This window comes from Tabrizicola sp. (assembly GCF_030694085.1).
In the GTDB taxonomy this organism is placed as follows: domain Bacteria; phylum Pseudomonadota; class Alphaproteobacteria; order Rhodobacterales; family Rhodobacteraceae; genus Tabrizicola.
The window spans coordinates 110,413-166,473 of the sequence record NZ_JAUXZE010000071.1 but is presented as its reverse complement, the minus strand read 5'-3'; the positions used below and the strand labels follow the sequence as shown (position 1 = coordinate 166,473).

Sequence of the window (56,061 nt, the reverse complement as noted above, 5' to 3'; positions counted from 1 at the left end):
ACAACTCGGGCCGCCGGTCGCGGAACAGGCCCCAGCTCGCCCGCAGCGCCGCAATCGCGTCAAGGTCGAACTGGTGGACAATCACTCCTTCCGACTCCCGATCGGCCTTCGCGACCAGTTGCCCGGTGTGGTCGCTGATGAAGGATGAGCCATAGAACGTCACCTCGCGCCCGTCCGGTGCCACCTCCACCCCAATCCGGTTCGAGGCGACCACCGGCACCAGATTGGCTGCCGCGTGGCCACGCTGAACCCTCTCCCAATGCGGCTGGCTGTCATAGCCGGGCGCGGGCGGCTCGGACCCGATGGCGGTCGGATACATGATTACCTCTGCCCCCTGCAAAGCCATCGCCCGCGCGGATTCTGGAAACCACTGGTCCCAGCAGATGCCCACTCCAATCCGGCAGTATGCCGTGTCCCAGACCCGAAATCCGGTGTCCCCGGGCGAGAAGTAGTATTTCTCCTCATACCCCGGCCCCTGCGGGATGTGGCTTTTCCGGTAGACACCCAGGACACTCCCATCCGCATCGACCATCGCGACCGAATTGAAGAAGGCCTGACCCGCGCGTTCGAAGACGCTGACCGGGATCACCACTCCCAACTCGCGCGCCAGCGCGGCGAAACGGGCGACCAGCGGGTGACCGGCAAGCGGTGCGGCCAGATCGAAATACTTCGGATGCTGCTCGATACAGAAATAGGGGGCTGCGAAAAGCTCCTGGATCAGCACGACCAAAGCGCCCTGTGCGGCCGCCTCGCGAACCAGCGCCTCGGCGCGGTCGGCGTTGGCGGGCAGGTCCCAGGTGCAGGCAAACTGGGTGGCGGCGACGGTGACGGATCTCATAGCGGGCCTCGATGCAGCGATGTCGGTTCAGACTAGGGGGCGGAGCAGGCGGCTTGAAGTCCTATTCCGCCGGTTGCTCGCTGGGCCAGCGCCCCTCGGCCGCGCCAAGGGCCGTTGGATGCAGCCGCTCTGACCTGTCCAGACCCACCACGCGGCTGCGGCGCAGCAGGAACGCCCTGCCCCAGCTTTTCCAGGTGCCGACCATCGGCGCCTCGGGGTCGCAAGGATACCGCGCGCGCCAACTTTCAGGAAGTGAAAGCCCCAGCGCCTCGGCGCGTTCCAGCATCCAGGTCAGCGGGATGTTCGCCAGGGGCCGCGCGGCCGCAAAGTCGCCGATCTGCCCGCCAACGTCGCCATGCGCGCCCCGGAACCAGACCTGTTCCACGTTGCCTTCCCAGCCAGGCGGACACTCCCACAGGACCGGGGCAAAGGCCTCGCGCGTCTCGTGCAGCGCCAGCGCGTGATAGCCGTGGCGGATCGAGGGGCCAAGGTGGTGGCTGTGGAACCCCTGCCGGTCCTGGGCGAACATCCACAGCAGCGGCAACCGCACCCCCAGCGCCTTCACCGTATCCCAGACCCCGACCATCTCGATCGGGACCTCGTCATGGCAGAAGCGACGGACAAAGGCGCGCGCCGCCGGGCTGTCAGCTCCCCGCTCATAATGTCGCCACGCCAACCGCACCGCCCGCTCCGTCGCGTGGTCGCGTTTCAGCAGGCCGACCCGGTCGATCACACCTGCAAGCGAGCGCACGGCATAGGCCCCGCGCGAATAGCCGAAGAGATAGATCCGATCCCCCTCGCGGTAGCCCGACGCAAGCCAGCCATAGGCCCGCTGGATCTGCGGCGAGATCCCCCGCCCCTCGATCAGCGCCAGCCCCCGCAGCCAGCCTTCCCACTGCATCCCCGGCTCATAGTAAAGTCGGCGGTTGGCGTGGTGCCCCATCTCCTTCAAGAGCAGGAACAGAAGGCCAGCGTTCCCTTCCCTCCCCGGCTCAAGGCTGGACATCGTGCCGTCCAGGATGACGACATGATCGACAACCCCGCGCACACGGCCCGGCTCGGGCGCAGGCGCCGGCTCCACCACGGGCTCGACGGTCCGGCGGAAGAAGCTGCGAAGGCGATCCAGAAGGCGCATCGGCCCTCCTTGGTGAACTCTGGCCCCGAAGCGTGCGGGGTAACCACTTTCACAAACGCTAAGCGCCCGACAGATTTTGTCCAGCCGGGCGCAGCGTTGTCACGTGGATTTCAAACAGTCAGAGCTTCAGGCTTAGCACTGTTGCCATCTGCAGCTCGCCAAAACCGTTGAACCGGGTGTTGGTGACCGTGGAATAGGACCCCATGCCCTGCCAGACGACGAAGTCGCCTTCCGCAAGGTCCGACGGCAACGGAATCTCCCCCGGGAGCCGGTCGACCGAATCGCAGGTCGGCCCGAAGACGATGCGCGGCACGGGTTCGCCGGTCCGCTTCTCGCCCGTGGCCGTCAGCACCTCGATCCGGTCGATCACGCCGATCATCGGCAGTTCGGTGAGCGAGCCATACACGCCGTCGTTCAGGAACACGTGGCTGCCATCGCGCAGCGCCTTGACGCGGGCGGCCAAGGCGAAAGCGTCGCCGCACAGCGCCCGGCCCGGTTCGCAGATAAGGGCTGGACGATCGGCACCGAAAGCCTCGGTCGTGACCCGGTCGATCAGCTGGAACGTATCCTCGATCTGCGGCACCACGGCCTGCAGCCGGTGGTTCGGGAAACCGCCGCCGACGTTCAGCCGCGCGATCTTGACGCCCGCCGCCTTGGTGATGTTGGCAGCCTCGCGGATATAGGCCTCCCACGCATGGGGGTCGGTGCATTGCGTGCCAGGGTGGAAGGTGATCGAAGGGATGTAGCCTGCAGCCGCCACGTCGCGCAGAAGCTCCACCGCCAGTTCCACCGTCGCGCCGAACTTGGCGCCGAAGTTGTAGGCGGCACCGGCCACCGGCAACTTGAAGCGGACGCTGATTTCGGTGCCTTTGACCGGAACCATCTCGATCAGCTTCGCCAGCTCGGACTTCGAATCGACGCTGTAGGACTTCACGCCGCGGGCCACCGCATATTCGATCTCGTGCCGTGCGCGGACCGGGTTGTTGTAGTGGATCGCCGCATCGGGGGCCAAACGGCGGATCAGGTCGATCTCGAAGGGCGAGGCGCAGTCAAAGCCGCGGATGCCCGCTGCCGCCAGGTTCTCCACCATCGCTTCGCCGGGGTTGGACTTGACCGCATAGGTCACGAGGCCCGGAAAGCCGTCGATGAACCGCCGCGCGGCGGCTTGCGCGGCCGAGGGGGCGAAGAACAGCACCGGGTTTTCCGGCTGCTCTTTGCGCAGATAGTCAGTGGGGTTGGACCAGATTGTCTTGGAGAGTCCCATCGGCCGATTTTCCTTTGCCAACAAGACGCTTCGCCCTTCCCCGTGCAGCTATGGGATCGGGCACCAGCGTGGTTTCAAGTGAACCAGGCCAGGTGCGTATGAACCGCCCTTTTCCTGCAATCGAGGATGACGCATATGGGTTACAACTTCACCGAACAAAACTATATAAATGCGCGGTTGCGTCGTTATAATGACGAAAAGGGACGGCAGATTGCATGGACGAACTTGATCGCAACATCATTGGGCTTCTCTCCGCCGACGCGCGGGTTTCGGTGGCCACGTTATCGCGCCGGTTGAAGGTCGCGCGGTCCACGATTCAGGCGCGGCTGGAGCGGTTGGAGACCTCCGGCGTGATCGCCGGCTACACCCTGAAACTGGGTGAGGCCGCGCGGGAGGGGCGGCTGCGGGCCTCGGTCCTGCTGACCATCGAACCCCGCTCGCAGGCGGCGGTTCTGGCCCGTTTGCGGTCGATTGCCGAGATCGAACGGGTCTTCACCACCTCTGGCCGCTTCGACTTTCTGGTGCAGGTCGCCTGCCCCAACACCCAGGTCCTCGATTCGGTGCTGGACCAGATCGGCGCGATGACCGGGGTCAGGGCTTCGGAAAGCCTGATCCATTTGTCCACCAAGATCGACCGCGCTGTTTGACCGGAAGGTGGGCGAATCGACCACCCTACAGACCCAGAGCCCGGAACACCTTCGGCAGCTCCTCGGGCAGGTCTTCGGCAATCAGCCCCGGCCCGAACGACAGCGCACATTCCACATGCAGCCAGGCCCCGGTGCAGGCGGCGTCAAAGGGCGAGGACCCCCGCGCCATGAGGCCGGTGATAAACCCCGCCAGCACATCCCCCGACCCTGCTGTCGCGAGCCACGGCGCCGCGCGGTGGTAGTGGGCCGAGTTGATGGCGCAGTGCCCCGTGGGGTCGGCGATCACCGTGTCGGGGCCTTTGTAAAGGACCACGCAGCCCGCCTGCTTCGCCGCCTCGCGCGTGGCGTCGACCTTGGAATAGGCGGGGCCTTTGGTGGCGGGGGCCGCGAGCTTTTCGGCGATGTCGGGGAAGAGGCGGGCGAACTCTCCGGCATGGGGGGTCAGGACGCAACCGTCATGCAGGGCGGCGAAGAGGTCTGCGTGGTGGGAGAGGATGGTCAGGGCGTCGGCGTCGAGGACGAGTCGGAGTGAACCCCGACCTACAGGCCCCGTAGGTCGGGGTTCACCCCGACTCCCCAACGCCACCCCGACCAACCCCGCTTCCCGGTCGCCAACCCCCAACCCCGGCCCCACACACAGCGCATTGATCCGCCAATCCTCCAGCACCCCGGCCAGAGCCTCCCCATCCGCCACCCCCCGCAGCATCACCGCATCCAACCGCGCGGCGTGCTCGGGGATGGCGTCGGGAGGGCACCCCACCGTCACCACCCCAGCCCCGATCCGCAAGCTTCCCCGCGCCGCCAACCGCGCCGCGCCACCGCGACCGGAGGGGCCGGAGAGGATGAGGGCGTGGCCGTGGGAGTATTTGTGGCCCTGTGACCATTTCCACGGGAGGCGTGGCCTGTTGACCAGGCGAACACCGCCTTTCAGTATTCGCCAGTCGGCATCTTCGAGCTCTTCGCCGTCCCTAAGGCGTTCCAGAACTTCCGTACCGTCCTCTGCCACACCTTTAACCCGGAACGATGCCAGTCCGATGTCGCACACCCTAAGCCTTCCGCAGTGTATGGGTCCATCACCAAGCCATTGCCCGACCTTCTGCCGATGGAAGGTGACCGTTAGGTTGGCACCTGCGGTCTCTCCGATCCCGCTGCCGCTGTCCGAACACAACCCGCTAGGAAGGTCGATTGCGACGACTTTCGTCCGTTCGTATTGGGCGATGTGGTTGACGTGGTCCAGAACCTCCGCAAGTTGACCTTCGGTTGGTCGAACGCAACCGATGCCAAAAACCGCATCCACGACAAGTGGATCGTAGGGGGGCATTGGACCAAGCGCGGCATTGTTCCCCACGACGGGCAGCGCGCCGTAGTTCTCAAGCGGGACAACCTCCCCCATCCCCACCCACCGCTCATAATTCACCCGCGCGTCCGGAGGCATCTTCTCCGGGTCGCCGTAGAGGAACACCTCAACCTCCCAGCCCCACTCCTGCAACAGCCGCGCCACGACGAACCCGTCGCCGCCGTTGTTGCCCGGCCCACACAGGACCACCGCCCGGTGCGAGGTGGCGCGCAGCTCCGGCCAATCCTCGAAGATCGCCTCGACCACGCCCCGCCCGGCGCGCTCCATCAGCTCCAGGCCGGTGACCTCACCCGAGGCTATCGCTGCCGCCTCAACGGCCCGCATCTGCGCGGCGGTCAGGAGTTCTGTCATTCTTCCAGCACCCAAGTTTTCAAACTGCCCGCACCGCAGGCGCATTGCATAAATTTTAGGCATCGCCCAAGGAATCCCCCGGCGACAAGCCACAACAAAACCCTGTCACATTGTCCCCCCCGCGGGGAAGTGGTGAGACGGGCAAAGACGGAACCGGGGGGAGTCGGCCCAATGAAGAAAGTCGAAGCGATCATCAAGCCGTTCAAGCTGGATGAAGTCAAAGAGGCGCTTCAGGAAGCGGGCATCCAGGGCCTGTCTGTCACCGAGGTCAAGGGCTTCGGCCGCCAGAAGGGCCATACCGAGCTTTACCGTGGCGCCGAATATGTCGTCGACTTCCTGCCCAAGGTGAAGATCGAGGTCGTGCTGACCGACGACATGGTCGACACCGCCGTCCAGGCGATCATCACGGCCGCGCGCACCGACAAGATCGGCGACGGCAAGATCTTCGTCACCCCCGTGGAACAAGCCATCCGCATCCGCACCGGTGAAACCGGCGACGATGCTGTCTGAACCGGCTCTCTGGGCCTAACCATCAACCCCAAACCGAAAGGCAGTCAGATGAGCGCCGTTGCCAAGGCTCTGACACTGATGAAGGACGAGGACGTCGAATACGTCGACATCCGCTTCACCGACCCCAAGGGCAAGCTCCAGCACGTGACGCTGGTGGCCGACCTTGTGGACGAGGATTTCTTCGAGGAAGGCTTCATGTTCGACGGCTCGTCGATCGCGGGCTGGAAGTCGATCGACCAGTCCGACATGAAGCTGATGCCCGATGCGTCCTCGGTCTACATCGACCCGTTCTACGCCGAAAAGACCATGTGCGTGCACTGCAACGTGGTCGAGCCAGATACGGGCGAGGCCTATGCCCGCTGCCCGCGCCAGATCGCGCTGAAGGCCGAGGCATACCTCAAGTCCTCGGGCATCGGTGACGCGGCCTATTTCGGGCCGGAAGCCGAGTTCTTCCTCTTCGACGACGTGCGCTACTCGGTCACCCCGCGCAAGGTCGCCTACGAGATCGACGCCGAAGCCGCCGCCTGGAACACCGACACCGTGACCGAAGGCGGCAACTACGGCCACCGCGCGGGCCACAAGGGCGGCTACTTCCCGGTGAACCCGATCGACGAGGCCCAGGACATCCGGGGCGAGATGCTGTCCACCATGAAGCGGATGGGCATCAAGGTCGACAAGCACCACCACGAGGTCGCGACCTGCCAGCACGAGCTTGGGATGATTTTCGGCGGTCTGGTCGAACAGGCCGACAACATCCAGAAGTACAAGTATGTGATCCACAACGTGGCGCACGCCTACGGAAAGACCGTGACCTTCATGCCGAAGCCCATGAAGGGCGACAACGGCTCGGGGATGCACGTCAACATGTCGATCTGGAAGGGCGGCAAGCCGCTGTTCGCGGGCGACAAGTATGCCGACCTGTCGCAGGAGGCCCTGTGGTTCATCGGCGGCATCCTGAAGCATGCCAAGGCCCTGAACGCGCTGACCAACCCCGGCACTAACAGCTACAAGCGCCTGATCCCGGGCTTTGAAGCCCCGGTCCTGCGCGCGTATTCGGCCCGCAACCGGTCGGGCTGCGTCCGTATTCCGTGGACGGAATCGCCGAAGGCCAAGCGTGTCGAGGCCCGTTTCCCCGATCCGTCGGCGAACCCCTACCTGGCTTTCGCGGCGCTGCTGATGGCCGGCCTTGACGGCATCAAGAACAAGATCGACCCGGGTCCGGCTTCGGACAAGGACCTCTACGATCTGCCGCCCGAAGAACTGGCCGAAATTCCGACCGTCTGCGGCTCGCTGCGGGAGGCTCTGGAAGAGCTGGAGAAGGACATGGACTTCCTCCTGGCGGGCGACGTGTTCGACCGCGACCAACTGGAGGCCTACATGGCGCTGAAGTGGGAGGAGGTCTATGCCTACGAGCACACCCCCCACCCGGTCGAGTACCAGATGTACTATTCCTGCTGAGGGGCGGTGGGCCGATGGCCCACCCTACCTGGCCTGGACCAAGAGGGCGCCTTCGGGCGCCCTTTTTCATGGATGTCCACGCAGGGCAGATCGCCCAAGCTCCTGAAATTACTTACCTTGAACCTTGGACATTAACGTCTTGGAAAGTATGTGGCGCACAGATAGCCTTGGCCGAAGACAGGGACGGAACAGGCATGGCGAAAGACCCTTCGCGCAAGAAGCCGGGCGCGGGCCGCCCGGAAATCTGGGCCTCGGGTGGGCAGCGGCCGCCCTTCGACCTGCGCGCGCTGGGGCGGGCGGGCCTGTACCTTGCGCGGCAGGGAGTGGCCCCGATCCACGCCTGGGCGGCCCGGCGGTTGCGGGCGGTGGCGATCGACGTGAAGGACGGCCAGAGACGCATCCCGGCGGAAAAGCTGGGTCGCGCGTCGCGCTTTGTGCCCTCGCACCTGCGGGTTGCGGGCTGGGTCAAGACCCTGGCGGCCACTCTGTCGCATGCCAGCGCCACGGCGGACCCCGACGTGCGCCGCGGCAATGCGCTGGTCGCGGAGATTCAGCCGCATCTTTGGGACGCGGCCAGCCCCACCCCGCCTGAGCCTTCCGAACTTGCGCCCGCCCTGGCTCCGGGCGCGGTCGCACCTGTTGTCCTGCCCGAGCCGAAGCTTCTGCCGCCGGGGGATGACCCCCTTGCGTCGATCCGCAGCGAAATCGGGGCGGGGCCGATGCGCGACCCCGTGCCAGAGCCGGACCAGCCCCCTGCCCCGCCGGGACCGGTGGCTGAAGGCGCGATCCAGGTCTCGGGCTATGCGATCGGCTGGGCCACCGTGCTTCTTGCCCTGCCCTACGGCCTGGGGCGGGGGGTATGGCTTTGGGCCGCGGGCCGGGATCTGCGGCAAATCGGGGCTGACGACTGACCAATCCCTGTGAGTGTCGGCGGATTTCGACCGGCGGATTTTCGAATTGAGCGCTTCGCGCAGGTCTTTTGTCTCGCGGTCTTGCGTGAAGGACGCAAGGCCGCTCGGAGAGCCTCCGGCGGGGATACTTGGTGCCAGGTGAAAGGCCTTTGCCGAAGGAATCTGGATTAGCCGAGCGTCTTCTGCAGGAAGGCAAGGACCTCGGCCTTGACCGGGTCCGTTTCAAAGAGTTCACCGCCGTGGCCTGCGCCAGGGACGAGCTTGTAGTCGACCTCGGCCTGCGGATCAGCCGCGATCCAGGCTTCGCGCAGGCGCTTGGCCTGCAAGTCAGCGATCAAGGGGTCGGCGTCGCCGTGTCGGATCAGGATCGGCGGCAGCGGCTCTTGCAGCCGGGAGAGCCGACCGACCGGCCCCACCGCTCGGGCGGCGGCGCGGTTCTCGCCGACGGCATAGCCGAGGAGCTCGCTTTCCGCGCTGTCGGCGGGATCGGTCGCCCCCATCGCCGGGGTCCGGCCCAGTGTCGCCATGTCCTGATCCATCGTCGAGAAATCCATCGGGCCGAAAAGGCTTACCACGCCGCGCGGACGAAGCCCGACTTCGACCAGGCTGAGCGCGGTCGAGACGGCAAGGAAGGCGCCCGCCGACTGGCCAAGTAGCACCAGCCGGGCCGGATCAAGGCCCAAGGCCATGCCTTCGCGTTGCAGGTGGACGACGGCGGCCAGGCAATCTTCGCCCTGGGCCGGCCATTTCGCGGCACCGGACAGGCGGTAGTTGATCCGCACGACGGCAATCCCCGCCTGGGTCAGTTCGGGCCAGATCGTCATCTCGGACTTGTCGCCGACCTTGAAGGCGCCGCCGTGGATCATCAGCAGCACCGGATGCGGGCCGCTGCCCGCGGGCAGGGTCACGTCCATCACCTGACGCGGGTCGGCGCCATAGGCGATCTCGGTTGCGCCCTGGCCGCGCCGCCACCAGGCAATGCCTCCGGCGGCCACGGCGGCGGCCCCGCCGATCAGCAGGGTACGGCGGATCAGTCCGGGCATGTCAGTCTCCGTTTCAGTCGGGTGAGGTCGGAGGCCAGCGTGGCTTCCAGCCTGGCGATGCGGGGCTCGGGCACCGCCTCGGCAGAATGAAGCGCGCGCCAGGTCAGCCGGGCTTTCGGCGCGCAGGGTTTCAGGATCGCAAGCGCGAGGATCCGGCGCAGGGGGCGGCGCAGGACCAGCCAGTCGATCCAGGCGGGCGCGCCCATCGTCGTCACGGCCAGCACCTCGTGCAAAGCGTCAAGGCGCGGCAGCATCGGGCCGAAGCCGGGGGAATGGTCGAAGGCGGTGCCCGGGGTCCAGACCCGGTCGAACCAGCCCTTCAGGATCGCCGGAAAGCCGAACCACCAGGTCGGAAAGACCAGGATCAGGACCTGGGTCTGGGCCAGCTCCTGCTTTTCTTCGGCCAGCGTGGCGGCCAGCATGGCGGCAGGTGTTGCGTAGTAGCCCGCACGCTCGGCGGGGGTAAGGCGGGGGTCGAAGCCTTGCGCGTAAAGGTCGCGCCGGGTGACCTGCCAGCCCTGATCGCGGGCCAGCGCCTCGACCGTGCTGGCAAGCCGAGCGTTCAGGCTGTCGCCCAGCGGATGTGCAAGGACCAGAAGACAGCGGGTCAATGCACGGCCTCGCGCAGGGCGGCAAGGTCTTCCGGCGTCACCGAGGCGGCGTCGACGACATAGGTGTGGATGGTGAAGACCACGGCCCTGGTGACGGGCAGGCGCAGAAGGCACTGGCGTTCGCAGCGGATGAAGACGTGGCCCCTGGGCTGCGGGCGCTTTTCGCCCTCGACCCTGGGCTGGTGCAGCACGAAATCGTCGTAGGTCAGGTAGTTCATCCGCCACAAGGGCTGCTCGGGCCGGATCGCATCGAAAAGCCGTGCGACGCGTCGTGCAAGGTCGGCATCGTAGACCGGGACCGGGTTGTGGATGCCGGTCAGCGGACGTCCAAGCTTCTGGGCTAGCGACCAGCTGGCGGGGAAACAGAGAATACCGCCGGTCAGCACGTATTCCTCGCCGGTGCGCTCCATCAGGCAGAGGTCCTCTTGAACCAACCGGCCAAGGGTAAGAAGCGGCCGCGTCGGGTCCAGCGGGACAGGGGTGCCGTCGGGACGCGTGATGCGGCCGGGGCCGAAGCTGAAGCCGGGGGCCTGGCGCAGCCAGTCAAGGATGGCGGCGTAAAGCTCTGCGGCAGCAGGGCGGGCCTGGGGAAGAAGGGCGTGGACGACCTTGGGCTGCTCTGCAATCAGCCGGTCGCGCAGCGCCATCTGGGGGGCGTAGGCCTCGTCCAGGCGCAGCCAGTCGCGGCCCTCGACCGGCAGGATGCCCGGCAGACGCCGGGTGCGCGGGTCGATCCAGGGCAGATGCGGCAGGCGGTCCTGCAGGATCGGGGCGTTTTGCATCGGATCGGGCATGGCCGTCTTTGAGCATGGGGCGCGAGCCGCTGCAACCAACACATTTGCGACCAGTGCACGTCGCGACTGGCTTAGGCGGGGCCTTGCCGCCGGGGCAGTGTGGCGCAAACGAGAGGACCACATGGACTATCAGCGCGACCGCCGGAAGATCGACCCCACGCGCGGCACTGCGCTGGCGGACGGGACGCCGAACGACAATGACCGGGTCGAAATCGGGCCAACTCAGCTGGCGTTCGGGGAATGGGCGGCGGCGGGGCTGACGCTGCCGAACCTGTCCCGGATGCGCGAGGATCGGTGGCGCAAGCTGACGGCGGGGCTGGTCGCGCGGGACTATGGCGGCTTGTTGATGTTCGACCCCCTGAACATCCGCTACGCGACCGACACGACCAACATGCAGCTGTGGAACACGCACAACCCGTTCCGGGCCTGCCTTCTCTGCGCCAATGGCCACATGGTGATGTGGGAGTACAAGAACTCGCCCTTCCTCGTGACCTTCAACCCGCTGGTGAAGGAGCTGCGCTCGGGCGCGACGTTCTTTTACAACTCGACCGGCGACCGGGGACAGCAGGCGGCGCAGGGCTTTGCCGCGCAGGTGGACGAAGTGATGCGGGAACATGCCGGGACCAACCGGCGGCTGGCGGTGGACAAGATCATGGTCCACGGGCTGCGGGCGCTGGAGGCCATCGGCTTCACTGTCGAGGAAGGCGAAGAGGTCACCGAACGCGTTCGCGCGGTGAAGACGCCGGACGAGATCCTGGCGATGCGCTGCGCTCATGTCGCCTGCGAGGCCGGGATTGCCGAGATGGAGGCTTTCACCCGAGCGAATGTGCCGTCCGGCAAGGTGTCCGAGGATGCAATCTGGGCGGAACTCCATGCCGCCAATATCCGGCGCGGGGGGGAGTGGATCGAGACGCGCTTGCTCGCCTCGGGTCCCCGGACGAACCCCTGGTTCCAGGAATGTGGGCCGCGGCTGGTGCAGCCGAACGAGATCGTGGCTTTCGACACCGACCTGATCGGCGCCTACGGCTTCTGCATCGACATCAGCCGGACCTGGTGGGTCGGCGATGCCCGACCCTCGAACGCGATGGTCTCGGCCTTCCACCACGCGCTTGACCACATTGCCGACCATAAAGAGCGGCTTCGTCCTGGCGTGACCATCGAGGACCTGGTGATGCAGGGCCACCAGCTTGCCCCGGAATACTGGGCGCAGAAGTATTCCTGCAAGATGCACGGCGTCGGGCTTTGCGACGAATGGCCCTATGTCCACTACCCCGACGGCTGGATGCCCGGCGCCTTCGATGCGGCGCTGGAGCCGGGGATGGTCCTCTGCGTCGAGGCGCTGGTGTCGCCGGAGGGCGGGGATTTCTCGATCAAGCTGGAGGATCAGGTGCTGATCACCGAAACCGGCTGCGAGACGCTGACGCGCTATCCGTTCGACGCGCGGCTGATGGGGTGACCGGCGCCTCCTCGTGCGACTTCGTCTTCTCGTCGGACGAGCCCGGCGCGGCGCAAGCGAAGAGTGACGAAGTCTACGACAAGCAGCTTTCACGGCGCGCCAGCAGCGCATGTCCATCCTGGCCATCAAAGGTCCCCATATCGGCCCTCGCCCCCGGCCTCATGTAAGGTCCGGCACCTTAGAAGAAGGTCTGGGTCGTGCCGTCCTCGTACTGCAGCCCCCGCACCGACAGGGCCAAGGTGATCCCGGCATCGTCCAACACGCGCCAGCCCTCGGCCAGGGTTGTTGTGGCAAGGGTCAGGCAAAACAGGATCGCGCGCATCAAAGCCTCCGAACTGGAAACCTGCTTCAGGAGGCCCGGCCAGCCGGACGCACCACGCCTCAGATTTCGACCGCGGCCAGGATGCCAAGATGGTCCGACCCCAGCGCGGGGCGCGCCGCGGTCTTGCCGCCGCGGGTCGAAAAGACGTGGTCGATAGGCAGCGGGAAAAGGCTGGTCAGGCCGATGTAACTGCCGAAAGTCGGCCCCGCCGGGCGGGTCCCGACGATCTCGGCCAGGCGCGTCACGGACGTCGCCCAGCGGACCATGTTGAAATCGCCGCCCATCACAACTGGACCCTCCAGCTTGTCGAGGATCGGCAGCAGCAGGTCGACATGGTCGGCCTGCTGGTAGGGCCAGGGCCAGCGCAGGTGGACCGAGACCAGCCAGAACCGCTTTTCGCCCGAGACGACCTGCAGCGCGGCCAGGTTCGGGCCGCAGAAGGCGGTGCCCTTTACCGGGTCGAGGCGTGTCAGGATCGCCGGGCCGCCGACCCTGCCACCCGGGCAGAGGAGCTGCGTCGGATAGATGTCCTTCAGATTTGCAAGCATCGCCTGGTTCGGGGTCGAGACCTCTTGCAGCGTCACGATCTGCGCAGCGGCGGCACGGATGTCCGCTTCAAGCGCGGGCAACTCGGTGTTCCGATACAGCATGTTCTTCTGGTAAAGCGTGTAGCTACCTGGCACCCCTGGCCAACTGTAGGCCAGCAGGACTTGCGCCCCGGTCAGAAGCGCCAGCAGCATCGACACGAAGGCCGCCATCCGCAGCCCCGCAAAACTGGCGAAGACCGCCAGGATCAGCACCGCCGCCGCCGCGATCCCGCGCCCGACCGACAGGGAATCGCCCAACGGGTGCACAAAGCCGAGCTAGCCCCCGACCAGCGCCAGCACCGCACCCCCAAGCGCGATGCCGATCCCCTGTTGCCAAATCCTGCTTTCGTCTTCCATCACTCGTCCGCGCACTATCCCATCACTCGATCAGCCGTATCACCAGGTCGCGCAAAGGTGTCCCCATTTCTGCCCCGGTGGTCAGCCGCAACTGTTCTAACCCGATCACTGCGGCATAAATGAGTTGCGCCTTTGGCAACAGTTCGCCCTCCCTGACCCCCACCGCGCGGAGGAACCCCGCCAAATCCTCTAGCCGCTGGCGGTCTACCCGTTCAAGCACGGCGCGGGCGCGGGGGTCGTTGCGGCCCCAGTCGCGTAGGGCGGGTTCGATCTCGACTCCGCCGATCGCCTCGCCCGGTCGGACCGAAACCATGTCGGCCAGAAGCATCAACTGCCCTCGGGGATCAAGTCCTGACGCGCGCACTGCCGCCGTGATGCGCTGCGTCCCAACCTCTTCCCAAAGTTCAAGCATCACCTTATGAAGTTCGCCGAGATCCTTGAAATGCCAATAGAATGAACCCTTCGTCGCCCCGATCTCGCGGGCAAGGACCTCGACCTTCACGGCGCCAATCCCGCCGTGAACCAGCGCGCGCAGGGCGGCTAGCACCCAGTCGGTGCGTCCCAACTTTTCTCTCGGATCAACCTTGCCCATGCGGCAAACATACGCAGCCGTATGGACAAGGTCCAGCGGGTCCGCTAGACCATACGCAACCGTATGGAGGATGCAATGAATGTTTGGCTTCTGGCCGCAGGTGTGGCGGCGCTTGTTCTTGATCTTGTCCATATCTTCCCCGGCGGGCGCGAGATTCACCGCCCGATGGTCGCAGCGCACTGGCCAGAGCCGGCCAAGGCCGTCTGGTCGGTGGTCTGGCACGCAGCCACCGCTTTCATGGCGTTGGGGGGCCTGGCCCTCATCGCCGCCGGGTTGTTTCCCGATCAGGCTCTGGCCATTGCAGCGCTTCCCGTGGCGCTGTTCCTCAGCACCGCGATCCTGTTCCTGTTCTACGGGATCAAGCGATTGGGCACGGTCTGGATCCTGCCGCAGTGGGTAGCTTTTCTCGGCATCTCGGCGCTGGCGGTCGCAGGCCTGGCATGAGGCGCACGCACCGGGCGCTAGCGGGCGTCCTGGCCCTGTTCCTGGCGCTGCATCTGGGCAACCACCTGGCGGGACTATTGGGTCAGGCGACCCACGGCACGGTGCAGGCTGCGCTCCGCACGATCTACCGCAATCCGCTGGTTGAGCCGCTCCTTCTGCTGGCCGTGGCAATGCAGATCGGGCTGGGCCTTGCGCTGTTTGTCCGGCGCAGGCGTTGGACACTGCAGACAGCCTCGGGCCTTTACCTGGCCTTCTTCCTGCTGATCCACCTTGGTGCGGTCCTGTCCGCCCGCTGGCACGGCACCGAGACCGACCTCGCCTTCGCCGCCGCCGGGTTGCACGCCCCTGACCCGTGGCCTGCGGTCTTCGCACTTTACTATGGGCTCGCCGTGCTGGCGGTTTTCGCGCATCTCTCGGTGCCGCTGTCGCGCCAGTGGCCTGCCGGCGGCACGGCAAGCCTCGCCCTGGGCACCTCGGTTGCCGTGATGCTTGTCGCGCTCCTGGCAGGCCAGATCACCCCGCTTGTCATCCCGCCCGACCTGATCGCGGCCTTCCCCTGACGCCTTGCACCCTGACAGGCCGCAGATTAAGGGGACGCAACCCTTGCTGTCCCGGAGGCTCCCCGATGATCCCGCGCTATTCCCGCCCCGAAATGGTGGCGATCTGGTCCCCGGAAACCCGCTTCAAGATCTGGTTCGAGATCGAGGCCCATGCCTGCGACGCGCAAGCCGCTCTGGGGGTGATCCCGAAAGCGAATGCGGCGGCCGTCTGGCGCGCCAAGGATGTGCCGTTCGACGTGGCCCGCATCGACGAGATCGAGGCGGTGACCAAGCACGACGTCATCGCCTTCCTGACGCATCTGGCCGAGATCATAGGCAATGACGAGGCGCGGTTTGTCCATCAGGGCATGACGTCCTCGGACGTGTTGGACACCACGCTGAACATCCAGCTGGTCCGCGCCTCGGACCTCTTGCTCAAGGCACTGGACCGGGTGCTTGCCGCGCTGAAGACCCGCGCCCATGAGCACAAGGACACCGTCCGCATCGGGCGCAGCCACGGCATCCACGCCGAGCCCACCACGATGGGCCTGACCTTCGCCCGATTCTACGCCGAGATGAAGCGCAACCGCGAACGTCTTGAAAACGCCCGGAAAGAGGTCGCCACTGGCGCGATCTCGGGCGCGGTCGGGACCTTCGCCAACATCGACCCGGCGGTCGAAGAGCACGTCTGCAAGATGCTGGGCCTGACGCCCGAACCGATCAGCACGCAGGTCATTCCGCGCGACCGCCACGCGATGTTCTTTGCCACCCTGGGGGTTATCGCCAGCAGCATCGAGAATGTCGCCATCGAGATCCGCCACATGCAGCGGACCGAGGTGCTGGAGGCCGAAGAGTTCTTCTCGCCCGGCCAGAAGGGCAGCTCGGCGATGCCGCACAAACGCAATCCGGTGCTGACCGAGAACCTGACGGGCCTGGCACGGCTGGTCCGCATGGCCGTGGTTCCGGCGCTGGAGAACGTGGCGCTGTGGCATGAACGCGACATCAGCCATTCAAGCGTCGAACGCGCGATCGGGCCGGATGCGACGGTGACTTTGGACTTTGCGCTGCACCGGCTGGCAGGGGTGGTGGAAAAGCTGGTGATCTACCCCGAGACCATGTTGCGCAACATGAACAAGTTCAAGGGCCTGGTCATGTCGCAGCGCGTGCTTCTTGCGCTGACCCAGGCCGGCGTCAGCCGCGAGGACAGCTACCGCCTGGTGCAAAGGAACGCGATGAAGGTGTGGGAGAAGGGTGCGGATTTCAAGACAGAGCTTCTGGCCGACCCCGAGGTCACCGCGGCCCTGTCCCCCGCCGAGATCGAGGAAAAGTTCGACCTTGGCTACCACACCAAGCACGTCGACACGATCTTCGCCCGCGTTTTTGGCACCTGACAGAAGCGTGATCGGCCCGGCCGGGCGGTCGGCAGTTTCCGTTCTTGCCTTGGCGACAATCATGCTACCTTTCGGAACATTACCGAAAGGACCGCTCGTGCGCATGATCCTTGCTGCAGCCTTTGCCCCAGCCTTCGCCGCTGCCGTTGCGCTTACCCCGCAGCTTGCGCTTGCGGCCGGCAGCGACGACAGCGCGCCGCCGACGCCCACCGAAACAACAACCGAATGTGCCAAGGGCACGGTCTGGGATGAAAAGACCAAGGCCTGCATCAAGGCCGAGGATCAAAGCCTCAACGACGACCAGCGCTACGACGCGGTGCGCGAACTGGCCTATGCGGGCCGCTATGACGATGCTCTGGCGGTCCTGGCCCTGATGACCGAGGGCGAGACGTCCCGCGTCATGACCTACCAGGGCTTCCTTCTGCGCAAGACCGGCCGGATCGACGCCGGCATCGCCGCCTACCAACGGGCCATAGCGTTGAACCCCGATAATATCCTTGCCCGCAGCTACTACGGCCAGCTTCTTGTCCAGATGGACGACACGGCGCGGGCACAGGTGCAACTTGACGCGATCCGCGCCCGCGGCGGCCAGGGCACCTGGGCCGAAACCGCGCTCGCCACCGCCATTTCCACCGGAGCAACCTACACCTACTGACCAGAAGGAGGACGACCGATGAAGACTGCAACGACCCTCGCCGCCCTGGCGATAGCCCTTCTCCCCGGCTTTGCCTTCGCCCAGTGCGTCGGCCAGCACAGCGAACAGACGGCGGCCAGCTGCATGGCCGGGACGACCTGGGATGCCGTGAAGGGCACCTGCGTCGACACCCCGTCCAGCTGATCCGTCGGCAATCAAGCAGCCGTTAACCCGGGGGCGTCTAGGCTGACCTTGTCGAATCGATGAGGACCTGATGCCGCAAGACATGGTGCCCCTGGCCCGGATCACCCCGGAACGCCGGATCACAACGATCCCGCCCCTGCCGAAGCGGGTTCTGACCTCGCGGCAGAAAGCGGCAGTGATCGTCCGCTACTTGCTGACCGAAGGCACCTCGCTGCCGCTGTCGTCGCTGCCCGAACACATGCAGGCCGCCCTGGCCGAGCAAATGGGCCAGATGCGACTGGTGGACCGCACCACGCTGGACGATGTGGTGTCAGAGTTTCTGGCGGAACTGGAATCCGTCGGCCTCGCGTTTCCTGGCGGGATCGAGGGGGCGCTTGCCATGATGGACGGCCACATCTCGCAGTCCGCCGCCCAGCGGTTGCGGCGCATGTCCTCGACCTCGTCCAAGATCGACCCGTGGGAGCGGATCACCGCGCTTCCGCTTGACCGCCTGATGCCGATCCTTCTGAACGAAGCGGTCGAGGTCGGGGCGGTGATGCTGTCGAAGCTGCCCGTCGCCAAGGCGGCGGAAATTCTTGGCAAGCTGCCCGGCGAAAGGGCGCGGCGGGTGGCCTATGCCGTGTCGATGACGGGCAATGTCGATCCCGAAACCGTCCGCCGCATCGGCGCGGCCCTCTTGGCCGAACTGGACAACCAGCCGCCCAAGGCTTTCGACCAGGGCCCGGTGGAACGGGTGGGTGCGATTCTGAACATCTCGGCCACGCTGACGCGCGACGACGTGCTGCAGGGGCTGGAGGCCGAAGATGCCGCCTTCGCCGCCGAGGTTCGCAAGGCGATCTTCACCTTCGTCCACATCCCTGCGCGCCTGAACCCGCGCGACGCGCCCAAGATCACCCGCCTGGTCGACCAGCCGCAGCTTGTCACCGCGCTGGCCGCCGCGATGGGCAAGCCGGGACTGGAAGACGCGGCCGAGTTCATCCTTGCCAATATCTCGCAACGCCTGGCCCAGGGCCTGCGCGAAGAGATGGGCGCCCGGGGCCGCGTCAAGGACAAGGACGCCGAAGACGCGATGAACGCGATCATCGGCGCGATCCGCACGCTGGAGACCAGTGGCGAGATCACCCTGATCCAGGAAGAAGAGGACTGAGAGGCATCCCCGCCCGTCCGAAGCAATGCTCGTCGAGCACTTCGTGCACTTCTTGCAATTTGGCTGCCGTGGTCTCCCCGCCGCACCGGATGACGCGCCTGAAGCGGTCCGCGGGCGGGTTTGCCAGGTCGCTGACGGGTCGCCATGCTAAGGAAAGCAGCCGGCCGCGCGACACCCGCACCCTTGCGGCCCCCCGCCCCGCCGCCTAGAACGATGCCATGTCCGGCGCCCCTCTCACTTCCGTCACGCGCGGCGTGGCGCTGATGATCCTCGCGATCTTCCTCTTCACCGCGATGGATGCCACTGCCAAGGGCCTGATCGCCCGCTATCCCGCCCCGCAGGTGATCTGGGTGCGCTTCGCAGGCCAGCTGGTGCTGGTGCTCCTCATCCTGCGCCACCACCTGGGCCCGATCCTGCGCACCCGGTTTCCGGTGTTGCATGTCTGGCGATCAGCGTCGCAGTTCGGGGCGACGACCTTCTTCTTCCTGGCGCTTCCCTTCATCGGTCTTGCGGAAGCCACCGCCATCGCCGACATCAACCCCGTTCTCATCACGCTTGGCGCTGCGCTTTTCCTGGGCGAAAAGCTTGGCCCCCGCCGCATCGCCGGTGTCGTCGTCGCCCTGATCGGTGCGCTCATCGTGATCCGGCCGGGGGCGGGCGTCTTTACCTGGTGGGCGATCCTGCCGCTCCTCTGCGCGATATCCTACGCCGTCAGCGCGCTTCTGACCCGCAAGATCGGCGCGCAGGAAAGCGTCTGGGCCTCGATGGTCTATGCCGCCCTTTTCGGCACGATCGTCGCGGGGCTCGCCCTGCCTTTCGTCTGGAAGCCAATCGCGACCGCCGATTTCTGGCAGTTCGGCCTGATCGCCTGCCTTGGAACCGGGGCGCAGCTTTGCATCATTCGCAGCTTTTCGATCACCGAGGCCTCGATCGTCGCCCCTTTCGCCTATCTGGGGATTGTCTTCGCGACCTTCTGGGGGGCGGTGATTTACGACCAGTGGCCCGACCGCTGGACCGTGATCGGTGCGCTTGTGATCGTCGGGGCGGGTCTTTATGTCTGGCACCGCGAAAACCGGGCGTCGCGCGCGCCTGCAGCCTAGAAGCCGCATGTCAAAGGATGCCGATCCTCCTTTCCGCCCCGACCATTTCCTGGTCAACCTCGCAGCGCGCGGGCTGATCGGTCTGGCGCTGGCCCTGCCCTATCCCTGGCGTGTGGCTCTGATGGGCTGGCTGATGCGGCGGGTGATCGGGCCTTTCGCGGGCTACCGCCAGCGCGCCCTGGAGAACCTGGCCCTCGTCTGGCCCGACTTGCCCGAGCCGCAGCGGCGCGCCATCGCCGCAGCCTCGCTGGACAATGCCGGCCGAACCCTGATCGAAAACTACTCGACCCGCGCCTTCACTGCCCGCGCCGCCGGGATCGAACCGGAGGGTCCGGGCTATCCCGCCCTTGTCGCAGCCCGTGAGGCGAAGCGCCCGGTCATCCTCGTCTCCGGCCATTTCGGCAATTACGAGGCCGCGCGGGCCGCCCTGGTGGCGCGCGGCTTCGACATCGGCGGGCTTTACCGGAACCTGTCGAACCGCTACTTCAACGCGCATTACGTCCGCACGATGGAAGCTTTCGGCGGTCCGGTCTTTCCACAGGGGCGCGCAGGCACGGCGGGCTTCGTGCGGCACCTGAAAGAGGGCGGGCAGCTTGTGCTTCTCTTCGACCAGGACGTCCCGGGCGCCCCTGTGCTGGACTTCCTGGGCCAGCCTGCGCGGACGGCGTTGTCGGCGGCGGAACTGGCACTGCGGCTGAAGGCCGACCTCATTCCCTTCTTCGCCACCCGCCAAGCCGACGGCCTCGGCTTCCGGGTCATCCTGGACGCGCCCATCCCGCACAGCACCCCCGAAACCATGACACGGGCCGTAACCCAGGCACTCGAGACACGGGTCAAGGACAATCCCGGCCAATGGTTCTGGATTCACCGGCGCTGGAAGGGCGGCGGCCAAGAGGTCGGCCAGTAGGGTGGGTCGTTCCGCGCCCGGCGCGGGTTGACCCACCGCCCCTTCGGGATCAATCCACCCGGGCCGCCGCCAGGATCGCCGCCGGGCCTTGTTGCTGGACGATCACCGCGCCGGGCTGGTCACCCGGGAACGGCGCCGTAAGCTCCAGCGGCTCCTGGCCCGACCAGTCGCCAATCCGATCCCACGACGTCACGATATTCGTGTAGGTCACGGTCTTCCCGGCATTCTCGCCCCGCTCGATCAGCACCGTCTCTTCCGGCTTGTAGCGGACAAGTTGGACACGGACGGGTTCGCTCAGCGGCGGATCAGCCTCGGCCCTGATCACCAGTCGGTCGCCCTCGCGCGTCACGGTCAGCCGCACTGTCGACCCCGCTTCCATGTGGGCGCGCAGCCGGTCGGCTGTCTTCTCGGGGGCGAATCCCTCGATCCGGTCCGCACCGGCGATGATCAGTTGGGGCGTGTATATCGTCCGCGACCCCACCGCCTTGGCATAGGCCCGCTGGCGGTCGGTGAACTTCGGCTGTGCGAACTTGTCCGCCCAGCCGATGTAATCCCAGTAGTCGACATGCAGCGCCAGCGGAAGGATCTGCGGGTTCGAGGCCAGCATCGCCACAAACTCATCGGCCGGCGGACAGGACGAACACCCTTGCGAGGTGTAAAGCTCGACAACCACCACCGGCTCGGCCTGGGCCTGGGCCACGGCCGCAAGCCACAACCCGCAAGCCGCGCTGACGAAATGTCGCATGGTGTCTATCCTGATCCTTTATCCCCACCCCGTTATAGGAAGACGCAGGGGCCCGAGCCAATCAAGGTTTTGCGAGAGACCTGTCACATGCTGTACGAATGGCGCACAGCAGGGCTGGATATTCGGCATACAATGGTATACAACGCCGCAACAGCCGCCTTTCAAGGGAGCCAGAGATGACCGTCACCGTTGGACATGACCTTTCCAAGACCCGCAAGACCCTGACCGCAGGGGGCCAGACGGTCCACTACTATTCCATCCCCGCCGCCGAAGCCGCCGGCCTGGGCGAGTTTTCGAAGCTCCCCGCCTCGCTGAAGGTGGTGCTGGAAAACATGCTGCGCTTCGAGGACGCCAAGACCGTCACCGTCGATGACATCAAGGCCTTCTCGACCTGGGGCAAGCAGAAGGGCCAGAACCCGATCGAGATCGCCTACCGCCCCGCCCGCGTGCTGATGCAGGACTTCACCGGCGTTCCCGCCGTCGTCGACCTTGCCGCGATGCGCGACGGGATCAAGGGCCTCAAGGGCTCGGCCGCCAAGATCAACCCGCTGGTCCCCGTCGACCTGGTCATCGACCACTCGGTGATGATCGACGAATTCGGCCACCCCCGCGCCTTCCAGATGAACGTCGACCGCGAATATGAGCGGAACATGGAGCGTTATGTCTTCCTGAAATGGGGCCAGAACGCCTTCAACAACTTCCGCGTCGTGCCGCCCGGAACCGGCATCTGCCACCAGGTGAACCTGGAATACCTCGCCCAGACCGTCTGGACCGACACCGACCAGAACGGCAACCTTGTCGCCTACCCCGACACTCTGGTTGGCACCGACAGCCACACGACGATGGTCAACGGCCTGGCCGTCCTTGGCTGGGGCGTCGGCGGGATCGAGGCCGAGGCGGCGATGCTGGGCCAGCCCGTGTCGATGCTGATCCCCGAGGTCGTCGGCTTCAAGCTGACCGGCGCGATGATGGAAGGCACCACGGCGACCGACCTTGTGCTGAAAGTCGTGCAGATGCTTAGGAAGCACGGCGTGGTGAACAAGTTCGTCGAATTCTACGGTGAGGGCCTTGACCATCTCCCCCTCGCCGACCGCGCGACCATCGCCAACATGGCCCCGGAATATGGTGCCACCTGCGGCTTCTTCCCGATCGACGACGAGACGCTCCGCTACATGCACATGACCGGCCGGGATGAGGGCCGCATCGCACTGGTCGAAGCCTATGCCAAGGCCAACGGCATGTGGCGCGGCCCGGACTATGACCCGATCTACACCTCGACCCTGCACCTCGACATGGGCGAGATCGTTCCCGCCATTTCCGGCCCGAAGCGCCCGCAGGACTACCTGCCGCTGACCGACGCAAAATCCAGCTTCGCGCGTGAGATGGACACCAGCTTCAAGCGCCCGCAGGGCGTGGAAGTGGCCGTTGACGGCGAAGACTACACGCTCTCCTCCGGCAAGGTCGTGATCGCCTCGATCACCTCCTGCACCAACACCTCGAACCCCTATGTGCTGATCGGCGCGGGTCTGGTGGCGCGCAAGGCCCGCGCTTTGGGCCTGAACCGCAAGCCCTGGGTGAAGACCTCGCTTGCCCCCGGAAGCCAAGTCGTGTCGGAATACCTGAATGCCGCCGGCCTGCAGGAAGACCTCGACGCCGTCGGCTTCAACCTTGTCGGCTACGGCTGCACCACCTGCATCGGCAACTCCGGTCCCCTGCAGCCGGAAATCTCCAAGGCGATCAACGAGGGCGACCTTGTCGCCGCCGCCGTCCTGTCGGGCAACCGCAACTTCGAAGGCCGCATCAGCCCCGATGTCCGCGCGAACTACCTCGCCTCGCCGCCGCTGGTCGTCGCCTACGCGCTGGCCGGTGACATGAACATCGACCTGACCACCGAGCCCTTGGGCATGGGCACCAACGGCCCGGTCTACCTGAAAGACATCTGGCCGACGAACAAGGAAATCGCCGACATCGTCCATGCGGTCGTGACGCGCGAAGCCTTCCAGTCGAAATATGCCGACGTCTTCAAGGGCGACGCCAAATGGCAGGGCGTCGAGATCACCGATTCGGAGACCTACGACTGGCCGCCGACCTCGACCTACATCCAGAACCCGCCCTACTTCCAGGGCATGTCGGCGACGCCCGGGGTGATCAAGAACATCACCGGCGCGCGGGTGCTGGCGCTTCTGGGCGACATGATCACGACCGACCACATCAGCCCGGCAGGTTCATTCAAAGCTTCAACTCCGGCTGGCAAGTATCTGACTGAAAGGCAAGTTCCGGTATCCGAGTTCAACAGCTATGGTGCCCGGCGCGGCAACCACGAAGTGATGATGCGCGGCACCTTCGCCAACATCCGCATCAAGAACGAGATGCTGGATGGCGTTGAAGGTGGCTACTCCCTCGGGCCGGACGGCCAGCAGTCCTCGATCTACGACGCCTCGATGGCCTACCAGGCGCAAGGCACGCCCTTGGTGATCTTCGGCGGCATCGAATACGGTGCCGGCTCCAGCCGTGACTGGGCCGCAAAGGGCACGGCGCTTCTGGGCGTCAAGGCCGTGATCGCCGAATCCTTCGAGCGGATCCACCGCTCGAACCTGGTCGGCATGGGCGTCATCCCGTTCGAGTTCCTGCCCGGTGAAAACCGCAAGACCCTTGGGCTGAAAGGCGACGAAGTGGTCAGCATCGGCGGGCTGGAAGGCGGGTTGAAGCCGCTCAGCCAGGTCCCCTGCACCATCCGCTACGCCGATGGCACGGAACGGACGATCCAGCTCAAGTGCCGGATCGATACCGAGATCGAGGTCGAATACGTCGAGAACGGCGGCGTGCTGCACTATGTTCTGCGGAACCTGGCGGCGTCCTGATATTAGAAACACATTGTTTCCAGGAAAGGCCCGGGCAACCCCCGGGCCTTCACCTTTTGTTCTGATCTGGCCGGGCAGACTTGCGGCACCACAGCCAGAAGGCTTCGCCCCATGTCACACCGCTTCCCGCCGCTTCGCCCCCAGGACCAGATCATGCTCAAGGGCCGGCCCGCTGGCCGGACCATGCCGGTTCCGACCCCGGTAGACCTCACGCTTTTCGCCGCCCTGGTCCTGGTCGTCGCACTGGCGCTCGTCTGACGGTCCACCCTATCGCGGGAAGCCGCCGCGGGTCAGGATCTCCAGCCGCGTGGCCGCATCGGTGGCGCTGCGGCCAGTCGCGGGCATCGGCCGCGTCAACCAGGTCAGCAGACGGTGCAAACGGCCCGCCAGACGCAGCGCACGCGCCTCTTTCGGGTGCAGGCGGACAGGACGGGCCATGGGCCGGTAGGTCTGGGCCAGCAGACTGCCGAAATCCAGCCACCGACCAGTGACCGGGTGAGTATCTCGGGATGCAGGGTTGGACGCGGGGGTCATGGCGATCTCCATCAAGGGGTTTGTCGCCCCAGCATCACGCCGACGCCGGCCCCTGGTTGAGTGCTGAAACTGAAGCGACCCCGCTACAGAACTTGAACTGGCCGGACCGCGGCCTCGGGCGTAGTCTTGCCGCAGAGGGAGGCCACGCCATGCCCCAGAAACCCTATGGAATGATCTGCCCGATCACCCGCGCCTGCGACATCCTGGAACCACGCTGGACGATCCCGATCCTGGTCGGGCTCTGGGCCGGGTCGACCCGGTTCAATGACCTGCGGCGTGAGGTGGGCAGCATCTCGCCCGCGCTTCTGTCGCGCCGGCTGAAGGATCTGGAGGAGATGGGTCTGGTCGAGCGCATCACCGACCCCGCGACCGGGTCGGTCGATTATCTGCGGACCGAGGCCGCGATTGCGCTGGAACCGGCACTCGATGCACTGGCGAAATGGGCGCAGTGCTTCATCGAGGCCGAGGTGGCGCTGTGCACCGCGACGGTGTCGAACCTGATGTGGAACATGCGCAAGCAGTTTGTCCTGGAAGCCCTGCCCCGCCGTCGCCTGGTGATGCAGTTCCGTTTCGCCGACCCTGACCTCGAATACTCGACCTACTGGGCGATCCTGCAACCCGGCGCCGAGGCCGAGATCTGCACCTCGATTCCCGGCTTCGATATCGACCTCTATGTCGAGACCAACCGGGTTTCGCTGCTCGGCATCCTCTTGGGCCGGGCTACGGTCGCGAGCGAGCTTGCCAATGGCCAGCTCTATCTCAGCGGCGACGCGCTCTTGGCGCGGACAATGTCGCAATGGCTGAAGCGCGGAGATTACGCGCAGTTCGACGGGATCGCGATGCTTCCCGCGACGCGGCGCAGGCCGGAAGAGGTCTTGCCGCAGCGCCGGGTGGTGGCGGTCTAGGGCGTCCTCGTTCCGGCGTCGGGCGCAGGCGTAGGGTGGGCCGTTCCGCGCTCTTCGCGCGGGTTGGCCCACCCTCCCGCACAGGTTAGGAAAGTCTGAACGCTCACAAGCAAATCATTGAAATCATTGTCGTCCCAGGGAATGTCCACCGTGGACACCTACCCTTCGCCGGCCAGCGCCTTCGTCAGTTCCGGCAGGAAGCGGGTCTCGTAGTCGGTCCCGATCAGGGGTCCCACGAAACGGAACAGGACAGTCCCGTCGCCTCCGACGATGAAGGTCTCGGGCGGCGCGGTGACGCCCCATTCCACCCGGTTGCGCCCGTTCGGATCGGTCGCGACGCCGATGAAGGGGTTCCCCTCCTCGGCCAGGTAGGCGACCGCCTTCGCGTCGTCGTCCATGATGTTGACGCCCGCCACCCGCACCCCGTCCGCCGCCATCGCCAGCAGCTGCGGATGCTCGGCCCGGCAGGGCGGGCACCAGGTGGCCCAGAAGTTGACCACCGTCACCTCGCCGGTCCGCAGGTCCGCATCGGTCACGCCCGGGATGCCCGGCAGCACCGTCGTCGGCAGCACCGGCGCGGGACGGCCCACGAAGACCGACTGCAACTCTCCTGGATTGTCGCGGTACATCCCCGCGTAGAACAGCCCCGCCAGCCCGGCGAACAGGACCGGGGGCAGCACCATGAGCCATCTAGCCATCGGACTTCCCCTGCCGCGCCTCGACCTCGGCCAGCGCGCGTTTCATCCGGGCCGACTGCCACAGCGTCAGCCCCACCAGTGCTGCGATCAGCACCGCCGTCGCCACGTAGGACCCCAGCACCGCGACGGCGTATTTCCCCAGATCCGGCATCATGCCACCCTCTCCCGCGCCAGTAGCGCCTTCAGCCGCCGCGCCCGGATCTCGGTCCGGGTCCGCAGCAGTACCATCGTAACGAACAGAAGGACGAACCCCGCGATGCAGACCAGCAGCGGCAGCCAGAACACGTCCGAAACGTTCTCTTCCTTGTCCAGCGACAGCGAGGCCCCCTGATGCAGCCCCTGGTTCCAGAAATTCACCGCATAGCGCGACAAAAGCGCGAAGACCGAGCCCACCAGGCACAGGATCGAGGTCAGGTCGGCCGCCGTGTCCGGGTCCTCGACCGCAGCCCAGAGCGCCATGTAGCCGCAATAGAACAGCGTCAGGATCAGGAACGAGGTCAGCCGCGGGTCCCAGGCCCACCAGGTGCCCCACATCGGCTGGCCCCAAAGCGCCCCGGTGACAAGCGCGATCAGGGTGAAGGTCAGCCCGACAGGTGCTGCGGCCTTGGCGGCCAGCGCCGACACATGGTGGCGGCGGATGATCCAGATGAGGGACGTGACCAGCATCATCACCCAGGCATTGATCGCCATCATCGCGGACGGGACATGCAGGTAGATGATCTTGACCGTGGACCCCTGCTTGTAATCGTCCGGCGTGAAGAAGAAGCCCCAGACAAGGCCCGTGACCAAGAGGATCACGGTCAGCCCCACCGCCCAGGGCAAGGCCCAGGCCGAGGTCTGCATGAACTTCTTCGGGTTCGCATATTCCCAGATCGACATGGGGCCTCGCCTATCCTGTCCGTGGTTTCCGCTCAACACACCATCGCGCGAGACGCTAGCGCAAATTGACGCGGATCGCACTTGCGGCCGCGAAGGGAAGCAGCGCCGCCGCGCCAAGGCTGATCGCAGCCAGCAGCGCCAGCGGGGTCGCCAGCGCCATGCCCTCCGCCCCGCGCCGCACCACCTCGCCCCCGAAGATCAGGGTGGGCACGTAAAGCGGCAGGACCAGAAGGCTGAGGAGGAGCCCGCCCCGCCTGAGGCCCACAGTGATCGCCGCGCCAAAGGCCCCGATCACCGACAGGGCGGGGGTCCCCAGCAACAGGCTAAGCACCAGCCAGCCGTATCCCCCCGCCGGCAGGTTCAGGAACACCGCCAGGCCCGGGGCGATCAGGGTCAGGGGCAGGCCGGTGACCAGCCAGTGCGCCAGCGCCTTCACCGCCACCACTGCCTCCAGCGGGATCGGCGCGGTGGCCAGAAGGTCAAGCGAGCCGTCCTCGTGGTCCAAGGCAAAGATGCGGTCCAGCGACAGAAGGCAGGCCAGCAGCGCGCCAACCCAAAGGATGCCGGGGGCGATGCGGCCAAGCGTGCCGCCTTCCGGCCCGACGCCCAGCGGGACAAGGACGGAGAGGAGGAAGAAGAAGGCGAGCCCCAGCCCGAACCCCCCGCCCGAACGGAAGGCAAGCGCCAAGTCGCGGAGGAGGAGCGCCTTCATGCGAAAGCCTCATCAAAGCCGGTGCTCTGGATTACCCTCGCGCGGTGGGGCTCTAGGTCCAGGACCGTCGCCTCGGGCAGGCCAAGGTCGACATGGGTGGCAATGACGGCAAGGCCGCCCCCGGCCAGATGCCCACGCAGGATATCGGCGAACAGCGCGACCGAGGCCACGTCAAGGCTGACGGTGGGTTCGTCCAGAAGCCAGACCGGGCGGCCCGTGACCAGCAGGCGCGCAAGCCCAAGGCGGCGTTTCTGGCCGGCGGACAGCTCTCCGGCGCGGCGGCGGGTCAGGCCGGTCAGGTTCAGCGCGGTCAGCGCATTGTCGATGCCCGGTCCGCCATAAATACGCGACCAGAAGCTCAGGTTCTCGGTGACGGTCAGCGTCGTTTTCAGCCCGTCGGCATGGGCGGCATAGGCGACGCTGTCGGGGGGCAGGTCGTAGGTGCCCTCGGCCGGGGGTTGCAAGCCGGCCAGCGTGCGCAGAAGCGTGGTCTTGCCCGACCCATTCGGCCCGCGCAGGATCAGCGCCTGGCCTGTGGCGACCGACAGCGTCAGGCCGCGCAGCACCGTGACGCCGCCCCGGGCCACCGCAAGGTTCGAAAGGCTCAACATGGGGTTACGCCTAGCCGATGGGGCGCGCGGCGAAAAGGGGTTTGGTCAAGTCGCCCCCGGCCCCCAAGCCCCAAGCAGGATGTTCCGCGTCACCACCTCGACCGGGCGTTCGCGGGCGATCAGCCCGGCCACCCATTCGCAGGACCCGGCATTGAACACCGCGCCCCGGCCGCGCCGGTAGTCGGCCATGCAGCCATTGCCCCGACTGGCCAGGCCCAGGGTTTCGGGCGTGACCGTGCCGTAGATCGTCTGCGCCACCTCTTCGGCGTCCAGCGTGCCGATGAAATAGTCCATGTCATGCCGCCCGGTGTGGTGGGCCAGCGTCGTTGCGGGCGAAAGGGCGACGATGGTCAGGTCCCCCTGCAGCCCGGTGTCGGCCGCCGGAAAAGGCAGGCCCTTGCGGATCTCGTAGTCGATCCCGTCGACCTCATAGCCGAAGATCTTCGAGGCCGCGCCCAGCACGTCGCCATAGCCAAGGCCGGTGCCTTGCAGCGACCAGTGGTCGGGCCGGTAGACCGTGAAGCCGCCCGACCCATGGGCGGCGCAGCGGCTCCATCCGGCATAGACGCCCATGCTGCCGGTCAGGCCCATCGTCGCCACGGCGGGGCGCCGGGCGCGGGGATGGTCCCAGTAGCTTGTCAGGCGGTCGGTCGCGCCCAGCGGGTCCTCGGCCTCGGCGCGGGTCTTGTAGCAGGTCTGGGTGGTCAGGTCGTCCGACAGCCGGGTCTGCCAGAAGAAGTTGCCCCCGAACCGCGCCAACTGGCCGCCCCGGTCGATCCAGGCATCCAGATGGTCGCGCATCTCCCAGGTCCAGTATTCGTCGTGCCCGACGATCACCGCGCGGGGGTAGGCGGTCAGCAAGCCAGGGTCGGCGTGGAGGTCATGCTGGGTGACATAGTCCAGCGCGATCCCCTGCTCTTCCGCCCAAAGCGCAAAGGACCGTTCAAATGCCGCCCAGCCCGAGGAGGCGTATTTCTTCGAGATGCCATGCGCGCGGGCGTAGTCCATGTGCGGATAGCGTGGACGCGACAGCAGCGGCGAGGCGTGCGGGATGCGGGGCGCGTCGACCGGCCAGCGGACGAAGCCGGTGGCCCAGGGCCGCAGAAGGCTGACTTCGGGGGCAAAGTCGCCGCCCGTCGGGCCGGTCAGGCCCTGGTAATGGTTCGACCCGCCCCAGTCATTGTAGGCGCACCAGGTCCCGGTGGCGAGGATCAGAGCCAGTTTTGCGGCGGGCTGGGCGGGCTTCAGGACGAACATGCCCTGTGAGGAATGGCCGTCAATTTCCAGCGTTACCGTGTAGACGCCAGTCGGCCAGTCCTGCGGGATCACGGTCTCGAAGGCGACGGGCCAGCCGCAGCCGGTGACCGAACAGTCGGGCGGTGTCGGGGCGAAACGGGTGGGAATGGTCGTCTGCAGGACAGTGAACGGGGTCAAACCGTCGCGGGTAATGGTTAGCCGCGCCTCGGCTGCGCTGGACATCGTGTGCAGCCGCAACACCTCACCCGGTCGGTAGGAAATCGCCCCGCTATAGCCCCAGACCTGCGGGCGTGCGGGATCGGACGAGGCGACCTCGTAGTAGTGCCCGGTGACCGGATCGCCATCATCGTAAGGCCCGGTGACGAAGAAGCCCTGCATGACCCACCCCCCGTGGTTTTCGGGCAGCATCGGCGGGCCGTGGGGCGAAGGCAACGCCCATTTGCCTTGAAATGAGGCCGGGGCTGTGGCCCTTTGGCCCGAAAACAGGGGGAACCATGCGGATCGGAGACGTCTCGTTCTGGTATGCCGACATAGGTCTGCCCTACCGCAGGGCGGCGCTGGCCGGAGATGTCACGGCCGACGTGGCGATCATTGGCGCGGGCTATACCGGGCTCTGGACGGCCTATTACCTGAAAAAGGCGCAACCCGCGCTGGACGTGCTGGTGATCGAGAAGGACTTTGCGGGCTTTGGCGCCTCGGGCCGCAACGGCGGCTGGCTGACGGGCGGCTTTGCCTGGAACCACGCGCGCTATCTGGAAACCTCGTCGGAACACAGCGTCCGGGCCATGGTCGAAGCGATGAACGGCACCGTGGACGAGGTGATCCGCGTGGCCAAGGCCGAGGGGATCGAGGCCGACATCCACCGCACCGATGAGCTGATGGTGGCGACCAAGCCCGCGCAGGTCGGGCGGATGCAGGCCGAGGTCCGGCATCGGCGCTTCTGGGGCGAGGAGGGCCGGGTCTTCGAGATGTCCGCAGCCGACCTTGCCGACCGCATCCGCATCCCCGGCGCGCTGGGGGCGATGGTGGTGACCAATGTCGCGCGCATCCAGCCGGCCAAGCTGGTGCGGGGCCTCGCAAAGGCGGTGGAACGGCTGGGGGTGCGGATCGTCGAGGGGACGACGGTCACGGGGTATGAGCCTGGGGTGGTGACGACCGACTACGGCACGGTGCAGGCCCCGGTGATCCTGCGCTGCACCGAAGGGTTCACGGCTGGGCTGCCTGGCCGCATGCGGGAATGGCTGCCCTTGAACTCGGCCCAGATCGCGACCGAGCCGCTGCCGCCCGAAGTCTGGGACCAGATCGGCTGGCAGGGTCATGAAATCCTTGGGGATTTCGCCAATGCCTACTGCTATTGCCAGCGCACGCGCGAGGGGCGGATCACGGTCGGCGCGCGGGGGGTGCCTTACCGCTTTGGCTCCAGTCTCGACACGAACGGCGCGCCCGACCCCGAGACGATCCGGCGGCTGACAGCAATCCTGCACAGACATTTCCCGGCGGCACGGCAGGCGAAGATCGACCATGCCTGGTGCGGCGTCCTGGGCGTGCCGCGCGACTGGTGCGCGACCGTGGGCCTTGATCCGGTCACCGGCCTTGGCTGGGCGGGGGGCTATGTGGGCGTCGGTGTGTCGACCTCGAACCTTGCGGGGCGGACGCTTGCCGACCTGACACTCGCCCGCGACACCGACCTGGTCCACCTGCCCTGGGTCAATCGACGGGTCAAGGACTGGGAGCCCGAGCCGATCCGCTGGCTGGGTGTCCACGGCATGTATGCGCTGCTGAACGCCGCCGACCGGCGCGAGGACCGGCCCGGCGCGGGTCCGTCGAAGCTGGCCGCGGTGGGGAACTGGCTGATGGGACGGCACTGAAAGGATTTGCCTCACCTGTTGGCGCGTGACAGAAACGCGGTCATTCCGGGAGGACGACATGCCATTCCACCGCCGCCAGGTCCTTGGGTTCACCGTTGCCGCGCCGTTCGCGCTGAGCTTCCAGCCCGCCCGTGCCGCGAACCGCGCCGACGTCTCGCGGGATGTGCTGCTGATGTGGCACAAGCTGATCCTGGAACTGGTGCGCCATACCGCGACCTATGTGCCCCCCGTCGCCGCCCGCGCCTTTGCCTATATCGGCATCACCGCGCATGAGGCGCTGGCGACCGGCAACCCTGCCCTGCGCAGCCTGGCCGGACAGTTGACCGACCTTTCCCCCCTTCCCCCTCGCGCGACAGGTGAGCATGACGAGCCGTGCGTCCTGCACGCCGCCCTTGTCGCCGCTGTCACCAACCTTTTCTCGAACACCGGCCCCACGGGTCAGCGCGCGATGGAGGCGATGGCGCGTAAGATGGGCGAGACGGCCAGCGATGGCATCGCCCTCGACGTGGTGGCGCGCAGCGTGGCCGCCGGTCAATCCGTGGCCGCCCATATCCTTGCCTGGGCCGCAACCGATGGCGGCGCCGAGATCGTGAACATGGGCTTCCCGATGGAGTATACTCCCGGCACCCGCCCGCAGGACTGGGTCCCGACGAACCTGATCCGGCTGCAACAGGCCCCCCTGCTGCCACAGTGGGCGCAAAACCGTCCCTTCGCCCTGCCTGCCGCCGATACCTGCGACGCGCCCCCACATCCCGCCTATGATGAGGCGCCGGGGTCCGACTTCCATGCCGCCGCGCTGGAGGTCTACCACACGGCCCGCGCCCTGACCGACGAACAGAAGCTGGTCGCCCGGTTCTGGTCGGACGATCCCATGCTGACGCCGACCCCTGCCGGGCACTGGATCGCCATCGTCTTGCAGATCGCCGACCGCGACGCGCTGCCGGTCGAGGTCATCTCTGCGGCGCTCGCCAAGCTGGGCGTGGCGCAGGCGGATGCCTTCATCTCGTGCTGGTCGACGAAGTTCAGATACAACCTCCTGCGGCCCGTCACCTACATCAAGCGCCACATCGACCCGGCGTGGGAGCCGCTGCTGATCACCCCGCCCTTCCCCGAATACACCTCGGGCCATTCGACCCAGTCCGGTGCTGCGTCAACGGTTCTAAGCGCGATCTTCGGGCCCGATTTCGGCTTTGACGACGAGACGCATGTGGATGAGGGGTTGCCCGTCCGCAGCTTTCCTTCCTTCGCGGCGGCGGCAGAGGAAGCGGCGATCTCACGGCTTTACGGGGGCATCCACTTCCGCTTCGGCAACGAACGCGGCCTGGAGCAGGGCCGCGCCGTCGGCGCCTACGCCGCGGCGCTGAAGACCGAAGCCTGATGCGCGCGCTTGTTCTCACGCTGGCTCTGGCAGCCCCCGTCCTGGCCGAACCGGTCGTCCCGACCTTTACCGAAGAAACCGTCAGCGCCGGGATCGACACCGTTTTCGAGGGCGACTGGGACTACATGGTCGGCGGCGGGGTCGCGACCTTCGACTGTTCCGGCGATGGCTTCCCCGAGCTGTTCCTGTCGGGCGGAGCCGGGCCATCGGCCCTCTACCTCAACCGCAGCCCGCAAGGCGGGGCACTGGCCTTCATGAAGACGGATTCCGTGTCGCTGGATGCAGTCCTGGGTGCCTACCCGCTGGACATCGACAGCGACGGCGTGCTGGACTTGGTGGTCCTGCGCCTGGGCGAAAACCGGCTGCTGCGGGGCCTGGGCGACTGCCGGTTCCAGGATACAAGCCAGGCCTGGGGCTTCGATGGCGGCGACGCCTGGTCGACGGCCTTTGCGGCGATCTGGGAACGGGGGCAGACCTGGCCGACACTTGCCATCGGCAACTATGTCGACCGCAAGGAAGAGGCCTTTCCCTGGGGCTCCTGCACCGACAACTGGCTGCATCGCCCGGAGGGTCAGCGTTTCGCCCCGCCGATCCCGCTGACCCCGTCGCATTGCGCCCTGTCGATGCTGTTCACCGACTGGAACCGCTCGGGCCACCCATCCTTGCGGGTCTCGAACGACCGGGAATACTACAAGGGCGGGCAGGAACAGATGTGGCACCTCGAGGCCGGCCAGCCGCCCCGGCTTTACACCGAGGCCGACGACGGCTGGAAACGGCTGCGCATCTGGGGGATGGGGATCGCCTCGGCCGATGTGAATATGGACGGCTACCCGGATTACTATCTGACCTCGATGGCCGACAACAAGTTGCAGGTGCTGAAGGACCCCGCCAGCGGCAAGCCCGACTTTGCCGACATCGCCTTCAAGTCCGGCATCACTGCGCATCGGCCCTATACCGGGGGGGACCTAAGACCTTCGACAGCGTGGCATCCGCAATTCGCAGACGTCAACAATGATGGGCTTCTGGACCTCTTTGTCGCCAAGGGAAACGTGGCGAAGATGCCCGACTTTGCCCAGAAGGACCCAAACAACCTGCTTTTGGGCCAGCCGGACGGGGTGTTTGTGGAAGTCGGCGACCGCGCGGGAGTTGCCAGCTTCGGGGTCGCCCGGGGGGCTCAGATTGTGGACTTCAACCTGGACGGCCTTCTGGACCTGGCGGTGGTGAACCGGTGGGAGACCGCACAGCTTTTGCGGCAGACCGGCGCGCTGGACGGTCGCTGGGTGCAGGTCCGCCTGCGGCAGGACGGCCCCAATCGTGACGCCATCGGCGCCGTCATCGAGATCCGGCGCGGCGACAAGGTCGAACGGCACGAGATCACCTCGGGCGGGGGGCATCTCTCGGGCTCGGTCGGTTGGCTGCATTTCGGACTGGCTGGGCTGGAAACGGCGGAAATGCGGGTCCTGTGGCCAGACGGGACCCAGGGCGACTGGCAGATCCTTCCCGCCCAGAGCTTTCAGATCCTGCGCCCCGGCACAGCACCTGAACCCTGGTCGCCAGAGTGAAAAATCGAATCGCTTTGTAAAGACCAGCCGGAAAACGATTGCACCCCCAGGTTGTGCATCTGACACTTTCTGCGCGCCACAGACGACATTAAGGCAGGATAGCGGCGCATCCCTCTGGGATCGCTGACGATTTTGTCACACTGGGCCATGCTGCAAGCACCCAAGGAAGATACTCGGCAGCTCCTTTTATCACTAAATATCAATGCATTACATGTTATCCTAAACTGATGCCCAGGTGTGAATACCGCAATGTGCGCATTTGCGCAGATGAATCCCTGCGTTGCAGGTTTGCGCGGCAAAGGGCGGATTGCGTAGAATGATGCACGGGCAGGTCTTTGCGGGGCGCAGTCTGAGGCGATTTACCCAAGGGAAAGCTTGTTCGGGGATACTGGCGCGCGGCACCGCTCTGCCGCCAGAGAGTGATGAGTGACCAGACTTTTGGGAATGACAAGTGACGCAGAGCCCGACACAGATCAGCAATCAGCTCGAGGCCGAGTTGGGCCGCGTCGATCCTGACGCGTTCGCCGATGATCTGAAGCCGGGGACCCAGCTTCTGGGCGGGCACTACACGATCATCGGCTTTCTCAACAGCGGCGGATTCGGGATCACCTATCTGGCCAAGGACAGCCTGGACCGGACTGTCGTGATCAAGGAATGTTTCCCGAACACGCTGTGCCGCCGGTCGACCAGTTTCGTGCGCGCGCGGTCGCGCAAGCACCAAAGCGACTTCCGCGGCTTTGTCGACAGCTTCCTGGCCGAGGCGAAAAGCCTGGCGCGGTTGGTGCATCCGAACATCGTCGGCGTCCATCAGGTGTTCGAGGATAACGACACCGCCTATATGGCGATCGACTATATCGACGGGCGCGACCTGCATGACATCCTGAATTCCACCGACCGGGCCTTCACGCCCGACCAGGTCATCGCGATGCTGAAGAAGATGCTTTCGGCGGTCGAGTTCATCCATCAGGTCGGCATCCTGCACCGCGACATCTCGCCCGACAACATCCTGGTCGACAAGGCCGGCAATCCGATCCTGATCGACTTCGGCGCGGCCAGCGAACAGGTCGCCCGCGCGACCCGGGTCCTGACCGGGCGCCGCGTGATCAAGGAAGGCTACTCGCCGCAGGAGTTTTACCTGACCGGGGCCGAGCAAAGCCCGGCCAGCGACCTCTATTCGCTGGGCGCGACCTTCTACCACGTCATCACCGGCCAGGCGCCGCCCGAAAGCCAGCGCCGCCTGGCCCGCGTGGCCGAGGGCGAGGCCGACCCCTACGTGCCCCTGGCCGGACGGTATGAGGGGTACCCCAAGGGGTTCTTGGACTCCATCGACAAGGCCGTCCGCGTCATGCCGCGCGACCGCATCCAGTCGGCGGGCGACTGGCTGGACTGGATTCGCATTGTCGAGGAGGGCAGCACCCTGCCCTCCGCCCTGACCGACGAGGCGCCAAAACCGCAGACCCGCCCACTGACCCATCATGTCCCTGCGCGCCGGGGCGGCCTTTGGCAGGACTACATGGGCTACATGATCGGCGCGGGCGCGGTGTTCGTGGTCGCGGGCCTTGCCGCGCTGTGGTCGCGGCTTTGACTACTGCTTGGGCAGGGGCGCAACGCTGACCCCGGCCATCACCAGATCGGACGGATGCAGGATCACCCGGTCACCGGCTGCCAGCCCGTCCAGCACCTGTGCGTAATCCTCGTTCCGCTCACCCAGGGTTATGCGCTGCACCTGGGCGCGGCCGTCGCGGACGACGTAGGTCGCCCAGTCCGGCCCGTCGCGGAAGAGGGCACCCACCGGAATGGTCAGCACCCCGTCCTCGCGCCACAGCGCAATCCGCGCGATGACCCGGAAGCCGTGGCCAAGCGCCCGCCAGTCCTCGGGCGCGCCGGTCAGGCCCAGCACCACCTTCACCCGCTGCTCGTCGATCCCCAGTGCCGAGACGCGAGTGACCGCCGAAGGTTCCACCCGCTCCACCACCGCCGCGACCAGGGGACCGCCCCAGCCCGAAACCGTGGCTTCCGCACCTTCGGCCACCCGCACGGCGTCGCGCGACAGAAGGTCGACCACGATCTCAAGGTTGCCGGGGTCGCCCAGTTCCAGGATCGGCGTGCCGGACTGCACCACCTGCTCGCTTTCGGTCAGGACCCGCAGGACCTTGCCCGACACCGGCGCAAGAATGTCCACGCAGCAGGACGACCCGTTGCCCGGAGCATCCGGTCGCAACATGGCCAGCGCGCTTTCCAGTTCCTTTTCGCGCACCGCAAGGTTCGCCAAAGCACTGGAGACCGCGGCTTCCGCCGTCTTCTGTTCGCGGATCGCATTGTCGTGGGCACGGGCGGACATCGCGCCTTTCTGGAACAGGGCAATGGCGCGGTTCGCCTCGCTGGCTGCGAAATCATGCTGGGCTTCGGCCTGGGCAAGCTGTGCACGGGCAAGGTCTGTCGCGGCCTGCGCTGCCGCCGCCGCCGCCTCGGCCACCGCGCGCGACCGGCTGTCCAACAGCACCGGGGCCGCCGGGCCAATGCTGGCCACCGCCTGTCCCTCGGTCACCTCGTCCCCGGCGTGCAGGCCGATGCGTTGCAGCTTGCCCGCGATGGTGGCCGAGACAGTAAAGACCTCACGGATGCGGGCCTCGCCCTCCTCCTCGACCACGACTTCCAGCGGGCGCGGCGCAACTTCGGCCAATTCCACTTCGACGGGGCGCGGCAGAAAGGCCCAGACCAGGAAGGCCAGCAGGGCCAGGACAGCGGCGATGGGGATCAGGCGGCGCATTGGCTACTCCCGTGTCTTCAGGACTTCGATCATGTCGAGATTGTTGATGCGGCCCCGGATCGCCCAAGCCGACACCAGAGCGGCAGCACAGACGACAAGGCTGGCGATGGCATAGACATCGCGCTGGACGACAAAGGGCACGCGGTAAAGGTCCGAGGAAAAGGCCGCCGCCATCGCCGCGGCGATTCCGTAGCCGATCAGCCAGCCCAGGGGCTGCGCCAGCAGGACCACGGTGCCAAGTTCGCCGAACAGAACACCCGAGACCTCGGCATTGGTGAAGCCCAAGACCCTCAGGCTGGCCAGTTCGCGGCCTTGCTCGGACAGCGAGATACGCGAGAAGTTGTAGACGACGCCGATGGCGATGATCCCCGCAAGCACGACATAGACGGTCACCATCACGGTGATGTTCTCGGCCAGCGTCTCGCGGAAACGGCTCAGCATCAGGCTGGTGACGCTGATCAACTCGGTCTTCGGAGTGGTCCGGGCGGCGGCATAGAATTCGGCGGTGCGGGCATCGTCGATCATCAGGCTGACGCCCGAGATCAGCGCCCCCTCGCCCATCAGCCGGTTCAGCGCCCCGATCTCCATCGCGGCACCCAGGCCAACATAGCCGACGGACAACCCGCTGACCTGCAGGGTGAAGGTGGCGCGGCGGCCCTCCTGCATCTCGATTGTGACGCGGTCGCCGGGGCGGACCTGCAGGGCATCGGCAAGAGCTTCGGACAGGATCAGCCCGGCCTCGGGCATCGGCATCGGGCGCAAGTCCGGGTCAAGCACGCGCGACAGACGCGGCTCGGTGGGCCGACCCATGATCGCAAGCGTCTTCTCGCGTCCCAGGTGGCTGATCTTGGCCGCAACCTGGCGGAACGGCTCGGCCACCATGACGCCCGGCAGACCTCGGGCGGCAAAGGCGGCCCCAAGAGGTTCGGGCGTGCCGAAGACGATCTGGGCATCGTGACGCTCGGCCCGGAAGAAGGTGACGTCAATCATCCGGTCAATCGACCCGAACGACCACAGCGATGCCACCAGGATCGCCACCGCCATCGCCACACCCAGGGTCGAACTGGCCGTGCGATAGGGCCAGCGCATCAGGTGTCGGACGACCATCACCCCGGTCTGGGGCAGCTTCAAGAAGCGCCGGACCCAGGCCCCACGCTCGCGGTAGACGGCGGGCGACGGGGGGGCCATTGCGACGGCGGGGGGCAGCTTCAGGACCGACCGAACCGCGTAAAGCGCCCCTGCAATTGCCGCGGCCAGAGTGATCACGGCGGCCAGACCGTAAAGACCCGGGTCGCGGGTGAAGACAAGATAGGGAAAGGTAAAGAACCGCGCATACATCTGCGCCAGTTCCGACCCCAGCCAGGCCCCGGCGGCAAAGCCGATCCCGATGCCCGCCACTGCGATCAGGACGACGAACTCGACATAGTGCTGCGCCACGGCTCGCGAGGTGTAGCCGATGGCCTTCAAAAGCCCGATCTGTTCGCGTTCCAGGGTGATCAGTCGCGACAGCGTCATGTTCACCAGCATCGCGGCCACCAGAAGAAAGATCGGCGGCAGCACCCGGACCATCGCCCAAAGCTGCTTCAGTTCGGCGTCCAGGAAGGCGTGGCTGATCTGGTCAGCGCGCCCAGTCGCCCCGACCCCGCCATAGCGTTCGGTCAGCCGGTCCAGAGCTTCGATCACCCGGTCGGGATTGGCGCCGGGTGCCAGCTTCAGGACCAGATTGGAAAACGCCCCCTCAAGATCATACGCCGCCTCCAGACCGGCGCGCGGGGTCCAGACCACCCCGAACCTGCGCGGGTCGGGCATCATCTGGCCGGGGCCAAGCGCATAGATGAACTCGGGTGAAAGGGCGACGCCAGTGATCAGAAGCTCGCGCCGCTTGCCGTTCATCAGGACCGGAAGGCGGTCGCCCGGCCCCAGCCTATGTGCGGCGGAGAACCCGTCGCTGACCACGATCTCGTTGGCCGATAGCGGGTCGGGCAGACGCCCAAGGCGCAGGTAAAGCCGGTTCAGCCCACCGTTTTCCGGCAGCGAGACGAAAAGGACCGACCCCGGCTCCACCATTCCGGGCAGATCCAGAAGGCCCAGCTTCACGATCCGCGCCTCGGCGTCCAGCACGCCCTCGATGTCGGCCACCTCGCCCAGAAGCGCCCTTGGCGCACGGGTCACGTCGGCGAAAACATCGGCGAAGCGGTTCTCCTCGTAATAGCGTGCCCGCGTCTCGAACAGCGAAGCATACGCTCCGTTCCCCAGGATCAGCGTCGCAACCCCCGCCGCAAGCACCAGCGCAATCGCCAGCACCTGCGCCCAGAGACGGCCAAGGTCACGCAGGACCTTTCGCCGGAGGGGAGAAATCACCACACGACCTCCGCGGGCTGCTTCTTGGTGGCGTTGACGGTTTCCTCGACGATCCGGCCATCGGCAAAGCGGATCACCCGGTCGGCGATGTCGCGGATGGCGGCGTTATGCGTGATGACCAGCGTGGTCGCGCCCACAACCCGGTTCACCTGGGTCAGTGCCTCCAGCACCTTGATCCCCGTGGTGCTGTCCAGGGCCCCGGTGGGTTCATCGCACAGCAGGACCTCGGGATTCTTGGCGATGGCGCGGGCAATCGCGACGCGCTGCTGCTCACCCCCGGAAAGCTGCGCCGGAAAGTGGTTCGCCCGGTCCTGCAGGCCGACCAGGGCCAGGGCATCCTCGGCGCGCATCGGATGGCGGGCGATCTCGGTCACCAGCTGAACGTTCTCGCGCGCGGTCAGGCTGGGAACGAGGTTGTAGAACTGGAAGACAAAGCCCACATGGTCGCGCCGGTATTGGGTCAACTGGCCCTCGTCCAATGCGGTCAGCTGGTGGTCTTCGAACCAGACCTCCCCCCCGCTGGCGCGGTCCAGCCCTCCGACGATGTTCAGGAAGGTCGATTTCCCCGACCCCGAGGGACCCAGAATGACGATAAACTCACCCTTCCGCGCCTGGAAGTCGATGCCGCGCAGCGCGTGGACCTCCAGCGCGCCGGTGCGATAGACCTTGGTCAGGCCCGTCGCGCGGAAGACGATGTCGCTGGTGTCAGGCATCGGCAAGTCCTTTCGGACGGGAAGCCTAAAGGTTGCACAAAGGGCGGGCCTTGATCCGGGTCAAGGCCGCCGGTCATCCCACATCATCGGCCAAACCGCAGGCGTTGTCGCGGGAAATACGGGGATGGTGGGCGGTGAGGGACTCGAACCCCCGACATTCTCGGTGTAAACGAGACGCTCTACCAACTGAGCTAACCGCCCGCCTGGCCCAAGGCTTTACCCGGCACAGACACGACTGGCAAGCCGGGTCAGGATGTCACCTGGGCGCGTCCTGCAATCCGGGGGTCCGCAAGCAGGGTTCGCAGCGTCTCTTCCAGGATCTGCTGCGAAGTTTCCGGTTCGCAGCCGCGCGTCGCCCGTGCCATCGCCATAGCCCCGGACAGCGTCGCAAGGGCGCTGATGGCGTAGCTGCGGGCCTCGGCCTCGTCCGTTATACCCGAGAGGGCCGCAATGGCCGCCAGATTCCGTGCCAGACCTTCGGCAAAGGCGGCCTTGACGGGCTGCACGGTGCGGCCGATCTCGGCGGCCAGCGGCGCCACCGGGCAGCCCCAGACGAAATGGTCACGGTGGTCGGCTGCAAGATAGGCGCGAAAGTAGTCCGCAAGACTGCCGCCCTCTGCGCCGATCCGGTTCACAAGCGCGACAATGGTGTCGAAATCGGCGCTGATCGCGGCTGCTGCCAGGTCGTCCTTCGAGGAGAAGTGCCGGTAGATCGCTCCGTGTGTCAGACCCGCGTGCGCTGCGATGTTCGCGACTGTTGCCACCGAAACTCCCTGCGCCCGCATCATCTGGCCGGTTGCCCGCACCAGGTCCTGATGGTTCTGTTGTGCCGCCTCCTTTGTCACCTTGACCACGTCTGGCATCTCCCGGAATTTATGATTGCAATCGCAATCATAACTGAGTATGTACAAACCTAGGCGCGATCAACCACCTTCAACAAGGAGCCGCAGGGATGAGCAGTGAAATCGCACTGGAGAAATCTGCCGGACGACCTGCGCTCTGGTTTTGGGCGGCAGCCGGACTTGGTCTGGCGTGGAACCTGTTTGGCGCGGTGCAGTTCATCGGATCACTTTCGGCGACGCCGGAAAGCCTTCAGGCGCAAGGCCTGACGGCTGACCAGGCCGCGGTGATGCTGGGTTATCCGGCGTGGATGACCGTGGTCTTCGCCATTGGAGTCTTCGGTGGGGCCCTGGGCTGCGGGCTGCTTCTGGTTCGGAAGGCGTCAGCCGTTCCGGTCTTCGCCGCATCCCTGGCAGGATACATCGCGCTGTACCTTGGTGACATTGTCCACGGTGTGTTCGCAGCACTTGGAACCCCGCAAGTCGTCGTCCTGAGCATCGTGGTCCTGATCGCCGCTGCCTTGCTGTGGCTGGCGCGGCACGCGCGCGGACAGGGCATACTGACCTGAGCCGAACCCGCTCGGCGACCGTTCGATTGGCCCCGAAATGTCAAAGGCGCGCCAGTCGGGGCGCGCCTTGGGTAGGGATGGTGGGCGATAACGGATTTGAACCGCTGACATCTTCGATGTGAACGAAGCGCTCTACCGCTGAGCTAATCGCCCGAATTCAAAACTCGGTGCGGCGGCTTTTAGCCATCCTCGCCGTCATCCGCAAGAGCCAATCCGGCCGCCTTCGCACCGTCGGCCAGCCGCAGCTTCAGGGTCAGCGCGGGGCCCTTGTTCTTGACCACGCGCAGCTTTCCCAACGGCGGAATTGCCAGCGACTTGCCGGTGGCCAAAGCGGTGCCCATCGCGGTCAGCAGCGCCTCGATCACCGGCTTCACGTCGGCCTTCTTGCCACCCGTCGCCTGCGCTACCTGATCGATCAGGTCCTTCAGCTTGATAGTGTCCGCCCCAGGTGTCGGAACGGATTCTGCCTCCACGACCCGCAGCGGCGGCTTTTCTGGGGCGCCGGCAGCAGGCTTGGCCTTTGCCGCCCTGGAGGGTCGCGCCGGCTTGGCGGCTTCCGTTTCGGGATCCTTGGGAGAGCGCGGAGCCATGATGCCTTCTTTGGTTCAGGAGTGTTGGCGGGACGATAGTCCGCCCCGACGCACAGAGCCAGCCGATTTGCATGGTCCCAATCGAAAAGGCGCGCTCCTTTCGAAGCGCGCCTTTCCAGTCATGGACTGCCGATCAATGCGCCGTCTGCACCGGCTGGGTCGCCGAGGCCGCCCTTGCCGCGGCGGCGGCTTCTTCCGCCGCTTCGTCCCATTCCACAGGCTCGGGCTGGCGCACCAGAGCCTGGGCCAGAACCTCGCGGACGTGGGTCACGGGGATGATCGTCAGGCCTTCCTTCACATTCGCCGGAATCTCCGCCAGGTCCTTGGCGTTTTCCTCCGGGATGAAGACCGTCTTGATCCCGCCCCTAAGCGCCGCAAGGAGCTTCTCCTTCAGACCCCCGATCGGCATCGCATTGCCCCGCAGGGAAACCTCGCCGGTCATGGCAATGTCCTTGCGAACCGGAATCCCCGTCAGGACCGACACGATGGAGGTCACCATCGCCAGGCCCGCCGAGGGCCCGTCCTTCGGGGTCGCCCCGTCCGGCACGTGGACGTGGATGTCCATCGTCTCGAACTTCGGCGGCTTCACCCCGATCTTCGGGCTGATCGAGCGGACATAGGACGCCGCCGCGTCGATCGATTCCTTCATCACGTCGCCAAGTTTCCCGGTCGTCTTCATCCGGCCCTTGCCCGGCAGCTTCAGCGCCTCGATCTGCAGAAGATCGCCGCCGACGCTGGTCCAGGCCAGACCCGTGACCACGCCGACCTGGTCTTCCTTTTCAGCCAGGCCGTAACGGTGCCGCTGCACGCCCAGGAATTCCTCGACCTTGGCGGGATCGACCTCGACCTTCTTGGTCTTGCCCTTCAGGATCTCGGTCACGGCTTTCCGGGCCAGCTTGGCGATCTCGCGCTCCAGGTTCCGCACACCCGCCTCACGGGTGTAGTAGCGGATGACATGGGTCAGCGCGTCATCGCTGACGCTGAACTCGCCCTTCTTGAGGCCGTTGGCAGCGATCTGCTTGGGCAGAAGGTGCCCGCGCGCGATCTCGCGCTTTTCGTCCTCGGTGTAGCCGGCCAGCGGAATGATCTCCATCCGGTCAAGCAGGGGACCCGGCATATTGTAGCTGTTCGACGTGGTGATGAACATCACGTTGGACAGATCGTACTCCACCTCCAGGTAGTGATCGACGAAGGTGTTGTTCTGTTCGGGGTCCAGCACCTCAAGCAGCGCCGACGCCGGGTCGCCCCGGAAGTCCTGACCCATCTTGTCGATTTCATCCAGCAGGATCAGCGGGTTGGTGGTCTTGGCCTTCTTCAGCGACTGGATGATCTTGCCGGGCATCGACCCGATATAGGTCCGCCGGTGACCGCGAATTTCGGATTCGTCGCGCACGCCGCCCAGCGAAATGCGGATGAACTCGCGCCCCGTGGCTTTTGCAACGGACCGCCCCAGCGAGGTCTTGCCCACGCCCGGAGGGCCGACAAGGCACAGGATCGGGCCCTTCAGCTTGGTCGAACGGGCCTGCACCGCCAGATACTCGACGATCCGCTCCTTGACCTTGTCCAGGCCGAAGTGGTCGGTATCCAGCACCTTCTGCGCCGCCCCGAGATCTTTCTTGACGCGGGACTTCACGCCCCACGGAACGCCCAAGAGCCAGTCCAGATAGTTGCGCACCACCGTCGCTTCCGCCGACATCGGCGACATCGACTTCAGCTTCTTCAGCTCGGCATCGGCCTTTTCGCGCGCTTCCTTGGACAGCTCGGTCTTGCGGATACGCTCTTCCAGTTCGGCGACCTCGTTCTGGCCGTCCTCGCCGTCGCCAAGTTCCTTCTGAATGGCCTTCATCTGCTCATTCAGATAGTACTCGCGCTGGGTCTTCTCCATCTGGGTCTTGACGCGGGTCTTGATCTTCTTCTCGACCTGCAGGACCGAAAGTTCACCCTGCATGTGGCCGTAAACCTTCTCAAGCCGCTCGGCGACGTCCAATGTTTCCAGGATCGCCTGCTTCTGGGCCACATCGACGCCCAGGTGTCCGGCCACAAGGTCGGCCAGCCGCGCCGGTTCACGCGTGTCCGAAACGGCGGCCAGCGCCTCTTCGGGGATATTCTTCTTCACCTTGGAATAGCGTTCGAATTCTTCGCTGACAGCCCGGACCAGCGCCTCGACCGAGGTGGCATCGCCGTCGGTTTCGGGCAGGGCTTCGGCCGTCGCCTCGAAGAAGGCCGGGTTCTCGACAAAGCCGGTGATCTTCACGCGCGACTTGCCTTCGACCAGCACCTTCACGGTGCCATCGGGCAGTTTCAGCAGTTGCAGAACATTGGCCAGGACGCCAACGCGGAAGATGTCTTCCGACGCCGGATCATCGGCAGTCGGGTCCTTCTGCGAGGACAGCAGGATCTGCTTGTCGTCCTGCATCACCTCTTCCAGCGCGCGGACCGATTTCTCGCGGCCGACGAAGAGCGGCACGATCATGTGGGGAAACACCACGATGTCGCGCAGGGGCAGGACCGGATAGCTTTGGGTGCTCATGTGTCTACCTTCGTTCGCGGCAGCGTTGCGGGGTCCCGACCATCGGCAACCCTGCCCGCTCCGCCTTCAGAGTTGTTAACTTGTGGTCCCTTTGCGGGGGATTCAAGTTCTGCTTTGGTTCGACAGAATGAACCTCTGCGTGAATGGGTGCAAGGTGCGAAAGCGCCGGACCCGTCACCGGGTCCGGGTGGGTCATTGGATCACGCGGCGGTTTTGGCCAAGGTCGGATAGTCGGTGTATCCCGCGCGCCCGCCGCCATAAAGGCCTTCGGTCGGCATGGGGTTCAGCGGCGCGTTCTGGGCCAGACGCTCGGCCAGGTCGGGGTTCGAGATGTAAAGCTTGCCGAAAGCCACCAGATCGACCTTGCCTGACGCGACCGCAGCAATGGCCGTCGCACGCGTGTAGCCGTTGTTGGCGATGTAGGCCCCGTTGAAGCGGTCGCGCAGGGCCTCGACGGCACCCTCCGGCCAGTCGCGCGGGCCGCCGGTCTGCCCCTCGACCATGTGCAGGAAGGCGACGCCGGCCGCGTTCAGCACGTCAATCGCCGCGCCGAAGGTGGCCATTGTGTCGCTGTCGATGCCGACGTTGTTGGCGTTCGAGAACGGGCTGAGACGCACACCGACCCGACCGGGGCCAAGGATTTCGGTGACCGCCGTCACCACCTCGGCCAGGAAGCGGACACGGTTGGCGACCGACCCGCCATAGGCATCGGTCCGGGTGTTCGAGGTGTCGCGCAGGAACTGGTCGATCAGATAGCCGTTGGCGGCATGAATCTCGACCCCGTCAAAGCCCGCCGCGTCGGCGTTGCGGGCGGCGCGGCGGTAGTCCTCGATCACGCGCGGGATTTCGGCCAGGTCCAGCGCGCGCGGGACCGAGGTTTCGACGAACCCCGTGCCGTCAAAGGTCTTCGACGCGGCCCCGATCACCGACGGCGCGACGGGTGCAGCACCATCGGGCTGCAGCGAAGTGTGGCTGATCCGGCCCACGTGCCAGATCTGGGCCGCGATCTTGCCGCTCTTGGCATGGACCGCCTCGGTGACGGCTTTCCACCCGGCGACCTGCGCTTCAGAGTAGATGCCCGGTGTCCAGGCGTAGCCCTTCCCTTCCGGCGAGATCTGGGTGCCTTCGGTGATGATCAGGCCGGCCCCGGCCCGCTGGGCGTAGTACTCGGCATGAATGTCGAAGGGGGTGTCATCCTCGGCCCGGGCGCGGTTGCGGGTCAGCGGGGCCATCACAATGCGGTTCTTGACCGTGATGTCGCCAAGGCTGGTGGGGGTGAAAAGCAGGTCGGTCATCTGGATACTTCCTTGAACGGTAGGTTCGCAATTCTAGGTAAGCTCTGCAAAAATAGTCACAACCCGCGTTTCAGCCCCGACATCCGTGCATTTTCGCACAGCCTATTTGCCGTTACCGGCCCCCGGTCAGAGCGGATCAAGGTCTCCGGCTGCCCTTGTCGCGTGGAACGACGCCACGAAAGCGGCCAGCGTGCTGGCGGCGATGGCGCTCCGCAGCCCCTGCATCAGCACCTGATAATAATGCAGGTTGTGCCAGGTCAGCAGCATCGAGCCGATGATCTCATCGGCCTTCACCACATGGTGCAGATAGGCACGGCTGTAGCTGCGACAGGCCGGACACTGACAACCCTCTTCCAGGGGTCGCGGGTCGTCCTTGTGGCGGGCGTTGCGCAGGTTCACCTGCCCGCGCGCCGTCCAGGCCTGCCCGGTCCGCCCGGATCTTGAGGGCAGCACGCAATCCATCATGTCGATGCCCCGTTCCACCGCGCCCACGATGTCGTCGGGCTTGCCCACGCCCATCAGGTAGCGCGGCTTGTCGGCGGGAAGGAACCCCGGCGCATAGTCCAGAACGCCGAACATCGCCTCCTGCCCCTCGCCCACCGCAAGGCCTCCCACGGCATAGCCGTCGAAGCCGATCCCCTGCAGCGCCGTGGCACTTTCCTCGCGCAACTCGCGCGTCACACCGCCCTGCATGATCCCGAACAGCGCATGCCCCGGCCGGTCGCCAAAGGCATCGCGACTGCGCTGCGCCCAGCGCATCGACAGGCGCATCGACTTGGCCACCTCGGCCTCGGTCGTAGGCAGCGCGGGACATTCGTCAAAGCACATCACGATGTCGGACCCCAGCAGCTTCTGGATCTCCATGCTGCGCTCCGGCGTCAGCATGTGCTTGGACCCGTCGATGTGCGACGAAAACCGCACCCCCTCTTCCGTCAGCTTGCGCAAGGCCCCCAGCGACATGACCTGGAAGCCGCCGCTGTCGGTCAGGATCGGCTTTGACCAGTTCATGAACCGATGCAGCCCGCCCAGAGCCGCCACCCGCTCCGCCGTGGGCCGCAGCATCAGGTGGTAAGTGTTGCCCAGAAGGATGTCCGCCCCGGTCGCCGCGACGCTTTCCGGCAGCATCGCCTTGACCGTGGCAGCTGTCCCCACCGGCATGAAGGCCGGGGTGCGAATCCCGCCGCGCGGGGTCGAAATCACCCCGGTCCGCGCCGCGCCATCGGTCGCCGCCACGTTGAAACTGATGCCCGTTGCCATGCCATTCGTCCTTGTGCTGCCGCTCCTTTGGGCCAAAACCGGCGAAAAGTGAAGCACAACACATCCAGTGCAGCCCTTCTGCCGTAAAGACACTTGACCTCTGCGGAAGCTTCGCTATTTGCAGTGAATGAACGTTCATTCCCAGGCTTCCTGACCATGCCCCCACTGCCCCAGCCACTTCCCGCCGCCCCCCATCCTGCGGCTGACGCGCGCAGCCATGAGATTCTGGCCTCGATCCGTCAGGCCTTTGCTGAAAAGGGCTTCGACGGGGCTTCGATGCAGGACCTGGCCCGCTCTGCCGGGATGAGCGTCGGCAACTTCTACCGCTACTTTCCGTCCAAGGCCGCGATCGTCCAGGCGATGTGCGGCTATGACCTGGCCGAGATCCAGGGCGAATTCGCGCAGATCCAGACCTCGGACACGCCAATGGTCTGCCTGCGCGACCGCATCCTGAACCACTTCTCGGAAGAGTCGATGAAGGATGGCCAGCTCTGGGCCGAGATCACCGCCGCCGCGATCCGCAAGCCCGAAATCGGCGAGGCCGCGCGCCAGATGGAAGAAACCATCGTCTCCCTTCTGACGGCGATCTTTGCCCATGCCACCCGCCGCCCGGTGGAAGATGCCCGCACCCGCTACGAAGGCCAGTGTCAGATGCTGGTCATGCTGGTGAAGGCGATGGCGACCCGCACCGCCCAGTGCGGCCCGGCCAGCCCCGCCCTTGCCGCCCAGGTCGTCGCCGTGATCGACGGCATCCTTGCCCATATTTCCAACGACAAAGCAGAAGGCTAAGCCCATGCGCCCGACCCTGATCCTTGCCGCCCTTCTCGCCTTCGCCCCGCTCCTGCCCGCCCAGGCGCAAGAGGCTGTCGCCGCCGAAAACATCCCCGAAGCCGCCTCGGTCCTGCCCGCGATCACCGTCAGCACCGTGGGACTGGCGCGGTTGTCCGACCGGATCATCACCTCGGGCCTGATCGCCGCCGTCGAAGAGGTGCAGGTCGCCCCCCTGGTCGAAGGTCAGCCGCTGGATCAGCTGCTGGTCGACGTGGGCGACATGGTGAGCGAAGGGCAGGTGCTGGCCGTCCTCTCCAGGACCACACTGGACCTGCAGAAGACCGAATCCGCCGCCTCGCTGGCCGCCGCGAAATCCGCCATTGCCCAGGCCGAAGCGCAGCTGGTCGAAGCGCAGACCACGCGCGACGAAGCCCAGCGCGTGGCCGACCGCACGACGAAGCTGCGCGAACAGGGGACTGCTCCGCAGGCCCAGGCCGATACAGCACGGGCCAATGCGCTTTCGGCCGATGCCAGGGTGATGGTTGCGACCCAAGGCCTTGAATCCGCCCGCGCGCAACTGGCGCTGGCCGAAGCGCGGCTTGAAAACGTTGACCTCATGCTCAGCCGCACCGAAGTGAAGGCCCCCGTCGCCGGCAAGATCGTCGCCCGCAACGCCAAGATCGGTGCCATCGCCACAGCCGCCGGGCAGCCGATGTTCGTCATCACCCGCGACGCAGCACTGGAACTGCGCGCCGACGTGGCCGAAACCGACCTTCTCCGCCTTGCTCCCGGCCAGAAGGCGCTCCTGCGCGCTGTCGGCATGGGCGGCGTTCTGGAAGGGACCCTCCGCCTGGTCGAACCCGCCATCGATCCGGTGACCCGCCTGGGCCGCGCCCGGATCACGGTCGACAGCGACAATGTCTCCCTGCGCACCGGCATGTTCGTCGAAGCCGAAATCCTGGCCGCCCAGAGCGAAGCCCTGGCCGTCCCGGTCACCGCCATCGGTTCCACCCCCGACGGCGCTTCGGTGATGCGCGTCACCGACGGCATCGTCGAGCGTGTCGCCGTCAAGACCGGCATCCGCGACGGTGGGCTGGTCGAGATCACCGAGGGCCTGAACCAGGGCGATCTCGTCGTGACCAAGGCCGGGGCCTTCGTCCGCCCCGGCGACCGGATCAACCCGGTCCCCGCCCCCGCCGCCGTGAACTAAGGAGCGCGACCATGAACTTCTCCGCCTGGTCGATCCGCAACCCCGTCGCACCGCTGCTTGGCTTCTTCCTTCTGCTGGTCCTCGGCTGGCAAAGCTTCAACGCGCTGCCCATCACCCGTTTCCCGAACATCGACGTGCCCCTCGTCGCCGTTTCCGTCGCCCAGTCCGGCGCCGCCCCGGCCGAAATGGAAAGCCAGGTCACCAAGGAAATCGAGGATGCCGTCGCGGGCCTGACCGGCGCCAAGCGCGTGACTTCGACCGTGACCGACGGCGTGTCCACCACCGTCATCGAATTCCGCATGGAAGTGCCGACCGACAAGGCCGTCCAGGACGTGAAGGACGCCGTCGACCAGATCCGCGGCGACCTGCCCGGCGGGATCGAGGCGCCCATCGTCACCCGCATCGACGTCGAGGGCCAGGCGATCATGACCTTCTCGGTCACCGCCCCCGACATGACGATGGAGGAAATCTCCTGGTTCGTCGACGACACCGTGACCCGCTCGTTGCAGGGCAAGCCCGGCATCGGCCGCGTCACCCGCATCGGCGGGGCCGACCGCGAGATCCGCGTTGAACTCGACCCGGTGCGGCTGGACAGCTACGGTGTCACCGCCCAGGCCATCAGCGCCCAGATCGCCCAGACCAACGCCAACCTCGGTTCGGGCAAGATCAGCCTTGGCACCGGCGAACAGGTGATCCGCACCCTGGGCGACAGCGGCACGGTTGAGAGCCTGGCGAACACCACCATCGCCTTGCCGTCGGGGCGTTTCGTCAAGCTCTCCGACCTTGGCCAGGTGATCGACAGCTATGAAGAGCTGAAAAGCTTCAGCCGCATCAACGGCGAACCGGGCGTCACCTTCCTTGTGTTCCGGTCCAAGGGCGCGTCGGAAGTCTCGGTCGCCGAGATCACCAACGACGTGGTCGCGGACCTGCGCCAGCAATTTCCGAACGTCGGCATCACGATGGTCGACGATTCCGTCTTCTACACCTACGGCAACTACGAAGCCGCCATCCACACCCTGCTGGAAGGCGCGCTTCTGGCGATCTTGGTCGTGCTGGCCTTCCTGCGCAACTGGCGCGCGACACTGATCTCGGCCATAGCCCTGCCCCTGTCGGCGATCCCGACCTTCTGGCTGATGGACATGCTGGGCTTCTCGCTGAACCTGGTCAGCTTCCTCGCCCTGACGCTGGCGACCGGCATCCTGGTCGACGACGCCATCGTCGAAATCGAGAACATCGCCCGCCACATCCGCATGGGCAAAACGCCCTACCGCGCCGCCATCGACGCGGCCGACGAGATCGGCCTTGCCGTCATCGCCACCACCTTCACCATCGTCGCGGTCTTTGTGCCCGTGTCGTTCATGCCAGGCATCCCCGGCCAATACTTCCGACAATTCGGCCTGACCGTCGCCATTGCCGTCTTGTTCTCGCTCCTGGTCGCCCGCCTCATCACACCGATGATGGCCGCCTACCTCATGCGCACCAAGGACGCGGTGGGGCATGAGGACGGCGAAAAGGACGGCGCGATCATGCGCGGCTACATGTGGCTGGTCCACGCCACGACAAAAGTCCGCCGCTCCAAGACCCGCCGCTGGCTGGCACTGCCGACCTACTACATCACCCTTGTCGTCGCGGTGATCGTGGTGATCTTCTCGGTCATCGCCATGCTTCAGGTCCCCGGCAGTCTGTTCCCGCCCGAGGATGAAAGCCGCATCGTCGTTTCCGTGGAACTTCCCCCCGGCTCGACCCTCGACGACACCGCCGCCACCACCGACGCGATGCGCGAGGTGGTCAAGGACATCGACGGAGTCAAATCCGTCCTGGTCATAGGCGGCTCCACCCCGCTTGGCGACCGCGACACACGCCGCGCCACCTTCACCATCATCCTCGACCGCCTCGACAACGGGCTGCAGCGCAAGCTGATCGACCTTGGCCGCGCCCTGCCCGGCATCGGCGCGCTGATCCCCGAGATCCCCTCCGAAGGTCGCCTGCGGCCCCAGAACGAGATCGAGACCGAAGTCTTCGAGGCGCTGCACCTGATCCCCGACGTCCGCGCTTTCAAGGCCGCGACGATGGGCGGCGGTGCGCGGCCCTTCTCTTACGACATCCTTTCGGTGGACGAAGACGACCTGAACCTCGCGATCCAGAAGATCGAAGAGGCGCTGCGCCAGGAACCGATGTTCCTCAACACCTCGACCGAGGCCGCCCTGCCCCGGCCGGAAATCCAGATCACACCCAAAGCAGACGAGGCCGCGCGCCTGGGGGTCACCGTCCAGCAGATCGCATCCGTCGTCCGCGTCGCCACCATCGGCGATGTGTCGGCGGCCCTTGGCAAGCTTTCCATCGACAACCGGCTGATCCCGATCCGGGTGCAGCTGGACGAGGTTTCGCGCGACAACCTCGCCCGCATTTCGGCACTTAAAGTGATGACCGCAAGCGGCCCGGTGCCGCTGGCGACCGTCGCCACGGTAAAGGTCGCCGAGGGCCCCTCGGTGGTCAAACGCCTGAACCGCCTGCGCGTCGCCACTCTGGGCGCCGACATCGCGCCCGGCTTCGTGCTCGACCAGGCCACGGCCCGCTTCCAGGAGTTGCTTCCATCCCTGGGCCTGCCCGCTTCGGTCCAGGTCACGCCCTCGGGCGACGCCGAGGTCCAGGCCGAGCTTCTGGGCAGTTTCCAGGGCGCAATGATCCTGGGCGTGCTCTTGATGATGTTCGTCCTGATCCTCCTGTTCCACTCGGTCCTGCAACCGATCACCATCATCTTCTCGCTGCTTCTGTCCGTAGGCGGGGTGGCGGCCGCGCTCATCATCACCCAGAACCCGCTGTCGATGCCCGTCCTGATCGGCATCCTGATGCTGATGGGGATCGTGGCGAAGAACGCCATCCTGCTCATCGACTTCGCCATCGAGATGCGCGTCCGCGGCATGGACCGGATCGAAGCGGTGATCGAGGCCGGCCACAAGCGCGCGCGCCCCATCGTCATGACCTCTATCGCGATGTCCGCCGGGATGCTGCCCTCGGCCCTTGGGGTTGGTGAGGGCGGAGCCTTCCGCGCCCCGATGGCCATCGCCGTGATGGGCGGCATCATCGTCTCGACCGTTCTCAGCCTGGTCGTCGTGCCGTCGATGTATCTCGCGATGGACGACCTCTCGCGCTTCTTCTCCTGGGTGCTGGGCCGCTTCCTTGGCAAGAAGGACGTGGAACCCGTCGCCCCCGACCCACTGGTCATGGCCGACAATGTCGCCCGCAATCAGGTTGATGTGGCGCTCCTGCAAGGCCGGATCTCGCTTCTGGAAGAGGCGCTCGGTCGGAAGAAAGCCACACCCCACGCGGCAGAATAAGGGCCTGCCCCTGCCATCAAACCTCCCCTCCCCCCAGCCGGGAGGGGGGGCTGGGCCGCCGAAAACTGTCCCGCCGCGTGATTCGCTTTCAAGGTTAACGGCTGTTCGTATGGACGCGCGTATGTATGGAACCCATACACATTCCATACCCGAAGCCTACTCAGACAACGGGCCAGCTCCAACGCGTTCATTCAGCGCCCCCAAAGGGTTAGCCGACCCCGGCCACAGCCGCGCCGCCTCCTCTGCCGTATAGCGCCCCAGCCGCACATCCTGGGCGACCAGCGCCGGATCCCGCCTTGAGGGGGGGCCATAGCCCCCACCCCCCGGCGTCCTCACCCGCACCCGGTCCCCCGGCTTCAATTCGATGTCCTGGGCCTTGGAAAGATGCTCGGGCACCATGACCACTCCGTCCCGGATCACCTCCACCCGGTTCACCGCGCCGTCCTTGCCCCCCAGGGCCCCTTGCGGCCCGACCCGCCCGTGATCCATCACGAAACTCGCCCTCGCCTCGCCGCGCAACAATTCGATCTCGTAGTCCAGACCAAAGCCGCCCCGATGCTCTCCCGCCCCGCCCGAACCTTCATGCAGCGCGTAGCGGCGGTAAAGCACCGGATAGGTCTGCTCCATGATCTCGACCGGCGGGGCCTTCGAAATGCCGATGGTCGAACAGCCGTTGGCGATGCCGTCCCCGCCCGCGAACCCGCCGTAACCCCCACCCGAGATCTGGTACATCACATAGTCCCGGCCCTTCTCTGGGTCGTGGCCACCCAGCCCGAAGTTGCCCGAAGTCCCGGCCGGGGCCGCCGTCACGTGGTCGGGCACCGCCTGCACCAGGGCCGCAAAGACGGCTTCCGCGATCCGCTGGCTGACCTCGGCCGCGCAGCCCGAAACCGGGCGCGGGTAATGGGCATCCAGGAAAGTCCCTTCGATCCCAACAACTTCCAGCGGCTCAAAGGCCCCCGCTGAAATCGGCACCTCGGGGAAGATATGCCGCATTGCCAGATAGACCGCCGACAGCGTGGTCGCCCGGACCGAGTTCATCGGCCCAATGCAGGGCTTCGACGACCCTGAGAAATCGAAGCGCAGCCCATCGCCCGCCTTCGTCAGCGCAAGCGCGATGGTCAGGGGTTCGTTCACCACCCCGTCGCTGTCGACGATGGCCGTGCTGCGATACGCGCCCTCCGGGATCAGCCCGATCATCGCGCGCATCTGCCGCGCCGCCAGCCGCCGCATCTCGGAAATCGCTTCGGTCACGGTTGCATCCCCGTATCGATCCAGAAGCGCCGAAAGCCGCTCTGCCCCCACCAGCAGCGCCGAGGCCTGGGCCTTCACATCCCCGATCCGCTGTTCCGACACCCGGATGTTGGAGCAGATGATCTGGTAGATCTCCTGGTCCAGCACGCCCTTCTTGAACAGCTTCACCGGCGGAATCCGCAAGCCCTCCTGCTCGGCGCTGATGGCGCTGGCGCTGAATCCGCCCGGAACCGCCCCCCCGGTATCCGGCCAATGCCCGGTGTTCGACAGCCAGCAGAAAATGCGTCCCCCACGCCAGACCGGCATCGCGAAACGCACATCCATCAGATGCGTGCCCCCCAGATAGGGGTCATTTACAATGTATATGTCACCCTCGTCCGGCGCAGCCGTCACGCCGGCCGCGATCCGCTCCAGAATGGTCCGGGTCGAGAACTGCATGACGCCCACGAAAACCGGCAACCCTTTTGCCCCTTGTGCGATCAGACTTCCGTCCGTCGCGGAATAGATTCCGTCCGATCGGTCATCCGCTTCGGCAATCACCGGAGAAAACGCCGCCCGCGAAAAAGTCAGGTCCATCTCGTCGCAGACCTGCTGGAGACCCGCCTGAATGACCGCGAGGGTGACGGGATCAATCATTTGTTAACCTCGATGATCAGATTGCCGTCGGGGTCCTGAGACACCCACGCGCCTGGGTCTACTAGCACAGTCGTATCCATTTGCTCAATGATCACAGGGCCTTGCAGCCCGATCTTCACCGGAAGATGGTCGCGCCAATAGACCGGAGTGTCCTGCCAGCCGTCGAACCAGACCTTGCGCTGCGCGGCTGGCTCGACCCGATCCCGCCGCCCCACCGGATCGATCAGTCGCGACAGGTCCAGTGCGGGACGCTCGCCGATCACCGAGACGTTCAGGTTCACCAGATTGGCCCGGATCGTCGGCAGGTCCACCCGGAAGCGGGCGTGATAGGCCGCCTCGAACAACCGCTGCAGGTCTTCACGGTCGGGCCGGGACGACGGCAGCGGGACACGCAGCAGATGCGTCTGGCCGACGAACTGCATGTCCGCCGAATACTCTGCCCGCACGGTCGTCAGCGCGATTTTCTCCAGGTCGATCAGCCTTCGACCCTCCGCCTCCTGTTCCGCAAGAATGGCGTGGACTTCAGCCATGTCCACCCCGTCCAACGGGCGGTTCAAAGTGCGCACAAAGTCGTGCCGAAGGTCAGCCACAACGCAGCCAAGCGCATTGGTGATGCCGGGCCGGGCCGGGATCAACACCTTGGGAACATTCAGTTCCCTCGCCAGCGCCACCGCGTGCAACGGCCCCGCACCGCCGAAGGCAAACAGGGCAAAGTCCCTGGGGTCGGCACCTAGCGAGATCGAGACCATTCGGATCGCCCCTGCCATATGGGTGTTTGCAATGCGGATCACGGCTTCCGCGGCCTTTTCGACCGACAGTCCCAAAGGTGCCGCGATCTGCTCCCGCATCGCCTGATACGCGGCCGCTGCCGCCTGGCCGAACCGGCTGGCCGGCAGCCGCCCGAGGATCAGGTTCGCGTCCGAAATCGTGATCCTCGTCCCGCCCCGGCCATAGCAGACCGGACCGGGCGTCGATCCCGCACTCTCCGGCCCGACCCGCAGCATGCCCCCCGCGTCGAGCCGCGCGATCGAGCCGCCCCCCGCCCCCACGGTACGGACATCCACCATCGGCACATGGATCGGCATGGCATATTCCACCTCGATCTCGTTGGAGACCGGCGCGGTGCCATTGCGGATCATCGCAACATCGGTCGACGTCCCTCCCATGTCGTAGGTCAAGAGATTCAGCATCCCGGCCCTCCGCCCGGTCGCAACCGCCGCCATCACGCCCGATGCCGGGCCGGACATCACGGTCTTCACCGCCTCCTTTGCCACGTCCTTGGCGGCCACCATCCCGCCGTTGCCATTCATCACCAAGAG

The 56,061-nt window shown here is 65.9% G+C and carries 52 protein-coding genes and 2 tRNA genes (2 of these 54 cut by a window edge); 24 read left to right on the top strand and 30 right to left on the bottom strand.

Translation table 11 applies throughout. From position 1 onward, the window contains the following. The 3 genes from aguB to Q8M85_RS16380 form a co-directional block, all read right to left on the bottom strand. Positions 1-838, bottom strand: partial view of an N-carbamoylputrescine amidase gene (gene aguB, locus Q8M85_RS16390; protein WP_305546545.1) — the 5' portion only. 35 nt of this gene lie to the left of the window's left edge; only the first 838 of its 873 coding nucleotides appear in the window; the start codon lies at positions 836-838; its stop codon lies off the left edge, out of view. A gap of 61 nt (positions 839-899) precedes the next feature. Continuing rightward, complete coding sequence (locus tag Q8M85_RS16385) at positions 900-1,973, bottom strand: DUF2235 domain-containing protein (RefSeq protein WP_305546543.1); 1,074 nt, start codon at positions 1,971-1,973, stop codon at positions 900-902. A gap of 118 nt (positions 1,974-2,091) precedes the next feature. Beyond that, a complete protein-coding gene (locus Q8M85_RS16380) occupies positions 2,092-3,237 on the bottom strand; it encodes a type III PLP-dependent enzyme (protein WP_305546541.1) in 1,146 nt (381 codons plus the stop codon). 215 nt (positions 3,238-3,452) lie between these two features. Here Q8M85_RS16380 and Q8M85_RS16375 point away from each other — a divergent pair, with 215 nt between their 5' ends. Beyond that, the gene (locus Q8M85_RS16375; RefSeq protein WP_294970423.1) at positions 3,453-3,884 is read left to right on the top strand and encodes an Lrp/AsnC family transcriptional regulator; all 432 of its coding nucleotides are present in this window, start codon (positions 3,453-3,455) and stop codon (positions 3,882-3,884) included. A 25-nt stretch (positions 3,885-3,909) separates the two neighbouring features. On the opposite strand, the gene Q8M85_RS16370 is transcribed toward Q8M85_RS16375, so the two are convergent. After that, positions 3,910-5,592, bottom strand: coding sequence for an NAD(P)H-hydrate dehydratase (locus tag Q8M85_RS16370; protein WP_305546537.1), 1,683 nt, complete (start codon positions 5,590-5,592; stop codon positions 3,910-3,912). A 171-nt stretch (positions 5,593-5,763) separates the two neighbouring features. On the opposite strand from Q8M85_RS16370, the gene Q8M85_RS16365 reads away from it, so the two are divergent. The 3 genes from Q8M85_RS16365 (at position 5,764) to Q8M85_RS16355 (ending at position 8,471) form a co-directional block, all read left to right on the top strand. Next, positions 5,764-6,102, top strand: coding sequence for a P-II family nitrogen regulator (locus Q8M85_RS16365; protein ID WP_305546535.1), 339 nt, complete (start codon positions 5,764-5,766; stop codon positions 6,100-6,102). A 48-nt stretch (positions 6,103-6,150) separates the two neighbouring features. Beyond that, positions 6,151-7,560: a type I glutamate--ammonia ligase gene (gene glnA, locus Q8M85_RS16360; RefSeq protein ID WP_305546533.1), complete on the top strand. Its 1,410-nt coding sequence runs from the start codon at positions 6,151-6,153 to the stop codon at positions 7,558-7,560. Positions 7,561-7,754: 194 nt separating this feature from the next. Then, positions 7,755-8,471 (top strand): hypothetical protein, encoded by a 717-nt coding sequence (locus Q8M85_RS16355; RefSeq protein WP_305546531.1) that lies wholly within the window; start codon positions 7,755-7,757, stop codon positions 8,469-8,471. A 167-nt stretch (positions 8,472-8,638) separates the two neighbouring features. On the opposite strand, the gene Q8M85_RS16350 is transcribed toward Q8M85_RS16355, so the two are convergent. Genes Q8M85_RS16350 through Q8M85_RS16340 form a run of 3 tightly spaced genes read right to left on the bottom strand, consistent with a single transcriptional unit; the run spans position 8,639 to position 10,919 of the window. Beyond that, entirely contained in the window at positions 8,639-9,514 is an 876-nt protein-coding gene (locus tag Q8M85_RS16350; RefSeq protein WP_305546529.1) for an alpha/beta hydrolase, read from the bottom strand. Then, positions 9,502-10,125 (bottom strand): NAD(P)H-dependent oxidoreductase, encoded by a 624-nt coding sequence (locus tag Q8M85_RS16345; protein ID WP_305546527.1) that lies wholly within the window; start codon positions 10,123-10,125, stop codon positions 9,502-9,504. Before Q8M85_RS16345 ends, Q8M85_RS16350 begins: the two co-directional genes overlap by 13 nt. Continuing rightward, positions 10,122-10,919, bottom strand: a complete 798-nt coding sequence (locus Q8M85_RS16340) for a DUF3445 domain-containing protein (RefSeq protein WP_305546525.1) — start codon at positions 10,917-10,919, stop codon at positions 10,122-10,124. The genes Q8M85_RS16345 and Q8M85_RS16340 overlap by 4 nt, the downstream gene beginning before the upstream one ends. A 121-nt stretch (positions 10,920-11,040) precedes the next feature. Here Q8M85_RS16340 and dddP point away from each other — a divergent pair, with 121 nt between their 5' ends. Further along, a complete protein-coding gene (gene dddP / locus Q8M85_RS16335; RefSeq protein WP_305546523.1) occupies positions 11,041-12,375 on the top strand; it encodes a dimethylsulfonioproprionate lyase DddP in 1,335 nt (444 codons plus the stop codon). A 178-nt stretch (positions 12,376-12,553) separates the two neighbouring features. Here the strand turns inward: dddP and Q8M85_RS16330 are convergent, their stop codons facing one another. The 3 genes from Q8M85_RS16330 to Q8M85_RS16320 all read right to left on the bottom strand — a co-directional run bounded on the left by Q8M85_RS16330 (position 12,554) and on the right by Q8M85_RS16320 (position 14,206). Continuing rightward, the gene (locus Q8M85_RS16330) at positions 12,554-12,697 is read right to left on the bottom strand and encodes a hypothetical protein (RefSeq protein WP_305546521.1); all 144 of its coding nucleotides are present in this window, start codon (positions 12,695-12,697) and stop codon (positions 12,554-12,556) included. 59 nt (positions 12,698-12,756) lie between these two features. After that, complete coding sequence (locus Q8M85_RS16325) at positions 12,757-13,542, bottom strand: endonuclease/exonuclease/phosphatase family protein (protein WP_305546519.1); 786 nt, start codon at positions 13,540-13,542, stop codon at positions 12,757-12,759. Positions 13,543-13,663: 121 nt separating this feature from the next. Continuing rightward, a complete protein-coding gene (locus Q8M85_RS16320) occupies positions 13,664-14,206 on the bottom strand; it encodes a TetR/AcrR family transcriptional regulator (protein WP_305546517.1) in 543 nt (180 codons plus the stop codon). A 102-nt stretch (positions 14,207-14,308) separates the two neighbouring features. Here Q8M85_RS16320 and Q8M85_RS16315 point away from each other — a divergent pair, with 102 nt between their 5' ends. The 8 genes from Q8M85_RS16315 (at position 14,309) to Q8M85_RS16280 (ending at position 20,599) form a co-directional block, all read left to right on the top strand. Further along, entirely contained in the window at positions 14,309-14,677 is a 369-nt protein-coding gene (locus tag Q8M85_RS16315; RefSeq protein ID WP_305546515.1) for a hypothetical protein, read from the top strand. After that, the gene (locus Q8M85_RS16310; protein WP_305546513.1) at positions 14,674-15,237 is read left to right on the top strand and encodes a hypothetical protein; all 564 of its coding nucleotides are present in this window, start codon (positions 14,674-14,676) and stop codon (positions 15,235-15,237) included. The genes Q8M85_RS16315 and Q8M85_RS16310 overlap by 4 nt, the downstream gene beginning before the upstream one ends. 65 nt (positions 15,238-15,302) lie before the next feature. Continuing rightward, a complete protein-coding gene (purB, locus tag Q8M85_RS16305) occupies positions 15,303-16,607 on the top strand; it encodes an adenylosuccinate lyase (protein WP_305546511.1) in 1,305 nt (434 codons plus the stop codon). A gap of 103 nt (positions 16,608-16,710) precedes the next feature. Continuing rightward, on the top strand, positions 16,711-17,262 hold the full coding sequence (locus tag Q8M85_RS16300) for a tetratricopeptide repeat protein (protein ID WP_305546509.1): 552 nt from the start codon (positions 16,711-16,713) through the stop codon (positions 17,260-17,262). 18 nt (positions 17,263-17,280) lie between these two features. Beyond that, entirely contained in the window at positions 17,281-17,445 is a 165-nt protein-coding gene (locus Q8M85_RS16295; RefSeq protein ID WP_305546507.1) for an adenylosuccinate lyase, read from the top strand. 70 nt (positions 17,446-17,515) lie between these two features. After that, positions 17,516-18,592 (top strand): flagellar motor switch protein FliG, encoded by a 1,077-nt coding sequence (locus tag Q8M85_RS16290; RefSeq protein WP_305546505.1) that lies wholly within the window; start codon positions 17,516-17,518, stop codon positions 18,590-18,592. A 218-nt stretch (positions 18,593-18,810) separates the two neighbouring features. Beyond that, positions 18,811-19,692 carry a DMT family transporter gene (locus Q8M85_RS16285; protein WP_305546503.1) on the top strand — a complete coding sequence of 294 codons (882 nt, stop codon included), beginning with the start codon at positions 18,811-18,813 and terminating at the stop codon, positions 19,690-19,692. 7 nt (positions 19,693-19,699) lie between these two features. Beyond that, positions 19,700-20,599, top strand: coding sequence for a lysophospholipid acyltransferase family protein (locus Q8M85_RS16280; RefSeq protein ID WP_305546501.1), 900 nt, complete (start codon positions 19,700-19,702; stop codon positions 20,597-20,599). 49 nt (positions 20,600-20,648) lie between these two features. Here Q8M85_RS16280 and Q8M85_RS16275 read toward each other — a convergent pair whose 3' ends face one another. Beyond that, positions 20,649-21,344, bottom strand: coding sequence for a thioredoxin family protein (locus Q8M85_RS16275; protein ID WP_305546499.1), 696 nt, complete (start codon positions 21,342-21,344; stop codon positions 20,649-20,651). Between the two features lie 176 nt (positions 21,345-21,520). Here Q8M85_RS16275 and acnA point away from each other — a divergent pair, with 176 nt between their 5' ends. After that, on the top strand, positions 21,521-24,205 hold the full coding sequence (gene acnA / locus Q8M85_RS16270) for an aconitate hydratase AcnA (protein WP_305546497.1): 2,685 nt from the start codon (positions 21,521-21,523) through the stop codon (positions 24,203-24,205). Between the two features lie 111 nt (positions 24,206-24,316). Next, positions 24,317-24,463, top strand: a complete 147-nt coding sequence (locus Q8M85_RS16265; RefSeq protein WP_305546495.1) for a hypothetical protein — start codon at positions 24,317-24,319, stop codon at positions 24,461-24,463. 9 nt (positions 24,464-24,472) lie between these two features. On the opposite strand, the gene Q8M85_RS16260 is transcribed toward Q8M85_RS16265, so the two are convergent. Further along, entirely contained in the window at positions 24,473-24,739 is a 267-nt protein-coding gene (locus Q8M85_RS16260; RefSeq protein ID WP_305546493.1) for a hypothetical protein, read from the bottom strand. Between the two features lie 149 nt (positions 24,740-24,888). Here Q8M85_RS16260 and Q8M85_RS16255 point away from each other — a divergent pair, with 149 nt between their 5' ends. Then, on the top strand, positions 24,889-25,644 hold the full coding sequence (locus tag Q8M85_RS16255) for a helix-turn-helix domain-containing protein (protein ID WP_305546491.1): 756 nt from the start codon (positions 24,889-24,891) through the stop codon (positions 25,642-25,644). Between the two features lie 158 nt (positions 25,645-25,802). Here Q8M85_RS16255 and Q8M85_RS16250 read toward each other — a convergent pair whose 3' ends face one another. Genes Q8M85_RS16250 through Q8M85_RS16225 form a run of 6 tightly spaced genes read right to left on the bottom strand, consistent with a single transcriptional unit; the run spans position 25,803 to position 30,179 of the window. Then, positions 25,803-26,342, bottom strand: coding sequence for a DsbE family thiol:disulfide interchange protein (locus tag Q8M85_RS16250; protein ID WP_305546489.1), 540 nt, complete (start codon positions 26,340-26,342; stop codon positions 25,803-25,805). After that, positions 26,335-26,496: a heme exporter protein CcmD gene (ccmD, locus tag Q8M85_RS16245; RefSeq protein WP_305546487.1), complete on the bottom strand. Its 162-nt coding sequence runs from the start codon at positions 26,494-26,496 to the stop codon at positions 26,335-26,337. The genes Q8M85_RS16250 and ccmD overlap by 8 nt, the downstream gene beginning before the upstream one ends. Beyond that, positions 26,493-27,221: a heme ABC transporter permease gene (locus tag Q8M85_RS16240; protein WP_305546485.1), complete on the bottom strand. Its 729-nt coding sequence runs from the start codon at positions 27,219-27,221 to the stop codon at positions 26,493-26,495. Before Q8M85_RS16240 ends, ccmD begins: the two co-directional genes overlap by 4 nt. A gap of 55 nt (positions 27,222-27,276) precedes the next feature. After that, entirely contained in the window at positions 27,277-27,933 is a 657-nt protein-coding gene (gene ccmB / locus Q8M85_RS16235; protein ID WP_305546483.1) for a heme exporter protein CcmB, read from the bottom strand. Beyond that, positions 27,930-28,544, bottom strand: coding sequence for a heme ABC exporter ATP-binding protein CcmA (gene ccmA, locus Q8M85_RS16230; RefSeq protein ID WP_305546481.1), 615 nt, complete (start codon positions 28,542-28,544; stop codon positions 27,930-27,932). Before ccmA ends, ccmB begins: the two co-directional genes overlap by 4 nt. A 45-nt stretch (positions 28,545-28,589) precedes the next feature. Next, positions 28,590-30,179, bottom strand: coding sequence for a N,N-dimethylformamidase beta subunit family domain-containing protein (locus tag Q8M85_RS16225; RefSeq protein ID WP_305546479.1), 1,590 nt, complete (start codon positions 30,177-30,179; stop codon positions 28,590-28,592). Positions 30,180-30,295: 116 nt separating this feature from the next. Between Q8M85_RS16225 and Q8M85_RS16220 the strand changes: the two genes are divergently transcribed. The 4 genes from Q8M85_RS16220 (at position 30,296) to Q8M85_RS16205 (ending at position 36,194) form a co-directional block, all read left to right on the top strand. Further along, on the top strand, positions 30,296-31,669 hold the full coding sequence (locus Q8M85_RS16220; RefSeq protein ID WP_305546476.1) for an FAD-binding oxidoreductase: 1,374 nt from the start codon (positions 30,296-30,298) through the stop codon (positions 31,667-31,669). A gap of 58 nt (positions 31,670-31,727) precedes the next feature. Continuing rightward, a complete protein-coding gene (locus Q8M85_RS16215; RefSeq protein ID WP_305546474.1) occupies positions 31,728-33,047 on the top strand; it encodes a vanadium-dependent haloperoxidase in 1,320 nt (439 codons plus the stop codon). After that, positions 33,047-34,609 carry a CRTAC1 family protein gene (locus Q8M85_RS16210; RefSeq protein ID WP_305546472.1) on the top strand — a complete coding sequence of 521 codons (1,563 nt, stop codon included), beginning with the start codon at positions 33,047-33,049 and terminating at the stop codon, positions 34,607-34,609. Before Q8M85_RS16215 ends, Q8M85_RS16210 begins: the two co-directional genes overlap by 1 nt. A gap of 451 nt (positions 34,610-35,060) precedes the next feature. Continuing rightward, complete coding sequence (locus Q8M85_RS16205) at positions 35,061-36,194, top strand: serine/threonine-protein kinase (RefSeq protein ID WP_305546470.1); 1,134 nt, start codon at positions 35,061-35,063, stop codon at positions 36,192-36,194. On the opposite strand, the gene Q8M85_RS16200 is transcribed toward Q8M85_RS16205, so the two are convergent. The 5 genes from Q8M85_RS16200 to Q8M85_RS16180 form a co-directional block, all read right to left on the bottom strand. Further along, the gene (locus Q8M85_RS16200; protein ID WP_305546468.1) at positions 36,195-37,379 is read right to left on the bottom strand and encodes an efflux RND transporter periplasmic adaptor subunit; all 1,185 of its coding nucleotides are present in this window, start codon (positions 37,377-37,379) and stop codon (positions 36,195-36,197) included. It abuts the gene before it with no gap. A gap of 3 nt (positions 37,380-37,382) precedes the next feature. Further along, entirely contained in the window at positions 37,383-39,740 is a 2,358-nt protein-coding gene (locus tag Q8M85_RS16195; RefSeq protein ID WP_305546466.1) for an ABC transporter permease, read from the bottom strand. Further along, on the bottom strand, positions 39,737-40,453 hold the full coding sequence (locus Q8M85_RS16190; protein ID WP_305546464.1) for an ABC transporter ATP-binding protein: 717 nt from the start codon (positions 40,451-40,453) through the stop codon (positions 39,737-39,739). Before Q8M85_RS16190 ends, Q8M85_RS16195 begins: the two co-directional genes overlap by 4 nt. 125 nt (positions 40,454-40,578) lie before the next feature. Then, positions 40,579-40,654 (bottom strand) — tRNA-Val (locus tag Q8M85_RS16185). A 47-nt stretch (positions 40,655-40,701) separates the two neighbouring features. Continuing rightward, positions 40,702-41,307, bottom strand: coding sequence for a TetR/AcrR family transcriptional regulator (locus Q8M85_RS16180; protein WP_305546462.1), 606 nt, complete (start codon positions 41,305-41,307; stop codon positions 40,702-40,704). Between the two features lie 98 nt (positions 41,308-41,405). Here Q8M85_RS16180 and Q8M85_RS16175 point away from each other — a divergent pair, with 98 nt between their 5' ends. Beyond that, positions 41,406-41,861 (top strand): hypothetical protein, encoded by a 456-nt coding sequence (locus Q8M85_RS16175; RefSeq protein WP_305546460.1) that lies wholly within the window; start codon positions 41,406-41,408, stop codon positions 41,859-41,861. Positions 41,862-41,939: 78 nt separating this feature from the next. Here Q8M85_RS16175 and Q8M85_RS16170 read toward each other — a convergent pair. The 5 genes from Q8M85_RS16170 to tgt all read right to left on the bottom strand — a co-directional run bounded on the left by Q8M85_RS16170 (position 41,940) and on the right by tgt (position 47,533). Further along, a tRNA-Val gene (locus Q8M85_RS16170) sits at positions 41,940-42,014 on the bottom strand. A gap of 26 nt (positions 42,015-42,040) precedes the next feature. Then, positions 42,041-42,451: an HU family DNA-binding protein gene (locus tag Q8M85_RS16165; protein ID WP_305546458.1), complete on the bottom strand. Its 411-nt coding sequence runs from the start codon at positions 42,449-42,451 to the stop codon at positions 42,041-42,043. Positions 42,452-42,584: 133 nt separating this feature from the next. After that, complete coding sequence (gene lon, locus Q8M85_RS16160; protein WP_305546456.1) at positions 42,585-44,981, bottom strand: endopeptidase La; 2,397 nt, start codon at positions 44,979-44,981, stop codon at positions 42,585-42,587. A gap of 200 nt (positions 44,982-45,181) precedes the next feature. Further along, positions 45,182-46,276, bottom strand: coding sequence for an alkene reductase (locus tag Q8M85_RS16155; RefSeq protein WP_305546454.1), 1,095 nt, complete (start codon positions 46,274-46,276; stop codon positions 45,182-45,184). Positions 46,277-46,402: 126 nt separating this feature from the next. Next, positions 46,403-47,533: a tRNA guanosine(34) transglycosylase Tgt gene (gene tgt, locus Q8M85_RS16150; RefSeq protein ID WP_305546452.1), complete on the bottom strand. Its 1,131-nt coding sequence runs from the start codon at positions 47,531-47,533 to the stop codon at positions 46,403-46,405. Positions 47,534-47,689: 156 nt separating this feature from the next. Here tgt and Q8M85_RS16145 point away from each other — a divergent pair, with 156 nt between their 5' ends. Genes Q8M85_RS16145 through Q8M85_RS16135 form a run of 3 tightly spaced genes read left to right on the top strand, consistent with a single transcriptional unit; the run spans position 47,690 to position 52,852 of the window. Continuing rightward, the gene (locus Q8M85_RS16145) at positions 47,690-48,322 is read left to right on the top strand and encodes a TetR/AcrR family transcriptional regulator (protein ID WP_305546450.1); all 633 of its coding nucleotides are present in this window, start codon (positions 47,690-47,692) and stop codon (positions 48,320-48,322) included. A 4-nt stretch (positions 48,323-48,326) separates the two neighbouring features. Beyond that, on the top strand, positions 48,327-49,514 hold the full coding sequence (locus Q8M85_RS16140) for an efflux RND transporter periplasmic adaptor subunit (protein ID WP_305546448.1): 1,188 nt from the start codon (positions 48,327-48,329) through the stop codon (positions 49,512-49,514). A gap of 11 nt (positions 49,515-49,525) precedes the next feature. Beyond that, the gene (locus tag Q8M85_RS16135; protein WP_305546446.1) at positions 49,526-52,852 is read left to right on the top strand and encodes an efflux RND transporter permease subunit; all 3,327 of its coding nucleotides are present in this window, start codon (positions 49,526-49,528) and stop codon (positions 52,850-52,852) included. A 156-nt stretch (positions 52,853-53,008) separates the two neighbouring features. Here Q8M85_RS16135 and Q8M85_RS16130 read toward each other — a convergent pair whose 3' ends face one another. Next, the gene (locus tag Q8M85_RS16130; protein ID WP_305546444.1) at positions 53,009-54,742 is read right to left on the bottom strand and encodes a hydantoinase B/oxoprolinase family protein; all 1,734 of its coding nucleotides are present in this window, start codon (positions 54,740-54,742) and stop codon (positions 53,009-53,011) included. Continuing rightward, positions 54,739-56,061, bottom strand: the 3' portion of a protein-coding gene (locus Q8M85_RS16125) for a hydantoinase/oxoprolinase family protein (protein ID WP_305546442.1). Its footprint extends 696 nt past the window's final position; 1,323 of the gene's 2,019 nt are visible here — the last part of the coding sequence; the start codon falls outside the window, past its right edge; it ends in the stop codon at positions 54,739-54,741. Before Q8M85_RS16125 ends, Q8M85_RS16130 begins: the two co-directional genes overlap by 4 nt.

Bases quoted from the DNA above. Each gene is read 5' to 3' on its own strand.
- Q8M85_RS16385 (WP_305546543.1), bottom strand. From the start codon at position 1,973: ATGCGCCTTCTGGATCGCCTTCGCAGCTTCTTCCGCCGGACCGTCGAG.
- Q8M85_RS16380 (WP_305546541.1), bottom strand. From the start codon at position 3,237: ATGGGACTCTCCAAGACAATCTGGTCCAACCCCACTGACTATCTGCGC.
- Q8M85_RS16375 (WP_294970423.1), top strand. From the start codon at position 3,453: ATGGACGAACTTGATCGCAACATCATTGGGCTTCTCTCCGCCGACGCG.
- Q8M85_RS16370 (WP_305546537.1), bottom strand. From the start codon at position 5,592: ATGACAGAACTCCTGACCGCCGCGCAGATGCGGGCCGTTGAGGCGGCA.
- Q8M85_RS16365 (WP_305546535.1), top strand. From the start codon at position 5,764: ATGAAGAAAGTCGAAGCGATCATCAAGCCGTTCAAGCTGGATGAAGTC.
- glnA (WP_305546533.1), top strand. From the start codon at position 6,151: ATGAGCGCCGTTGCCAAGGCTCTGACACTGATGAAGGACGAGGACGTC.
- Q8M85_RS16355 (WP_305546531.1), top strand. From the start codon at position 7,755: ATGGCGAAAGACCCTTCGCGCAAGAAGCCGGGCGCGGGCCGCCCGGAA.
- Q8M85_RS16350 (WP_305546529.1), bottom strand. From the start codon at position 9,514: ATGCCCGGACTGATCCGCCGTACCCTGCTGATCGGCGGGGCCGCCGCC.
- Q8M85_RS16340 (WP_305546525.1), bottom strand. From the start codon at position 10,919: ATGCCCGATCCGATGCAAAACGCCCCGATCCTGCAGGACCGCCTGCCG.
- dddP (WP_305546523.1), top strand. From the start codon at position 11,041: ATGGACTATCAGCGCGACCGCCGGAAGATCGACCCCACGCGCGGCACT.
- Q8M85_RS16330 (WP_305546521.1), bottom strand. From the start codon at position 12,697: ATGCGCGCGATCCTGTTTTGCCTGACCCTTGCCACAACAACCCTGGCC.
- Q8M85_RS16315 (WP_305546515.1), top strand. From the start codon at position 14,309: ATGAATGTTTGGCTTCTGGCCGCAGGTGTGGCGGCGCTTGTTCTTGAT.
- Q8M85_RS16310 (WP_305546513.1), top strand. From the start codon at position 14,674: ATGAGGCGCACGCACCGGGCGCTAGCGGGCGTCCTGGCCCTGTTCCTG.
- purB (WP_305546511.1), top strand. From the start codon at position 15,303: ATGATCCCGCGCTATTCCCGCCCCGAAATGGTGGCGATCTGGTCCCCG.
- Q8M85_RS16300 (WP_305546509.1), top strand. From the start codon at position 16,711: ATGATCCTTGCTGCAGCCTTTGCCCCAGCCTTCGCCGCTGCCGTTGCG.
- Q8M85_RS16295 (WP_305546507.1), top strand. From the start codon at position 17,281: ATGAAGACTGCAACGACCCTCGCCGCCCTGGCGATAGCCCTTCTCCCC.
- Q8M85_RS16290 (WP_305546505.1), top strand. From the start codon at position 17,516: ATGCCGCAAGACATGGTGCCCCTGGCCCGGATCACCCCGGAACGCCGG.
- Q8M85_RS16285 (WP_305546503.1), top strand. From the start codon at position 18,811: ATGTCCGGCGCCCCTCTCACTTCCGTCACGCGCGGCGTGGCGCTGATG.
- Q8M85_RS16280 (WP_305546501.1), top strand. From the start codon at position 19,700: ATGTCAAAGGATGCCGATCCTCCTTTCCGCCCCGACCATTTCCTGGTC.
- Q8M85_RS16275 (WP_305546499.1), bottom strand. From the start codon at position 21,344: ATGCGACATTTCGTCAGCGCGGCTTGCGGGTTGTGGCTTGCGGCCGTG.
- acnA (WP_305546497.1), top strand. From the start codon at position 21,521: ATGACCGTCACCGTTGGACATGACCTTTCCAAGACCCGCAAGACCCTG.
- Q8M85_RS16265 (WP_305546495.1), top strand. From the start codon at position 24,317: ATGTCACACCGCTTCCCGCCGCTTCGCCCCCAGGACCAGATCATGCTC.
- Q8M85_RS16260 (WP_305546493.1), bottom strand. From the start codon at position 24,739: ATGACCCCCGCGTCCAACCCTGCATCCCGAGATACTCACCCGGTCACT.
- Q8M85_RS16255 (WP_305546491.1), top strand. From the start codon at position 24,889: ATGCCCCAGAAACCCTATGGAATGATCTGCCCGATCACCCGCGCCTGC.
- Q8M85_RS16250 (WP_305546489.1), bottom strand. From the start codon at position 26,342: ATGGCTAGATGGCTCATGGTGCTGCCCCCGGTCCTGTTCGCCGGGCTG.
- ccmD (WP_305546487.1), bottom strand. From the start codon at position 26,496: ATGATGCCGGATCTGGGGAAATACGCCGTCGCGGTGCTGGGGTCCTAC.
- Q8M85_RS16240 (WP_305546485.1), bottom strand. From the start codon at position 27,221: ATGTCGATCTGGGAATATGCGAACCCGAAGAAGTTCATGCAGACCTCG.
- ccmB (WP_305546483.1), bottom strand. From the start codon at position 27,933: ATGAAGGCGCTCCTCCTCCGCGACTTGGCGCTTGCCTTCCGTTCGGGC.
- ccmA (WP_305546481.1), bottom strand. From the start codon at position 28,544: ATGTTGAGCCTTTCGAACCTTGCGGTGGCCCGGGGCGGCGTCACGGTG.
- Q8M85_RS16225 (WP_305546479.1), bottom strand. From the start codon at position 30,179: ATGCAGGGCTTCTTCGTCACCGGGCCTTACGATGATGGCGATCCGGTC.
- Q8M85_RS16220 (WP_305546476.1), top strand. From the start codon at position 30,296: ATGCGGATCGGAGACGTCTCGTTCTGGTATGCCGACATAGGTCTGCCC.
- Q8M85_RS16215 (WP_305546474.1), top strand. From the start codon at position 31,728: ATGCCATTCCACCGCCGCCAGGTCCTTGGGTTCACCGTTGCCGCGCCG.
- Q8M85_RS16210 (WP_305546472.1), top strand. From the start codon at position 33,047: ATGCGCGCGCTTGTTCTCACGCTGGCTCTGGCAGCCCCCGTCCTGGCC.
- Q8M85_RS16200 (WP_305546468.1), bottom strand. From the start codon at position 37,379: ATGCGCCGCCTGATCCCCATCGCCGCTGTCCTGGCCCTGCTGGCCTTC.
- Q8M85_RS16190 (WP_305546464.1), bottom strand. From the start codon at position 40,453: ATGCCTGACACCAGCGACATCGTCTTCCGCGCGACGGGCCTGACCAAG.
- Q8M85_RS16175 (WP_305546460.1), top strand. From the start codon at position 41,406: ATGAGCAGTGAAATCGCACTGGAGAAATCTGCCGGACGACCTGCGCTC.
- Q8M85_RS16165 (WP_305546458.1), bottom strand. From the start codon at position 42,451: ATGGCTCCGCGCTCTCCCAAGGATCCCGAAACGGAAGCCGCCAAGCCG.
- lon (WP_305546456.1), bottom strand. From the start codon at position 44,981: ATGAGCACCCAAAGCTATCCGGTCCTGCCCCTGCGCGACATCGTGGTG.
- Q8M85_RS16155 (WP_305546454.1), bottom strand. From the start codon at position 46,276: ATGACCGACCTGCTTTTCACCCCCACCAGCCTTGGCGACATCACGGTC.
- tgt (WP_305546452.1), bottom strand. From the start codon at position 47,533: ATGGCAACGGGCATCAGTTTCAACGTGGCGGCGACCGATGGCGCGGCG.
- Q8M85_RS16145 (WP_305546450.1), top strand. From the start codon at position 47,690: ATGCCCCCACTGCCCCAGCCACTTCCCGCCGCCCCCCATCCTGCGGCT.
- Q8M85_RS16140 (WP_305546448.1), top strand. From the start codon at position 48,327: ATGCGCCCGACCCTGATCCTTGCCGCCCTTCTCGCCTTCGCCCCGCTC.
- Q8M85_RS16135 (WP_305546446.1), top strand. From the start codon at position 49,526: ATGAACTTCTCCGCCTGGTCGATCCGCAACCCCGTCGCACCGCTGCTT.
- Q8M85_RS16130 (WP_305546444.1), bottom strand. From the start codon at position 54,742: ATGATTGATCCCGTCACCCTCGCGGTCATTCAGGCGGGTCTCCAGCAG.